General features: G+C 61.2%; 58 protein-coding genes and 1 other RNA gene (1 of these 59 cut by a window edge). 27 read left to right on the forward strand and 32 right to left on the reverse strand.

Going from position 1 to position 55396, the window contains the following annotated elements:
• Positions 1 to 70 precede the first annotated feature (70 nt).
• The 8 genes from gcvH to NPS29_RS12845 form a co-directional block, all read right to left on the reverse strand.
• Positions 71 to 457: a glycine cleavage system protein GcvH gene (gcvH, locus tag NPS29_RS12810; RefSeq protein ID WP_274132992.1), complete on the reverse strand. Its 387-nt coding sequence runs from the start codon at positions 455 to 457 to the stop codon at positions 71 to 73.
• Positions 458 to 526: 69 nt separating this feature from the next.
• Positions 527 to 1609, reverse strand: coding sequence for a glycine cleavage system aminomethyltransferase GcvT (gene gcvT / locus NPS29_RS12815; RefSeq protein WP_274132994.1), 1083 nt, complete (start codon positions 1607 to 1609; stop codon positions 527 to 529).
• Between the two features lie 156 nt (positions 1610 to 1765).
• A complete protein-coding gene (locus tag NPS29_RS12820) occupies positions 1766 to 3382 on the reverse strand; it encodes an ABC transporter permease (RefSeq protein WP_274132996.1) in 1617 nt (538 codons plus the stop codon).
• Positions 3383 to 3490: 108 nt separating this feature from the next.
• Entirely contained in the window at positions 3491 to 4492 is a 1002-nt protein-coding gene (locus tag NPS29_RS12825) for an extracellular solute-binding protein (protein ID WP_274132998.1), read from the reverse strand.
• Positions 4493 to 4583: 91 nt separating this feature from the next.
• Positions 4584 to 5804, reverse strand: a complete 1221-nt coding sequence (locus tag NPS29_RS12830; protein WP_274133000.1) for a 2-octaprenyl-3-methyl-6-methoxy-1,4-benzoquinol hydroxylase — start codon at positions 5802 to 5804, stop codon at positions 4584 to 4586.
• Between the two features lie 49 nt (positions 5805 to 5853).
• Positions 5854 to 7041: a 2-octaprenyl-6-methoxyphenyl hydroxylase gene (gene ubiH / locus NPS29_RS12835; RefSeq protein WP_274133002.1), complete on the reverse strand. Its 1188-nt coding sequence runs from the start codon at positions 7039 to 7041 to the stop codon at positions 5854 to 5856.
• Complete coding sequence (gene pepP / locus NPS29_RS12840) at positions 7038 to 8372, reverse strand: Xaa-Pro aminopeptidase (RefSeq protein WP_274133123.1); 1335 nt, start codon at positions 8370 to 8372, stop codon at positions 7038 to 7040. Before pepP ends, ubiH begins: the two co-directional genes overlap by 4 nt.
• Positions 8373 to 8452: 80 nt before the next feature.
• Positions 8453 to 9004 (reverse strand): YecA family protein, encoded by a 552-nt coding sequence (locus tag NPS29_RS12845; RefSeq protein ID WP_274133004.1) that lies wholly within the window; start codon positions 9002 to 9004, stop codon positions 8453 to 8455.
• Positions 9005 to 9152: 148 nt separating this feature from the next.
• Here NPS29_RS12845 and NPS29_RS12850 point away from each other — a divergent pair, with 148 nt between their 5' ends.
• The 4 genes from NPS29_RS12850 (at position 9153) to NPS29_RS12865 (ending at position 10602) form a co-directional block, all read left to right on the forward strand.
• Positions 9153 to 9362, forward strand: a complete 210-nt coding sequence (locus NPS29_RS12850; RefSeq protein ID WP_274133005.1) for a TIGR02449 family protein — start codon at positions 9153 to 9155, stop codon at positions 9360 to 9362.
• A complete protein-coding gene (locus NPS29_RS12855; protein WP_274133006.1) occupies positions 9359 to 9676 on the forward strand; it encodes a cell division protein ZapA in 318 nt (105 codons plus the stop codon). Before NPS29_RS12850 ends, NPS29_RS12855 begins: the two co-directional genes overlap by 4 nt.
• A gap of 31 nt (positions 9677 to 9707) precedes the next feature.
• Positions 9708 to 9886: non-coding RNA, 6S RNA (gene ssrS / locus NPS29_RS12860), on the forward strand.
• 89 nt (positions 9887 to 9975) lie between these two features.
• The gene (locus NPS29_RS12865; RefSeq protein WP_425312498.1) at positions 9976 to 10602 is read left to right on the forward strand and encodes a 5-formyltetrahydrofolate cyclo-ligase; all 627 of its coding nucleotides are present in this window, start codon (positions 9976 to 9978) and stop codon (positions 10600 to 10602) included.
• 112 nt (positions 10603 to 10714) lie between these two features.
• On the opposite strand, the gene NPS29_RS12870 is transcribed toward NPS29_RS12865, so the two are convergent.
• Complete coding sequence (locus NPS29_RS12870; protein WP_274133007.1) at positions 10715 to 10861, reverse strand: hypothetical protein; 147 nt, start codon at positions 10859 to 10861, stop codon at positions 10715 to 10717.
• Between the two features lie 195 nt (positions 10862 to 11056).
• On the opposite strand from NPS29_RS12870, the gene NPS29_RS12875 reads away from it, so the two are divergent.
• The gene (locus NPS29_RS12875; RefSeq protein WP_274133008.1) at positions 11057 to 11506 is read left to right on the forward strand and encodes an EVE domain-containing protein; all 450 of its coding nucleotides are present in this window, start codon (positions 11057 to 11059) and stop codon (positions 11504 to 11506) included.
• 111 nt (positions 11507 to 11617) lie between these two features.
• Here the strand turns inward: NPS29_RS12875 and NPS29_RS12880 are convergent, their stop codons facing one another.
• Entirely contained in the window at positions 11618 to 12013 is a 396-nt protein-coding gene (locus tag NPS29_RS12880) for a flagellar basal body-associated protein FliL (protein ID WP_274133125.1), read from the reverse strand.
• A 165-nt stretch (positions 12014 to 12178) separates the two neighbouring features.
• Between NPS29_RS12880 and NPS29_RS12885 the strand changes: the two genes are divergently transcribed.
• From NPS29_RS12885 to NPS29_RS12915, 7 genes are all read left to right on the forward strand, one after another.
• A complete protein-coding gene (locus NPS29_RS12885) occupies positions 12179 to 13156 on the forward strand; it encodes an NADPH:quinone oxidoreductase family protein (protein ID WP_274133009.1) in 978 nt (325 codons plus the stop codon).
• Positions 13157 to 13363: 207 nt separating this feature from the next.
• Positions 13364 to 14284, forward strand: a complete 921-nt coding sequence (locus NPS29_RS12890) for a hypothetical protein (protein ID WP_274133010.1) — start codon at positions 13364 to 13366, stop codon at positions 14282 to 14284.
• A gap of 89 nt (positions 14285 to 14373) precedes the next feature.
• Positions 14374 to 15201 (forward strand): S-type pyocin domain-containing protein, encoded by an 828-nt coding sequence (locus NPS29_RS12895; protein ID WP_274133011.1) that lies wholly within the window; start codon positions 14374 to 14376, stop codon positions 15199 to 15201.
• On the forward strand, positions 15198 to 15425 hold the full coding sequence (locus NPS29_RS12900) for a hypothetical protein (protein ID WP_274133012.1): 228 nt from the start codon (positions 15198 to 15200) through the stop codon (positions 15423 to 15425). The genes NPS29_RS12895 and NPS29_RS12900 overlap by 4 nt, the downstream gene beginning before the upstream one ends.
• A 43-nt stretch (positions 15426 to 15468) precedes the next feature.
• Complete coding sequence (locus NPS29_RS12905; protein WP_274133013.1) at positions 15469 to 15726, forward strand: bacteriocin immunity protein; 258 nt, start codon at positions 15469 to 15471, stop codon at positions 15724 to 15726.
• 23 nt (positions 15727 to 15749) lie between these two features.
• The gene (locus NPS29_RS12910) at positions 15750 to 16010 is read left to right on the forward strand and encodes a bacteriocin immunity protein (RefSeq protein WP_274133014.1); all 261 of its coding nucleotides are present in this window, start codon (positions 15750 to 15752) and stop codon (positions 16008 to 16010) included.
• Between the two features lie 42 nt (positions 16011 to 16052).
• Complete coding sequence (locus tag NPS29_RS12915) at positions 16053 to 16907, forward strand: hypothetical protein (RefSeq protein WP_274133016.1); 855 nt, start codon at positions 16053 to 16055, stop codon at positions 16905 to 16907.
• 81 nt (positions 16908 to 16988) lie between these two features.
• Here the strand turns inward: NPS29_RS12915 and NPS29_RS12920 are convergent, their stop codons facing one another.
• Positions 16989 to 17624 carry an energy transducer TonB gene (locus NPS29_RS12920; protein WP_274133018.1) on the reverse strand — a complete coding sequence of 212 codons (636 nt, stop codon included), beginning with the start codon at positions 17622 to 17624 and terminating at the stop codon, positions 16989 to 16991.
• Positions 17621 to 18031, reverse strand: coding sequence for an energy transducer TonB (locus NPS29_RS12925; protein WP_274133019.1), 411 nt, complete (start codon positions 18029 to 18031; stop codon positions 17621 to 17623). Before NPS29_RS12925 ends, NPS29_RS12920 begins: the two co-directional genes overlap by 4 nt.
• 260 nt (positions 18032 to 18291) lie before the next feature.
• On the opposite strand from NPS29_RS12925, the gene glpT reads away from it, so the two are divergent.
• Positions 18292 to 19641: a glycerol-3-phosphate transporter gene (glpT, locus tag NPS29_RS12930; protein WP_274133020.1), complete on the forward strand. Its 1350-nt coding sequence runs from the start codon at positions 18292 to 18294 to the stop codon at positions 19639 to 19641.
• A gap of 124 nt (positions 19642 to 19765) precedes the next feature.
• On the opposite strand, the gene NPS29_RS12935 is transcribed toward glpT, so the two are convergent.
• Positions 19766 to 20437, reverse strand: a complete 672-nt coding sequence (locus NPS29_RS12935) for a gamma-glutamylcyclotransferase (protein WP_400606038.1) — start codon at positions 20435 to 20437, stop codon at positions 19766 to 19768.
• 360 nt (positions 20438 to 20797) lie between these two features.
• Between NPS29_RS12935 and NPS29_RS12940 the strand changes: the two genes are divergently transcribed.
• Positions 20798 to 21253, forward strand: a complete 456-nt coding sequence (locus tag NPS29_RS12940; RefSeq protein WP_274133127.1) for a sn-glycerol-3-phosphate transporter — start codon at positions 20798 to 20800, stop codon at positions 21251 to 21253.
• 8 nt (positions 21254 to 21261) lie between these two features.
• On the opposite strand, the gene NPS29_RS12945 is transcribed toward NPS29_RS12940, so the two are convergent.
• The 6 genes from NPS29_RS12945 to NPS29_RS12970 all read right to left on the reverse strand — a co-directional run bounded on the left by NPS29_RS12945 (position 21262) and on the right by NPS29_RS12970 (position 28606).
• On the reverse strand, positions 21262 to 22230 hold the full coding sequence (locus tag NPS29_RS12945) for a CDP-6-deoxy-delta-3,4-glucoseen reductase (RefSeq protein WP_274133021.1): 969 nt from the start codon (positions 22228 to 22230) through the stop codon (positions 21262 to 21264).
• On the reverse strand, positions 22230 to 23696 hold the full coding sequence (ubiD, locus tag NPS29_RS12950) for a 4-hydroxy-3-polyprenylbenzoate decarboxylase (RefSeq protein ID WP_274133022.1): 1467 nt from the start codon (positions 23694 to 23696) through the stop codon (positions 22230 to 22232). The genes NPS29_RS12945 and ubiD overlap by 1 nt, the downstream gene beginning before the upstream one ends.
• A 73-nt stretch (positions 23697 to 23769) precedes the next feature.
• On the reverse strand, positions 23770 to 25734 hold the full coding sequence (locus tag NPS29_RS12955) for an acyltransferase family protein (RefSeq protein WP_274133023.1): 1965 nt from the start codon (positions 25732 to 25734) through the stop codon (positions 23770 to 23772).
• A gap of 87 nt (positions 25735 to 25821) precedes the next feature.
• Positions 25822 to 27081, reverse strand: a complete 1260-nt coding sequence (rho, locus tag NPS29_RS12960) for a transcription termination factor Rho (protein ID WP_027979976.1) — start codon at positions 27079 to 27081, stop codon at positions 25822 to 25824.
• Positions 27082 to 27309: 228 nt separating this feature from the next.
• Positions 27310 to 27639 (reverse strand): thioredoxin TrxA, encoded by a 330-nt coding sequence (gene trxA, locus NPS29_RS12965; protein WP_274133024.1) that lies wholly within the window; start codon positions 27637 to 27639, stop codon positions 27310 to 27312.
• A gap of 262 nt (positions 27640 to 27901) precedes the next feature.
• Entirely contained in the window at positions 27902 to 28606 is a 705-nt protein-coding gene (locus tag NPS29_RS12970) for a FadR/GntR family transcriptional regulator (protein ID WP_274133025.1), read from the reverse strand.
• Positions 28607 to 28873: 267 nt separating this feature from the next.
• On the opposite strand from NPS29_RS12970, the gene NPS29_RS12975 reads away from it, so the two are divergent.
• From NPS29_RS12975 to ppx, 5 genes are all read left to right on the forward strand, one after another.
• A complete protein-coding gene (locus NPS29_RS12975) occupies positions 28874 to 29659 on the forward strand; it encodes a transporter substrate-binding domain-containing protein (RefSeq protein ID WP_274133026.1) in 786 nt (261 codons plus the stop codon).
• Positions 29660 to 29674: 15 nt separating this feature from the next.
• Positions 29675 to 30340 (forward strand): amino acid ABC transporter permease, encoded by a 666-nt coding sequence (locus NPS29_RS12980; RefSeq protein WP_274133027.1) that lies wholly within the window; start codon positions 29675 to 29677, stop codon positions 30338 to 30340.
• Positions 30337 to 30987: an amino acid ABC transporter permease gene (locus tag NPS29_RS12985; RefSeq protein ID WP_274133128.1), complete on the forward strand. Its 651-nt coding sequence runs from the start codon at positions 30337 to 30339 to the stop codon at positions 30985 to 30987. Before NPS29_RS12980 ends, NPS29_RS12985 begins: the two co-directional genes overlap by 4 nt.
• A complete protein-coding gene (locus NPS29_RS12990; protein ID WP_274133028.1) occupies positions 30974 to 31708 on the forward strand; it encodes an amino acid ABC transporter ATP-binding protein in 735 nt (244 codons plus the stop codon). Before NPS29_RS12985 ends, NPS29_RS12990 begins: the two co-directional genes overlap by 14 nt.
• 189 nt (positions 31709 to 31897) lie before the next feature.
• A complete protein-coding gene (gene ppx, locus NPS29_RS12995; RefSeq protein ID WP_274133029.1) occupies positions 31898 to 33400 on the forward strand; it encodes an exopolyphosphatase in 1503 nt (500 codons plus the stop codon).
• Here ppx and ppk1 read toward each other — a convergent pair.
• A complete protein-coding gene (gene ppk1 / locus NPS29_RS13000) occupies positions 33387 to 35609 on the reverse strand; it encodes a polyphosphate kinase 1 (protein WP_274133031.1) in 2223 nt (740 codons plus the stop codon). The two genes, ppx and ppk1, sit on opposite strands and share 14 nt — an antisense overlap.
• Before the next feature lie 340 nt (positions 35610 to 35949).
• Between ppk1 and NPS29_RS13005 the strand changes: the two genes are divergently transcribed.
• Entirely contained in the window at positions 35950 to 36567 is a 618-nt protein-coding gene (locus tag NPS29_RS13005) for a DedA family protein (protein ID WP_274133032.1), read from the forward strand.
• Here NPS29_RS13005 and NPS29_RS13010 read toward each other — a convergent pair.
• On the reverse strand, positions 36545 to 37783 hold the full coding sequence (locus NPS29_RS13010; protein WP_274133033.1) for a sterol desaturase family protein: 1239 nt from the start codon (positions 37781 to 37783) through the stop codon (positions 36545 to 36547). The genes NPS29_RS13005 and NPS29_RS13010 overlap by 23 nt on opposite strands.
• A 150-nt stretch (positions 37784 to 37933) precedes the next feature.
• Between NPS29_RS13010 and elbB the strand changes: the two genes are divergently transcribed.
• On the forward strand, positions 37934 to 38602 hold the full coding sequence (gene elbB, locus NPS29_RS13015; RefSeq protein ID WP_274133034.1) for an isoprenoid biosynthesis glyoxalase ElbB: 669 nt from the start codon (positions 37934 to 37936) through the stop codon (positions 38600 to 38602).
• A 109-nt stretch (positions 38603 to 38711) separates the two neighbouring features.
• Here elbB and NPS29_RS13020 read toward each other — a convergent pair whose 3' ends face one another.
• Positions 38712 to 39164 carry a YaiI/YqxD family protein gene (locus NPS29_RS13020; protein ID WP_274133035.1) on the reverse strand — a complete coding sequence of 151 codons (453 nt, stop codon included), beginning with the start codon at positions 39162 to 39164 and terminating at the stop codon, positions 38712 to 38714.
• Positions 39165 to 39274: 110 nt separating this feature from the next.
• Positions 39275 to 41170: an FTR1 family protein gene (locus tag NPS29_RS13025; RefSeq protein ID WP_274133036.1), complete on the reverse strand. Its 1896-nt coding sequence runs from the start codon at positions 41168 to 41170 to the stop codon at positions 39275 to 39277.
• Between the two features lie 356 nt (positions 41171 to 41526).
• Here NPS29_RS13025 and NPS29_RS13030 point away from each other — a divergent pair, with 356 nt between their 5' ends.
• The 4 genes from NPS29_RS13030 to NPS29_RS13045 are packed head-to-tail and all read left to right on the forward strand — an operon-like array spanning position 41527 to position 44689.
• A complete protein-coding gene (locus NPS29_RS13030; RefSeq protein ID WP_274133037.1) occupies positions 41527 to 42930 on the forward strand; it encodes a COG3014 family protein in 1404 nt (467 codons plus the stop codon).
• A gap of 13 nt (positions 42931 to 42943) precedes the next feature.
• The gene (locus tag NPS29_RS13035; RefSeq protein WP_274133038.1) at positions 42944 to 43315 is read left to right on the forward strand and encodes a YcfL family protein; all 372 of its coding nucleotides are present in this window, start codon (positions 42944 to 42946) and stop codon (positions 43313 to 43315) included.
• 36 nt (positions 43316 to 43351) lie between these two features.
• Positions 43352 to 43942, forward strand: coding sequence for a penicillin-binding protein activator LpoB (lpoB, locus tag NPS29_RS13040; protein WP_274133039.1), 591 nt, complete (start codon positions 43352 to 43354; stop codon positions 43940 to 43942).
• 3 nt (positions 43943 to 43945) lie between these two features.
• Positions 43946 to 44689 (forward strand): penicillin-binding protein activator LpoB, encoded by a 744-nt coding sequence (locus NPS29_RS13045; protein ID WP_274133040.1) that lies wholly within the window; start codon positions 43946 to 43948, stop codon positions 44687 to 44689.
• Positions 44690 to 45478: 789 nt separating this feature from the next.
• Here NPS29_RS13045 and NPS29_RS13050 read toward each other — a convergent pair.
• The 3 genes from NPS29_RS13050 to NPS29_RS13060 form a co-directional block, all read right to left on the reverse strand.
• Positions 45479 to 46105, reverse strand: coding sequence for a LysE family transporter (locus NPS29_RS13050; RefSeq protein WP_274133042.1), 627 nt, complete (start codon positions 46103 to 46105; stop codon positions 45479 to 45481).
• 110 nt (positions 46106 to 46215) lie between these two features.
• Positions 46216 to 46818 (reverse strand): mechanosensitive ion channel family protein, encoded by a 603-nt coding sequence (locus NPS29_RS13055; protein ID WP_274133043.1) that lies wholly within the window; start codon positions 46816 to 46818, stop codon positions 46216 to 46218.
• On the reverse strand, positions 46818 to 48728 hold the full coding sequence (locus tag NPS29_RS13060) for an ATP-binding cassette domain-containing protein (RefSeq protein WP_274133044.1): 1911 nt from the start codon (positions 48726 to 48728) through the stop codon (positions 46818 to 46820). Before NPS29_RS13060 ends, NPS29_RS13055 begins: the two co-directional genes overlap by 1 nt.
• A gap of 46 nt (positions 48729 to 48774) precedes the next feature.
• Between NPS29_RS13060 and NPS29_RS13065 the strand changes: the two genes are divergently transcribed.
• Positions 48775 to 49242, forward strand: a complete 468-nt coding sequence (locus NPS29_RS13065; protein WP_274133129.1) for a TIGR02444 family protein — start codon at positions 48775 to 48777, stop codon at positions 49240 to 49242.
• Here NPS29_RS13065 and NPS29_RS13070 read toward each other — a convergent pair.
• Entirely contained in the window at positions 49239 to 50321 is a 1083-nt protein-coding gene (locus NPS29_RS13070; RefSeq protein WP_274133045.1) for an AlgP family protein, read from the reverse strand. The genes NPS29_RS13065 and NPS29_RS13070 overlap by 4 nt on opposite strands.
• Before the next feature lie 180 nt (positions 50322 to 50501).
• Here NPS29_RS13070 and NPS29_RS13075 point away from each other — a divergent pair, with 180 nt between their 5' ends.
• Positions 50502 to 51179, forward strand: a complete 678-nt coding sequence (locus tag NPS29_RS13075; RefSeq protein ID WP_274133046.1) for an FKBP-type peptidyl-prolyl cis-trans isomerase — start codon at positions 50502 to 50504, stop codon at positions 51177 to 51179.
• 60 nt (positions 51180 to 51239) lie between these two features.
• Here the strand turns inward: NPS29_RS13075 and rsd are convergent, their stop codons facing one another.
• The 5 genes from rsd to NPS29_RS13100 form a co-directional block, all read right to left on the reverse strand.
• The gene (rsd, locus tag NPS29_RS13080) at positions 51240 to 51698 is read right to left on the reverse strand and encodes a sigma D regulator (RefSeq protein WP_274133047.1); all 459 of its coding nucleotides are present in this window, start codon (positions 51696 to 51698) and stop codon (positions 51240 to 51242) included.
• 183 nt (positions 51699 to 51881) lie between these two features.
• On the reverse strand, positions 51882 to 52409 hold the full coding sequence (locus tag NPS29_RS13085; RefSeq protein ID WP_274133048.1) for a disulfide bond formation protein B: 528 nt from the start codon (positions 52407 to 52409) through the stop codon (positions 51882 to 51884).
• A 249-nt stretch (positions 52410 to 52658) separates the two neighbouring features.
• Complete coding sequence (locus NPS29_RS13090) at positions 52659 to 53906, reverse strand: heme biosynthesis protein HemY (protein ID WP_274133049.1); 1248 nt, start codon at positions 53904 to 53906, stop codon at positions 52659 to 52661.
• The gene (locus NPS29_RS13095) at positions 53903 to 55045 is read right to left on the reverse strand and encodes a uroporphyrinogen-III C-methyltransferase (RefSeq protein WP_274133050.1); all 1143 of its coding nucleotides are present in this window, start codon (positions 55043 to 55045) and stop codon (positions 53903 to 53905) included. The genes NPS29_RS13090 and NPS29_RS13095 overlap by 4 nt, the downstream gene beginning before the upstream one ends.
• A 51-nt stretch (positions 55046 to 55096) precedes the next feature.
• Positions 55097 to 55396 carry the 3' end of a uroporphyrinogen-III synthase gene (locus tag NPS29_RS13100; protein ID WP_274133051.1) on the reverse strand. The gene runs 474 nt beyond the window's last position, so the window shows 300 of its 774 coding nt (coding positions 475–774); the start codon falls outside the window, past its right edge; the stop codon is at positions 55097 to 55099.

Genomic DNA, 55396 nt, shown 5'->3' on the forward strand with positions numbered 1-55396 from the left:
CGGCTTGCCGGCGGGGCGATCTTGAGTGCGCCCCCGCCGGCAAGCCGTGCTGCTACGGGATTGTGATGGCTTACTCGCCGATGGCGGCCTTGTACCCGGCAGCGTCCAGCAGTTTGTCCAGGTCGGCCTGAGCATTGGCTGGCTTGAGCTTGAAGATCCAGGCGCCGTACGGGTCGCTGTTGAGCGACTCAGGGGAGCCGTCCAGCTCGTCGTTGACCGCGATGACTTCACCGGCAATCGGCGAATAGATGTCGGAAGCGGCTTTCACCGACTCAACGACGCCCGCCTGATCGCCTGCGGCGAAGGTCTTGCCGACTTCGGCCAGTTCAACGAACACCACGTCACCCAGCGCTTCCTGCGCGTGGTCACTGATACCCACGGTCACGGTGCCATCAGCTTCCAGACGCGCCCACTCGTGGCTTTCGGCAAAACGCAGGTCGGCGGGAATATTGCTCATATTTTTTATCCTCTATACATCATCAGGTCAGCGGAGAAACCCGCCAGGGATGGCTTGCAAAAACAAAGGTCAGATCAAGGCCTTGCCGTGGCGCACGAACGTCGGCTGAACCACTCGGACCGGGTACCACTTGCCGCGAATCTCCACCTCGGCACGGTCGCCAGTCGCCATCGGTACGCGCGCCAGCGCAATCGACTTGCTTAGCGTAGGAGAGAAACTACCACTGGTGATCTCTCCTTCGCCAACTTCCGCTATTCGGACGACCTGATGGGCGCGAAGAACACCACGTTCTTCCAGCACCAGCCCCACCAGCCTCGATTCCACGCCTTTGGCCTTTTCCGCCTCAAGCGCCTTGCGGCCGATGAAGTCGCGGTCCTCGGGCGTCCACGCCACGGTCCAGGCCATGTTGGAGATCAGCGGTGAAACCTGTTCGTCGATTTCCTGACCATAAAGGTTCATACCGGCTTCAAGGCGCAACGTGTCGCGGGCGCCGAGGCCGATCGGCGAGATGCCGGCGCCGACCATGTCGTTGAAGAAGCTGCAGGCCTGATCGCTCGGCAGGATGATTTCCAGTCCGTCTTCGCCGGTGTAGCCGGTGCGCGCGATGAACCAGTCGCCTTGCTGGCGACCTTCAAATGGCTTGAGGGTGTGGATAAGTTCGGCGCGGGCCTGGGTCACCAGTTCGGCGATCTTGTGCCGTGCGTGGGGGCCTTGAATGGCCAGCATCGCAAGTTCCGAACGGTGGGTCAGTTGCACATCGAAGCCGGCCAGATGAGCGTTCATCCAGGCCATGTCCTTGGCACCGGTGGCGGCGTTGACCACCAGACGATAACCGTCTTCGGTCAGGTAGACGATCATGTCGTCGACAATACCGCCGCGGGTGTCGAGCATGGCGCTGTAGAGGGCGCGTCCCGTGCTTTGCAATCTGCCGACGTCGTTAGCCAGCAGATGTTGCAGCCAGGGCTTGGCGCCACTGCCCGACACATCGATGACATGCATGTGCGACACATCGAAAATCCCGCAATCGCGGCGCACCTGATGGTGTTCCTCGACCTGCGAGCCGTAGTGCAACGGCATATCCCAACCACCAAAATCGACCAGCTTCGCGCCGAGCGCGAGGTGCAAGTCGAATAGGGGCGTACGCTGTCCCATGGGGTTCCTCCTTCCGGGCTTGGCGAAGACGCGATCGGTCAGAACGCAGGCAAGTCCCCCGTGACTTGGGGTATGAAACCTTTGCGAACTTGCAGAATTGTCTGACAGACCACGTCGATTGCGGCGCATTGTAGCCGCAAGGCTGTGACCCCGCACCTAGCCGATGGGTCTGGCCGAACGTCTGATTAGGCCAATTACCGGTAGTAAACCGACCAGGACCAACGTAAGCGCCGGCAAAGCGGCACGCGCCCACTCGCCTTCGCTGGTCATTTCGAAAATCCGCACCGCCAGTGTGTCCCAGCCAAACGGGCGCATCAGCAGGGTGGCGGGCATTTCCTTGAGCACATCGACGAACACCAGCAGCGCTGCGCTCAGGGTCCCCGGCACCAGCAGCGGCAGATAAATTTTGAAAAACAAACGTGGCCCACTGACACCAAGGCTGCGGGCAGCTTCCGGCAATGACGGGCGAATGCGCGCCAGGCTGCTTTCCAGCGGCCCGTAGGCCACGGCAATGAAGCGCACCAGATACGCCAGCACCAGGGCGGCAAGGCTGCCCAGCAGCAGCGGTTTGCCCGCCCCGCCCAGCCAGGTGGAAAGCGGCACCACCAGTTCACGATCCAGATAACTGAACGCGAGCATGATCGACACCGCCAGCACCGAGCCCGGCAACGCGTACCCGATATTGGCCAGGCTCACGCCCGAGCGGATGGCGCGGGTCGGTGCCAGGCGACGGGCGAACGCCAGGATCATCGCCACGCTCACGGTCACCAGCGCCGCGATCCCTCCAAGATACAGGGTGTGAACAATCAACCCGGTGTAGCGTTCATCCAGATCGAACCGCCCGCGCTGCCAGACCCAGACGATCAACTGCAGCAGCGGCACCACGAACGCACAGGCGAACACCAGGCCACACCAGCCAGTGGCCGCCAGCGCCTTGATGCCCTTCAGGTGATACAACGCCTTGACCCGTGGCCGCTCGTTGCTCGGCCGGCTGGCGCCCCGCGCCCGTTGCTCGCCGTACAGCACCAGCATCACCGCGAGCAGCAGCAGGCTCGCCAGTTGCGCCGCGCTCGACAGGCTGAAGAAGCCGTACCAGGTCTTGTAGATCGCCGTGGTGAAGGTGTCGAAGTTGAACACCGACACGGCGCCGAAGTCCGCCAGGGTTTCCATCAGCGCCAGTGCCACACCGGCACCAATCGCAGGCCGTGCCATGGGCAATGCCACCCGCCAGAACGCCTGCCAGGGCGTTTGCCCGAGAATTCGCGCCGCCTCCATCAAGCCCTTGCCCTGGGCGAGAAACGCAGTGCGCGCCAGCAGGTAGACGTAGGGATAGAACACCAGCACCAGAACGATGATCACGCCGCCGGTCGAACGCACCCGTGGCAGGCGCAAACCGCTGCCGAACCATTCGCGCATCAGGGTTTGCACCGGGCCTGCGAAGTCCAGCAGGCCAACAAAGACGAAGGCCAGCACGTAGGCAGGAATGGCAAAGGGCAGCATCAGCGCCCAGTCGAGCCAGCGCCTGCCGGGAAACTCGCACAGGGCCGTCAGCCAGGCGAGGCTGACGCCCAACAGCGTGACGCCTACGCCCACGCCGAGCACCAACGTCAGGGTGTTGCCCAGCAGGCGCGGCATCTGGGTTTCCCACAGGTGGGACCAGATTTCATGATCGATGGTCTGCCAGGAGAACAGCAACACGCTCAGCGGCAGAAGCACCAGTGCGGCGATGGTGAAGACCAGAGGGTACCAGCGACGCTGGGCGGGATGGGCCAAAAAGGGTTACTCGATGTGTGGCATTACCCGTAGCAGCACGGCTTGCCGGCGGGGGCGATCTTGAGGACGCTCCCGCCGGCAAGCCGTGCTGCTACGGGGTGTTTATTATCAATTCCAGCCAGCGCGATCCATCATGCGGATCGCTTCGGCCTGGCGGCGGCCGGCGACTTCCACGGGGATGGTGTCGGCCTTGAACGACCCCCAGCTCGCGACCTCTTCCGATGGCGCGACGTTCGGGTTGGCCGGGAATTCCTGGTTGGTGCCGGAGAAAATGGCTTGTGCCTCAGGCCCGGTCATCCACTCCACCAGCGCCTTGGCGGCCTCCGGATGCGGTGCGTACTTGGTCAGGCCGATGCCCGAGAGGTTCACGTGCACGCCACGGTCCGACTGGTTGGGCCAGAACAGACGCACGGCCAGGTCCGGATTCTGCTTGTGCAGGCGGCCATAGTAGTAGGTGTTGACCACGCCCACGTCGCACTGCCCGGCGTTGATCGCCTCAAGCACGGCGATGTCATCGGAGAACACGTCGGTGGACAGGTTGTTGACCCAGCCCTTGAGGATCTTTTCCGACGTATCGGCGCCGTGGGTTTCGATCAGCGTGGCAGTCAGCGACTGGTTGTAGACCTTTTTGGCAGTGCGCAGGCACAGGCGGCCTTCCCACTGTTTGTCAGCCAGGGCTTCGTAGGTGGTCAGCTCTTCGGGTTTGACCCGGTCCGTGGAGTAGGCAATGGTCCGCGCGCGCAGGCTCAGGCCGGTCCAACTGTGAGTGGAGGAGCGATATTGCGGCGGGATGTTGCTGTCGATCACCGGCGAGGTGAACGGCTGCAGGATACCCATCTGTTCGGCCTGCCAGAGGTTGCCGGCGTCAACGGTGAGCAGCAGGTCGGCGGTCGCGTTCTGCCCTTCGGCCTTGATGCGCTGCATCAGCGGCGCTTCCTTGTCGGTGATGAACTTCACCTTCACGCCGGTCTTGGCGGTGTAGGCGTCGAATACGGGTTTGATCAGTTCATCGATACGGGAGGAATACACCACCACTTCGTCGGCAGCCTGTGCGGTATTGCCGAGCACGGCCAATGCCAGGGCAGCCAGAAGTCGCTTGCTCGCCTGCATGCTGAGGTCTCGTCTTTGCGGAATGAGGCGAAATGGTAGTGAATCTCATCAACGAAATCCGTGCGGAGCCGTTACGAGATGTTGCAAACCCTCAGATTTTCGCCAGCTCCGGCAAATCCCCGGTCAAGCCCAACGCCTGACGAACGAACATCGCCTTGGCCTCGGCCGACTGGTCCACCATCTTCAACCCGGTGTTACGCAGCCAGCGAACCGGCAACGGATCGGCCTGGAACAGCCGCTCGAAGCCCTCCATCGCGGCCATCAGTGCGAGGTTGTGCGGCATACGGCGGCGCTCGTAGCGACTCAACACTTTCTGATCGGCCAGGCGCTCGCCCCGCTCCACTGCGTGGTGCAGCACTTCGGCCAGCACGGCAGCATCGAGAAAACCCAGGTTCACGCCCTGGCCCGCCAGCGGGTGGATGGTGTGCGCAGCATCTCCGATCAGTGCCAGCCCTTCGGCGACGTAGCGTTTGGCATGACGCTGACGCAGCGGCACACACACTCTCGGGTCGGCTGAAACGACTTGTCCCAATGTTCCCTCGAACGCCCGCTCCAGTTCGCCGCAGAACGTTACGTCATCCAGCACCATCAAGCGTTCGGACTCAGCCGGGGTCACCGACCAGACAATCGAACACCAATGCTCGCCGTCACGGTCGAGCGGCAAGAATGCCAGCGGCCCTTCATCGGTGAAGCGCTGCCAGGCGGTGCTGCGATGGGATTGAGCCGTGCGAACGCTGGTCACGATGGCGTGGTGCATATAGTCCCATTCGCGGGTGGCGGTGCCGGTCATGCGTCGCACGGTCGAATTGGCGCCGTCGGCCGCCACCACCAGCGGCGCGCGCAAGGTGCGGCCATCGGCCAGGGTCAGCAGCCAGTCATCGCCGGAGCGGCGCATCTGCTCCAGCCTTGCGTTGGCCAACAGGCCGATATCGCAATCGTGCAGACGCTCGATCAACGCATCCTGGACCACGCGGTTTTCCACGATATGCCCCAGCACCTGGGCGTGCACGCTGGACGCCGAGAAGTGCACCTTGCCTGTGCCGCTGCCGTCCCACACATGCATCTCGCCGTACGGGCTGGCGCGTCGCGAGACGATGCCGTCCCAGACATTCAGCCGTTCAAGGATGCGCTGGCTGGCCGCCGACAAGGCACTGACCCGCGGCTCGAAAGGTGCGTCCTGGTCGAAGGGTCTGACGCTCAACGGGCTGCCGTCGACCACCAGAATGTTCAACCCGCTGTTCTGAAGGGCCAGCGCAAGCGCGCTCCCGACCATTCCAGCCCCGACAATCAGCAGATCTGCGCGCGTTTCCATGCTTTAAATCGTTCTCGCGTGTGGCAAATGCCAGCAATGAAAAATAGACTCAGACATCCGCCCGCGTCCCCAGCCCCATGGCCTGGCGGGCGAACCAGCTCTTGGCCGACGGCAGCAGATCCAGGCCAAGCAGGCCGATATTGCGGCCAGCGGTAATCACCGGTTGGCGGCTGCCGAACAGGCGGGTGACCTGATCGGAGAAACCGACGGTGAGTTTCTGGTCCATGAACTGACGGTCGCGATAAGCCTGCAGGGTCGCCAGATCGCCGGGCGGCGCGTCGCTGGCGAGCAGCGCTTCGGCCAGCGACGCCGCATCGCGCAGTGACAGGTTGAAACCCTGCCCGGCAATCGGGTGCAGGCTATGAGCCGCGTTGCCGAGCACGACCAGATTGGAGCGCACCTGTTCCTGCGCCTGAATCAGCGACAGCGGGTAGGTATGACGCACACCCACCTGTTTCAGCGCACCCAGGCGATAGCCGAAGATGCCCTGTAATTCGTTGAGAAAACTGCGGTCGTCCAGTGACATCAGCCGTTGCACATCATTGCCGGTGCGGGTCCAGACCAGCGCACAGCGGTTCTCCGGCAAGGGCAGCAATGCCATCGGGCCTTCATCGGTGAAGCGCTCGAACGCCTGTCCGCAATGGGCCTCGCCGGGGGTGATGTTGGCGATCAACGCACTCTGGTCATAGGGCGTGCTGTCGACCGCGATGCCCAGTTGCTCGCGCAGGCTGGAACGGCCACCGTCGGCCAGCACCGCCAGGTCGCATTCGATCTGGGTTTCGTCGTTCAAGGTCAGGCGATAGCCATCGGGCAGCGCCTGCATCTGTTTCACTTCCGCCGGCACGCGCCAACTGACCACATCCTTGTCCAGGCCCTGCCACAGGCATTGGCCCAGCCAGGCGTTTTCGACCACATAGCCCAGTGCTGGCACACCTTCTTCCATCGAAGACAACCGCGCCGCGCCGAAGCGGCCTTTGTCGGACACCTGAATCTGCAGGATCGGCTCGGCGCGGCGGCTGATCTGCTGCCACAGGCCGAGGCGGTCGTAGATCTGCCGCGCGCCAAAAGACAGCGCAGAGGAACGCGCGTCGTAGCTCGGCTGATAACTGTCGCCGGGAGCGAAGGGTTCGATCATCACGATCTTCCAGCCCCGCGCCTTGGCACCTGCCTGCAACGCCAACGCCAGGCTGGCGCCGACCAGGCCGCCGCCGACGATGGCAAGATTGAAGCGACTCATGCGACTTCCGCCCGCGCAGCAGCCATCAGTTCCTCGATCTCGGCCACCGTCTTGGGCACGCCGCCGGTCAGGATTTCACAGCCTTTTTTGGTCACCACGACATCGTCCTCGATTCGTACACCAATCCCGCGCCATTTCTTTGCGACGTTCTGGTTGTCCGGCGCCACGTAAATGCCAGGCTCGACCGTCAACGCCATGCCGACTTCCAGCACACGCCACTCGCCGCCGACCTTGTACTCGCCGACATCATGCACGTCCATACCCAGCCAGTGCCCGGCGCGATGCATATAGAAAGCTTTGTACGCTTCGCTGGCGATCAGTTCATCGACCTCGCCCTGCAGCAACCCAAGTTCCACAAGGCCCTGGGTGATGACCTGAACCGTCGCCTCGTGAGCCTGGTTCCAGTGGTTGCCCGGCTTGATCGCTGCGAACGCCGCTTCCTGGGACCTCAGCACCAGCTCGTAGATCGCCTTCTGCTCGGGAGAAAACCTGCCATTGACCGGAAAGGTCCGGGTGATATCGCTGGCGTAACAGTCGATCTCGCAGCCAGCGTCGATCAACACCAGGTCGCCATCCTTGAGCGGTGCGTCATTCTCCTGATAGTGCAGGATGCAGGCGTTGCGGCCCGAAGCGACGATGGAGCCATAGGCCGGCATCTTCGCCCCGCCCTTGCGGAATTCGTAGTCGAGCTCGGCCTCCAGGCTGAACTCGTGAAGGCCCGCACGGCTGGCCTGCATCGCACGCACGTGGGCACGGGCAGAAATCTGCGCGGCCTCACGCATCACCTTCACTTCCGCGGCGGATTTATACAGACGCATGTCGTGAAGCAGGTGATCCAGCGCAACGAATTCCTTCGGCGGCTGCGCACCCAGGTTCGCCTTGGAGCGAATGACGTTGATCCACTCCATCACATGACGATCGAACTCGGGGTTGCTGCCCATGGACGAATACACCCGGTCGCGGCCTTCGATCAGGCCCGGCAGGATGTCGTCGATGTCTGTAATGGGGAATGCATCGTCGGCGCCGAAATCGCGGATGGCGCCGTCCTGTCCTGCGCGCAAACCGTCCCACAGCTCGCGCTCGGGGTTGCGTTCGCGACAGAAGAGCACGTACTCGCCGTATTCGCGCCCGGGAATCAGCACGATCACAGCCTCGGGCTCGGGAAAGCCGCTCAGGTACTGAAAGTCGCTGTCCTGACGGTACACATGTTCGACATCACGATTGCGAATGGCCACGGCAGCCGCCGGCAGAATGGCGATGCTGTTGGGCTCCATCTGCTCCATCAAGGCTTTGCGGCGACGGGCATATTCGGCTTTCGGGATATGGATCATGGGCAAGTACGGTCCTCCGGATGAGCGCTCCGGCCACTGACGCGCTCAGGCGCCAGCGACCGGTTCGCGGCAGTGGGCAATCAATGCAGGGAAGGTTTGGCTTCAGGTTCCGCTTTCTTGTTGAACTCGGTGAACAGCAGCAGCGGCGCGACGCGCAGGTATTCCATGACTTCCATGAAATCGCTCTCGCCGTCTTCGGACTCTTCCAGGGTGTCCTGGATTTGCGCGATGGCGGCCAGGTCTTGCAGAACGTCGCGAGCGTCTTCGCTCAGCGACTGACCGCCGACACGGGCGAAGCCGTTGAGGAAGCCCTGGCACCACTGGCCCATGGCGGCCGTACGGTCGGCCAGGGGTTCGTCGTCGCCGGGAAGCAGCAGCACGACAGCCATGTCATCGCCGGTCAGCTCGCCCTTGACCATCTCCTGCAGGCCGATCAGGGCCTGGCGGACGTTGGCTTCAGGTTCGGTTTCCAGCAGCAGAATCGCATCGGCGATCCACTCCTCGGCATCGAAGCCTGCGCCGGCGCAACTGCGGCCCAGCAACAGGCCGTGCAACTCGGCGGGGGAAACGGGGTGGCCTGCGCTGCTGAGCAGGGTCGCAAAACCGGTATACGGGGAATTCTGTTTAGGCATGGCAACTAGGCGCCAAGCGGCGCAATGTCTAGAATGGAGGCCTTGTATCGTAGCACCGGCAGACGCACCCAAGCTATCCAGGCGAATTTCGAGGCGATCCAGACGCCAGCACCTGCACCACTCATCTGAAAATAATCAGTGGAAAACAATGGAAGACAACGACCTGCATGCGCTGATGGCCCGACTGGAGTTATTGATCAATCGTGTCGAGCAACTAAAAAGTCAAAACGGACTCTTATTAGCTCAGGAAAAATCCTGGCGCGAGGAACGCGCTCACCTCATTGAAAAGAACGAAATCGCCCGGCAAAAGGTCGAGTCCATGATTTCGCGCCTCAAGGCCCTGGAGCAAGACTCATGAGTAATGGCAACAGCATCACCGTTCAAATTCTCGACAAAGAGTATTCGATCATCTGCCCTCAGGAGGAGCGCACCAACCTGGTCAGCGCCGCCCGCTACCTGGATGGCAAGATGCGCGAGATCCGCAGCAGCGGCAAAGTGATCGGTGCCGACCGTATTGCAGTGATGGCCGCCCTGAACATTACCCATGACCTGTTGCACAAACAGGAACTGCCGCAAACCCAGGCCAACGGCTCGACCCGTGAGCAGGTTCGCGACCTTCTCGAGCGTGTGGACCTGGTCCTTGCCACGGATTCGGATAAAGCACAAGGCTGATTGTTCGGACATGATTGGGTATACTTGCGACCGCTCCCTGGAGTGCTTGCCAGTCGGTCATGTCCCTGAGCCGATACGCACAACCACGGGGGTTGCACGTTGGGGTTGGTGTGCATGTCCGCTCGACGGAAAGCCTTAAAACCTCCTGCAATCTCCACCTTGAACTTTCGGGTTCAAGGGCTACACCGACAGCGGTTCGTCGGGGAGTCTCGAATTCTCTATCCATTGCCAGGCGCCCTGTCTGGCAATGGAGATCGTGATCGCACGGTCACTCCTTCAAATCGCACGGACCCGCCTGCATGACCTCTTCTGGCGCAGCCTCCCTGAACGATTCGTCCACCCTCTCCCGCCCTCAGTTACGCCGCGTTCTACGCAAGGCCCGCCGCGCGCTCAACCGCGCAGAACAGCGACGAGCGGCACAGGGCTTGTACCGGCAACTGGCGCAAAACCCGCTTTTTCGACGTTCCCGGCATGTTTCGCTGTACCTTCCGATGGACGGTGAAATCGACCCGCGCCTGCTGCTGCGTGAAGCACAACGGCGAGGCAAGGCGACCTATCTTCCGGTGCTCAGCGCCTGGCCACGGACCAAGATGGTGTTTCAGCGTGTGAGGCCCGGGGATAAATTTCGTCCCAATCGATTTCGCATTCCCGAGCCGCACATCAACCCGCGCCAGCAGCGCAAGATCTGGGCGCTGGACCTGATCTTGATGCCATTGGTGGGTTTTGATGCCCAGGGCGGCCGGCTGGGCATGGGCGGTGGATTCTACGACCGCAGCCTGGCGTATCAGGCACGCCGCAAGGCCTGGCAGAAGCCAGTGCTGCTGGGCATGGCCCATGAGTGTCAGAAAGTCGGAAAGCTGGCGGTTGCCAGTTGGGATGTACCGCTACAAGGAACGGTATCGGACAAGCGCTGGTATATGGCGTGACAGCTTGTCGGAGCGCGCTTGCCCGCGATTGCGATGTGTCAGGTATGGATTTGTCACCGACACACCGCCGTCGCGGGCAAGCGCGCTCCTACAAGCGGTGTATCCGGGGGAACTAGCGGCGATACGGCTGCTGTTGCTGGGTGATTTCAACCGGTGCGTCGGTCTTGGCCGACCAGAGACTTTGCGCGTAACCGGTGGTGACAATGCCCAAGCCGAACAAAATGACCAAAATCCATAGTAAATCCGGCTTGCGTTGCATTGATTGCCCCCCTTTGGCAAATCAAAACCCGGCATCCACTGCCTCTGAAAATAGGGCCGCGTAGCGGTGTAGCGCTTGAAGTGGCGGCATTCTCCAACAACGTGACCCAACACGCAAATACTGGCGTCAACCGACTGTCGGTTTGTCACGAAAGCGTCGGACAACCTGTCCAGACCCCATTCAGGAGCTTCAAAAATGGCCTATTGGCTGATGAAATCCGAGCCTGACGAGCTGTCCATCGCAGGCCTGAAAAAACTGGGCGAGGCCCGCTGGGATGGGGTTCGGAACTACCAGGCACGCAACTTCCTGCGCGCCATGGCGGTGGGCGACGAATTCTTCTTCTATCATTCGAGCTGCCCTGAACCGGGCATCGCGGGTATCGGCAAAATCGTCGAAGCCGCGTATCCCGACCCCACGGCGCTGGACAACACCAGCCACTACTTCGACGCCAAGGCCAGCCAGGACAAGAACCCCTGGAGCGCAATCAACGTCGCCTTCGTCGAGATTTTCCCCAAGGTGCTGGGCCTGGGCTACCTCAAACAACAGGCCGCCCTTGAGCAAATGCCCCTGGTGCAAAAAGGCAGCCGCCTTTCGGTCATGCCCGTCACGCCGGAAGAATGGGCTGCGGTGCTGGCCTTGAAGTGATCGACACCCTGTAGGAGTGAGCTTGCTCGCGATGGCGGTGCGTCAGATATGAATGGGTATATGACGCACCGCCATCGCGAGCAAGCTCACTCCTACAAGATCAACAACACATCACTGCGCGATGAAGTTGTTGAACAACAGATCATCCACCACAGGCTTGCCAGTCTCCTGGCTCAACACCTGCTGGGTCTGCTTCAGGGCTTCCTGACGCAGCTTTTCCTTGGCATCGACGTTGCTCATGGACTCGATCGTCTGCTGGGTGAACAGCGCCACCAACTGATTGCGAATCAGCGGCTCATTGGCCTTCACCAGCTTCTGCGCCTCGGCGCCGGTCACGCGCAAGGCCACGTCAGCCTTGTACACGTGCAGCTTCGGCCCGCCATCGAGCGCATAGTTGCCCACGAACGGCGGGGTCAGGGCCACATAGGAAACCTTGTTCGGGTCATCTTTCTCGCCACCCTCTTCGTTGGCCATTGCCACAACAGGCATCGACAACGTCAACAGCATCAGAATCCACGCTTTCGCTTTCAAAATCCCACTCCTCTAATCCGGTGCGCCATAGCTTACAGGGCTCTGCGGCTTATGTAGGTCTATCAGGCCGGGGCATGCTCATTGACCCCAAAACCCCTCTACCTACACTTATCGGCCATCACTGGAAAAGGAATAGCCCCGATGAAAGCCGTGCTCTGCAAAGCCTTCGGTCCCGCCGCAAATCTGGTGCTGGAAGAAGTCGCCACCCCGGAACCGAAAAAGAACGAAATCCTGCTCGACGTGCACGCCGCCGGGGTCAACTTCCCCGACACCCTCATCATCGAAGGCAAATACCAGTTCAAGCCGCCCTTCCCCTTCTCCCCCGGTGGCGAAGCCTCGGGCGTGGTGAGCGCGGTGGGTGAAAAAGTCAGCCACCTCAAGGTCGGCGACCGGGTCATGGCCCTCACCGGCTGGGGCAGCTTCGCCGAACAGATCGCCGTGGCCGGGTACAACGTCCTGCCCATCCCCGAAGCAATGGACTACACCACCGCCGCCGCATTCAGCATGACTTACGGCACCTCCATGCACGCCCTCAAACAGCGCGCCCAGTTGCAACCCGGCGAAACACTCCTGGTGCTCGGCGCCTCGGGCGGCGTGGGCCTGGCCGCGGTGGAAATCGGCAAAGCCATGGGCGCCCGCGTCATCGCCGCCGCCAGCAGCGCCGACAAACTGGAAGTCGCCAGAAACGCCGGCGCCGACGAACTCATCAACTACAGCGAAAGCAGCCTCAAGGACGAACTCAAACGCCTCACCAACGGCAACGGCGTCGATGTGATCTACGACCCCGTCGGCGGCGACCTCTTCGACCAGGCCGTGCGCGCCATCGCCTGGAACGGTCGCCTGCTCGTCGTCGGCTTCGCCAGCGGCCGCATCCCGGAACTGCCCGTCAACCTCGCGCTGTTGAAAGGCGCCTCGGTCGTCGGCGTCTTCTGGGGCTCCTTCGCCCAGCGCCAACCACAGGACAACGCGGCGAACTTCCAGCAACTGTTCAAATGGTACGGCGAAGGGAAATTGAAACCGTTGGTGTCGAAGGTCTATCCGCTGGAGCGGGCGGGGGAAGCGATTGATTCGTTGGGGCAGAGGAAAGCGGTTGGGAAGGTGGTGGTTGGGGTGAGGTGACATTTAAAAATTAAAGGCCTCGTCAATTTGACGAGGCCTTTAATTATCTAAACGCTCTCCCTCTTGCGAGCCTCTTCATTATCCAATTCAATAAATATCTCAAACAAAAAGTTACAACTCGCTTATAAAAAAATCTCAAATGTCGGGTTGTTAAAGTTAAAAAACATCGATTAGTTGATCGCCATACAGCCAAAAAAGGAGAACTGTATGAGCGGTAACGATGAAAAAAACATTCATGTCAGGGAAGGTCAGAAAGAACGAGATCCCTATGGATCGCCTGGACGAGTTCCAGGTTCGCGAGATGGCTGGACAGTTGGATTTGGCGGATCTGGAGGTGGACGCGGAGAAGGCGGCCGGCCCGGTACGCTTTCAGGGTCCAAACGCCGCCGCCTTCGCGAGGAAGACAAACGCCGTCGGCAACAAGAGGCCCGACAAAAAGCTGAGGCCGACCGTCAGGCCCAAATCGATGCAGCAGCCCAAGCCGAACAGGCTGCGCAAGCACAGCGTGATGCTGCGGCTCGAGCTGCGGCTGAAGCACAGGCCAGCACGCACGCTGAAGCGCAGTCGAAAGCTGCAGCTCAAGCGCAGGCTGCACAAGAGCTTGCGCACCGCCAGGCTGTTGATTCGTTGGCACAAGCCCTGCCTACCGTTAAGGCTGGCCTGGACCAACAGCACGCGTCAGCCAAGGCATCGTTAGCCTCGCGCCTGCAAAACGAAACTCAGACCGCAACACCTACGACCTCGAATAGCGGACAGCTTTTTTTGGATGAAATCCTGGACCAGAAAACTCGGGTCCATCATTTGATTAGCCAGACCGCTGACGAACGAGACGAAAAAAACCGACGCGCATATGCGCTCACAGGTACGAATCCTAAAACTATCGACGATGCACAATATCGTGCGTTCCTATTGGCTCGCAGCAGCACCGCTGAACAGGCTCACCGAGCTAATGAAACATGGATGCGTGCGTACACCGACGCCTATGAATCAGAGGTGCTTGCCGAGTTTGAGCGCTTCTTAACGAACGATCCCAGCTTCTATCCAAGCGCTATGCCGAACAATCGTGGGAACTGCAAAACCACTCAGGTGATGTACAGACACTGTCGGCAAAACAGCTTACTGACCTAAGCCGTTTTTGGCAGGTGGTAGCCGGGCCAAGTACTTCGCCCCAACCTTCTACTACTGCAGCAGATATCGCCCGAGCGGTCGCTGAAAAAATGTTCACCCGCCAAGCGGCTAAAGCATTGGGCCGGGCGCTACCACGCCTTGCCCTGCTTTATCCGACAGAGTTGGGGGATGGTGAATTGGGTGCCTCTGTCTTTGCGACCAGCGCATCTGAAATTGGCGTGAGCCGCGACATGGACTTGGCGTTCATCGCGAGTCGAAAAGGAACAGTCGACGTTACGCATCGCATGAGCCTAGAGGAAACGGATGGAGAGTTAACACCTGCTTGGGTCAAAGCAGATGGCGTTACGATCGGAACAAAAGTTCCTGTTCGATCGTTCGTATACAACCCCAACACCCAAGCGTATGAGTTTGCGCGAGATGGTGACACTAAGCCGAGCTTGATCTGGACTCCCGCAGTGATGCCGGCCAATAGCTCTACGTTCTTGCCCGCTGAAACGCCAGACGCCTCCCCATACTCCGGGGCCACGTTATCGCCTGTCTCCAACACCTTCGGGGACTATCCGACTTACGATGCCGAGTTTATCGAAGATCTGATTCTAGTGTTCCCGGAAGAATCAGGGCTGAAACCGATCTATCTTGTTTTTAGCCAACGAGCTGGAGATCACCAATATCACATCAGGCCCACTTCCCTTTTAGCATTTCCTGAGGCCAAGCAGGTGCATGGAAAAACGCGTATTCAGGGAGGAGGAAAAACGCGCCCACGCTGGAAGGATCATGCAGGTAACATCTATGAATGGGATTTTCGTCACGGAACTGTAGAAAAATACAACAAACGTGGTGTGCATCTAGGTGAGTACAATGCTGACACTGGAGTGCAAACCAAGCCAGCCGACCCAACAAGGAAAATCGAACCATGAAACACTACATGACCGGCTATAAACCTAACAATGATGAGCAAGTATTCAAAGTCAGTTTGCCATTAGAGCTCGCGACATTGAGAGATATCATGCAATGGACGGACGATGGGGAGTGCGTTTTTGATCACGACCTAACTGGACTACAAATTGAAAAGATAGAACGAGCAAGCAAAATGAAATTTCCTACTGATCTAGAACTTGTTCTGATCACCGAATCAGATTGAACCTTGGGCAGGGACGCTAACGAAACACTGCACTATCGAAGACGTGACCGAAGCTGAGTTTCTACATCTGGCTCAGCAGATATGCCGCGCTGACTACCCGACTCAACATCAGCTTGGAAAAGCAATTTTGGAATTCGAGAGATTGAGCGAACACCCTGCCGGTTCAGATCTTCTCTACTACCCAAAACCATCAGCGGATGACTCACCTGAGGGCATTGTCGAAACGATCAAAGGATGGCGTGCCGTTAACGGCAAACCTGGGTTCAAGCCACGCCAATCAATAACCCTAGCAAATACATAAAAGGAATAAGGTCAAAAGCAACCATGAAAGGCAAAAAAATGGAAGACATCACCGAAACGGAATTCCTCGAATTTGTCAGAAATATATGCATTGCAAACTACAAATCCGAGGCCCAACATGGAAGAGCTGTTTTTCAATTCAACCAAATGAGCGAACACCCATCGGGCTCGGACTTAATTTACTATCCAAAGGCCGCTGCTGATAATACTCCGGAAGGTATTGTTCGCGAGATAAAAGAATGGCGTGCCACAAATGGAAAACCTGGTTTTAAATCCGAAAACTGAGACATTCAGGTCAAAATTTCTTACCTATATAGGGATATTTAAATGACTAGCTACGTAACACTTTTCAATCAACTTCCACAAAGGCTTAAACTGGAAATTCCTGCTCATCTCGGGTCAACTGATGGCATGTCAGAGGTTCAGATTGTTACCCGATATAAAGACGTCGCCTTGGGGCTGAAATCCACGAAACTCGCAGCGCTGCCGCCGGGATATGCTCCTCATAGCGGTCATCTGACGGCTCAAGAGTTTAACGGACTGGGCTCTCCAGTCGGTGTTGCGCCAGAAATTGCGGAAATCACGAATCAGTTCATAGCCTACGAGAGCGCTTGGCACTTGGAAAATTTCGTCAATCAACTTCAGGCGGTGATCAATCAACTGGACGAAGCTGCTCGTGTTGAAGCCCAACGTCAGGCGCAAGAGGCAGCTCGACAAGAAGCCCAACGCCAAGCCGAAGAAGCAGCCCGCCAGCTCGCTCAACGTCAGGCTGAGGAAGCAGCACGTCTGCATGCTCAGCGCTTGGCCGAGGAAGCCGCTCGCCAACTAGCAGCCCGTCAGCTCGCAGAGCAACAAGCTTATGCCGCAGAGCAGGCCTTGGCTGAACAGAAAGCACAAGAAGCGGCACTTCAGGAAGCCCGCCTCGCGCTGGAGTTGGCTGCTGTCGTGACGACGCAACCAACTGAAACTGCAGTCAGTACTGAACCGACATCGAATGAAATCATTCCGGCAACTAACCCTGCACGTGAAATCGTCTTCATCCCTGGCCCAGCCGCCATGGCGGAAATCGACCGCGCAACGCTGGCTCTCAAGCACAGCATTGACGCAGCCGTGGCTCAGTACGCTTCAGACATCGGTCCGTATCTGAATACATCACCTGCGCTGGCAGCCACTGCACGCTAACCCAAAGCAGACGCGGTAACCGCAAGCAAAGGAGCGCAGATTCAACATCTGTGCTCCTTTGCCCCGGTCACTCGCCAAAACCTACAACCGCGCCCTGATCCGCTCTGGCAACAAATCCAGATACTTGAGCTCCGGCCGCTCCCGACACGCACTCAGTATCCCCGACATCGCGCTTACAAACTGCTCATCGATTTCCCTGTCAGCTGCAAACGACAACTTCTCGTTATGAGCCTTGCGCGCCAGCAACTGGCGGGTATGGCGAAACGTGGGGATTTCCACCGCGTACTCATCGGGGATCTTCTGCTTGAGGTAGTCGGCCTCCTTGTTGATCCTGGCGCAGCTCAACGACCGCACACGGCTGCGCATGCGCGCCATCAGTTCACGGCTGTCGCCCTTGGCCGCGAAATACACATCCGTCTGCACTCGGATCGTTGCCGGGCTGCTGGCATCGACCAGCCACGGCTTGAGCCGCCAGCGGGAAACGGCGCGTATCGCCGACTCGGCAAATTCGCGGTAGGAGCTCTGCAGCACTTCAATGTCGGTGATCGACCCATCGTTGTTTGCGGTGAACTCCACACGCACCACCCCGGAAACACCTGCGCGGTAGAGGCTTGCCGGGTAAACCGCGTGAGGCTGTTTTTCATATTCGAGTTTGAATTCGCCGGCATGCGCCATGGCGCTCAGGCTGAGTGCAACGCAAAAGATCAATCCCTTCATGATTCCTGCCTTCTTTCCCACGAAATCACCATTCGCAAGCGCTTCTCCCGCCGCTCCTGATCGAACAGGTACTGGACGGACTCACCGATCACCGCCGGCATCTCTTGCGATACCTCCCAACGCTTGAAGCGCCAGCGTCTGACGGCCGAGACCACGGCATCTGCCGTTTTCTGGTCGGTTTGCTCCACGACCTTGATGCCACTCAGCGTGCCGTCGTGGTGGATGTCGTAGTGAACCCGAACACTCGAGAACAGCTTGCCGCCGCGTAGAGCGGAGGGATAAGCCGGGGATATGTACCGATCGAACTGGGGATGGGTTTCGCCCTTGGCATACGCGCCGCCAAGCAGCAGCGCGCTGAGCCCGACAATCCCGGAGAGCTTGCATAACCACTTCACTTTCACCTTCACCTCGACTCCAGACGCTCTGCGGCAGATGGCGGCGATGGTATGGCGGTGTGACAGCGCGCATAAGGGGAACGATTCCTGTTCCCAAGTAGGACGAATCTGAAACGTGAAATCCAGAAATACACATCTGCGTCATGTTCGTAATACAACACGGCAAATCGCCTGAATCCGGAACTTTCAGCGATGAGAAACCTTCCTATTTTCTGTAATGAAAATGTAATATTCGGATTCGCATAACAAAACAAAAGCCACTGGAGTGTTCGATGTTTGCCTTTTTCCGCCCTGCCGCGCATCAGGCCCCGCTGCCTGCCGAGCGCGTCGATAGCACGTACCGTCGTCTGCGCTGGCAGATTTTCGCAGGCATCTTCTTTGGCTATGCGGGGTACTACCTGCTACGCAAGAACTTCTCGCTGGCCATGCCCTACCTGATCGATCAGGGCTACACCCGGGGTGAGCTGGGGGTGGCGATTTCGGCGATCGCGATTGCCTATGGCCTGTCGAAATTCCTGATGGGGCTGGTGTCGGACCGCTCCAATCCCCGTTACTTCCTGCCGTTTGGCCTGCTGGTTTCTGCGGCGGTGATGTTCGTGTTCGGTTTCGCGCCTTGGGCGACGTCGAGCGTGACGATCATGTTCATCCTGCTGTTCATCAACGGCTGGGCGCAGGGCATGGGCTGGCCGCCGAGCGGGCGGACGATGGTGCACTGGTGGTCGCAGAAGGAGCGCGGCGGCGTGGTTTCGGTGTGGAACGTGGCGCATAACGTCGGTGGCGGCCTGATCGGTCCGCTGTTCCTGCTGGGCCTGGGCTGGACCAACGACTGGCACGCCGCATTCTATGTACCGGCTGCGGTGGCGCTGTTCGTGGCGTTGTTCGCTTTCGCTACCATGCGCGACACCCCGCAATCAGTGGGCTTGCCGCCAGTGGAGGAGTACAAGAACGACTTCCCGGAAGGCTACGATGCGAGCCACGAGGAGGAGTTCAGCGCCAAGGAAATCTTCGTCAAGTATGTGCTGCGCAACAAGATGCTCTGGTACATCGCGCTGGCCAACGTGTTCGTCTACCTGCTGCGCTATGGCGTGCTGGACTGGGCGCCGACCTACCTCAAGGAAGCCAAGCATTTTGATGTCGACAAGACGTCCTGGGCCTACTTCTTCTACGAATGGGCCGGCATTCCGGGCACGCTGCTGTGCGGCTGGATGTCGGACAAGATCTTCCGTGGCAACCGTGGCCTGACCGGAATCGTGTTCATGTTGCTGGTGACAGTGGCGACCCTGGTGTACTGGCTCAACCCGCCGGGTAACCCGACCATCGACATGATCGCGCTGGTTTCCATCGGCTTCCTGATCTATGGCCCGGTGATGCTGATCGGTCTGCAGGCCCTTGAACTGGCACCGAAGAAAGCGGCGGGCACGGCGGCAGGGTTCACCGGCCTGTTCGGATATCTGGGCGGCTCGGTCGCGGCCAGTGCGCTGATGGGCTACACCGTGGACCACTTCGGCTGGGATGGCGGATTCGTGATTTTGATCGCAGCGTGCGTATTGTCGATCGTCTTCATGGCGCCAACCCTGCGCCACACGCGGGTGGCGAGCCAGTCGCGGGAAGCCGTGGCCTAAGGCCGATGGGGTTGATCTAGCAGCACGGCCGGGCGGCGATCCGATGCCTGCGGTGGCGATTCAACGGACGCCACCGCCGGCAAGCCGTGCTGCTACGGCCTTCGGCCAGAGGCTTATCCGATGCCTACACAGCCAACAAAACCGGCCTGCACCGCTTGAAGCGCTCTTCCAGGCTCACGTCCGGCATGGCGTGGGTGCGCAGGGCGTGGATGGTTTGTTCGACGTATTCCCAGGTGGTGCCGTAGCGGCCGGCGGCGTTGGCCAGGACCTGGGTCAGGATGCTGTCGGGCAGGTTGCCGGCGTAGCTGGGCAGGTGGCGTTCGAGCACGAAGCCCAGGGCCTGGACCTTGGTGCCGTCTTCGAGGCGGCAACTCAGCCAGTGCGGGCGATACGAGGGATACGGCATCTCCCGCTCCCACAGCGCCAGCAGGGACTGCTCGATGTTTTCTTCGGGCAGCCGATAGGCGAAACCACTGCACGAGCCGCCGCGATCCAGACCGAAGACCAGGCCGGGTTGCTCGGGTGTGCCGCGATGTTCGTGGGACCAGAGATACAGGCCGCGATGGTAGCCATGCACCCGACCGCGCTGACGCTCCACGGCGGAGCACTCGGGGCGCCAGATCAGTGATCCGTAGGCGAACAGCCAGATGGGACCGCCTTCGTGACGGGACAGAGTGGCGTGCATGGAGGCCAGGAGTTGCTCGTGGGTCAGTTTGGGGCCAAGGTCGATAACAGGTGGATAACTCAGCCCCAGACCCTCATGGACGGCTGCCACCAAGCTATTGATTTGATTCACCCTCTGGCTCCTCGCTGGCCAACTCAAGGCCAGTGTAATGCTAAACGCCTGCACACGCGCTGAACGCAGCGTTCGCAACTGCATGACTATCAGACTCAACCCTGACGCAATCCGTCACGCCAGAAAAGCCGAATCAACCCGATCAGAGATGCAATTCGCACTCCAGCCGCCGCGCCGCCCGGCAGGATGCGGCCTGCAGCGTGACGACCATTTGTCGGTCGGCAGATTAGGACGTTTCCTACGCAACCATCGGAAACTTCAACTTACGCGCCAAATGGGGCTTACGTATAAATCCGCGCGTTCGCGCCCAGTGCGCGCTGGCGATTAACGGAACGACACGTGAATACATTCAGTAGAGTCCTGCCACTGCTGCTGGGCAGCGCCATATGGCTCAGCCCGGCGCATGCCGATCACGACGACAGGGGCTTCTGGCAACTGCAGACCAGCGTCTATACCCGACACTTCTCGCCCTCCCCTGAGCACACCAACCGGCAAAACCTGATCGGCGTGGAGCGCAATGAAGAGTCGGGATGGCTGTATGGCGCCGCAACCTTTCGTAACTCGTTCGGCCAGCGGTCGGTCTATGCCTATGGCGGCAAACGCTTCGACAGCACTGACCATCCGTTCTATGCCAAGCTCAGCGGGGGGCTGTTGCATGGCTACAAGGGCAAATACCGCGACAAGATCCCGCTGAACCGGTTTGGAGTCGCCCCGGCGCTTATTCCGGCCGTCGGCATCAGCATCAAGCCGGTCACCGCAGAACTGGTGCTGCTGGGCAGTTCCGCTGCGATGGCCAACGTCGGGTTACGGTTCTAGAAAGCGCCTCAGGACCGAGGCGCGTAGGCGAACACATCGGCGCGCATCTGCTGCGCGTCCATGCCGGCAACCACGAGGGCGTCGAGCGTCGAGTAGACCATGGCCGGCGATCCGCTGGCATAGACCTGGATGGATTTGAGATCCGGGAAGTCCTCGCAGACCGCCTCGTGCAGCATGCCGCAGCGCCCTTCCCAACCGCAGAGGTCGCTGACCACCTGATGCAGGTAGAGGTTGTCGAGGGTTTTCCACTCGTCCCAGTGCTTGAGCTCGTAGAAATCCTCGGGGCGACGCACGCCCCAGTACACGTGAACCGGATACGGGAAGCCCTTGGAACGGCAGTGCTCGATCAGGCTGTGCATCTGGCCCATGCCGGTGCCCGCCGCGATCAACACCAGCGGACCGTCAGGCAATTCGCCCAGGTGGGTGTCGCCAAACGGCAACTCCACCCGCGCCATGCCGTCACGCTGCAACTGTTTGATCAGGTTTTGCGCGCTGGCTTCGCGGGCCAGTACATGCAACTCCAGGTAGCGCCCGCTTTCCGGGGCGGAAGCCATGGAGAACGCGGACTTCTCGCCGTCGTCGCGGGCAATCATCAGGTATTGCCCGGCGTGATAGCGCGGCGGCTTGCCGGCCGGGGCGCGCAACATCACCCGCCACACATCGCCGCCGACTTCGACGCATTCGGTAACCTGGCAGGCGAACTTGCGCACCGGCAGCTCGCCCAATGGCAGGACGCTGTCCCACACCACGACGCAATCTTCCTGCGGCACTGCCAGACAGGTGTAGATCTCGCCGTGGCCATGCAGCTCGCCCGTCTGTACGACACTGCCTTCAACCAGCAACGCCGAGCAGATGTGGCAATTGCCGTTGCGGCAGCTCTGTGGACATTCATAACCCAGGCGCTGGGCTGCATCGAGGATCCGCTCGCCGGGCAATGTCTCAAGTACTGCGCCCGACGGCTGCAAGGTTACACGCATCAATCTATTCCCAGCTGATTCCAGAGTTCGTCGATACGACGCGTGACGGCTTCATCCTTGACGATGGCTCGGCCCCATTCGCGGGTGGTTTCACCCGGCCATTTATGGGTCGCATCCAGGCCCATCTTCGAGCCAAGGCCCGAGATCGGGGAGGCGAAGTCCAGGTAGTCGATGGGCGTATTGTCGATCATCACCGTGTCGCGCTTGGGGTCCATGCGTGTGGTGATTGCCCAGATGACGTCGTTCCAGTCCCGCGCGTTGATATCGTCGTCGGTGACAATAACGAACTTGGTGTACATGAACTGTCGCAAAAACGACCAGACACCCAGCATCACGCGCTTGGCGTGGCCCGGGTACTGCTTTTTCATGGTCACGACGGCCATGCGGTACGAGCAGCCTTCGGGCGGCAAGTAGAAGTCGGTGATCTCCGGGAACTGCTTCTGCAGGATCGGTACGAACACTTCGTTCAGCGCCACGCCCAGAATCGCTGGCTCATCCGGCGGACGGCCGGTGTAGGTGCTGTGGTAAATCGGCTTGATGCGGTGGGTGATGCGCTCGACGGTGAACACCGGGAAGCGGTCGACCTCGTTGTAATAGCCGGTGTGGTCGCCGTACGGCCCCTCATCGGCCATTTCGCCGGGGTGAATCACGCCTTCGAGCACGATCTCGGCGCTGGACGGCACTTGCAGGTCATTGCCTCGGCACTTGATGAGCTCGGTGCGATTGCCACGCAACAGGCCGGCGAAGGCGTACTCCGAAAGGCTGTCGGGAACTGGCGTCACGGCGCCGAGAATCGTCGCCGGGTCTGCGCCCAGCGCCACGGACACCGGGAATGGCTGGCCAGGGTGCTTGTCGCACCATTCCTTGAAATCCAGCGCGCCGCCGCGATGGCTGAGCCAGCGCATGATGACCTTGTTGCGGCCGATCACCTGCTGACGATAGATGCCCAGGTTCTGGCGCTCCTTGTTCGGGCCCTTGGTGACGGTCAGGCCCCAGGTGATCAGCGGGCCGACGTCGCCGGGCCAGCAGGTCTGTACCGGGAGCATGCCAAGGTCGACGTCATCGCCTTCGATGACCACTTCCTGGCACGGGGCATCCTTGACGACCTTGGGCGCCATGGAGATGACCTTCTTGAAGATCGGCAGCTTCGACCAGGCGTCTTTCAGGCCCTTGGGCGGCTCGGGCTCCTTGAGGAAGGCCAGCAGCTTGCCGATTTCCCGCAGCTCGTCGGTGGACTCGGCGCCCATGCCCATGGCCACGCGCTCGGGCGTGCCGAACAGGTTGCCGAGCACCGGGATATCAAAACCGGTCGGGTTCTCGAAGAGCAAGGCCGGGCCCTTGTTGCGCAGGGTCCGGTCGCAGACTTCGGTCATCTCAAGCACCGGAGAAATGGGTACCTGGATGCGTTTCAACTCTCCGCGCTGCTCAAGCTGCTGCACGAAATCCCGTAGATCCTTGAATTTCATTAACCCGGCCACTTAACAAATAGATGCACATCCTACCTGCTCTGGCGGCCGACAGCAGCCACCTGGCGTGCATTCATCCGCCTTTGGACAGGTTTTCACCGAGGAAAATGGGCGCCAGCAGGGAGGTCATGCGCTCCCCGCCCTGATCGGAGAGGTGATTTTCATCCATGTACTGGGAATAGCCGTCGAATTCGGCGCGGCAGATGCCACCCGGACACATCAAGGTCGCGGGGTCCAGCACGCGGACCTGGGCATCTTCCCTGCTCAACTGGCTGAACAGCGCATCGAGAAACTGCTGACGCGCCTCATGCTCGGCGATCGGACGCCCCAGGCGCTCGGCCGAACGCCCGACCATGGCGAGGCTGGCCAGCCGCGCCACGGTGCCCTGACGTTGCAGCGGCACTTCCTTGAAGATCCACACCCGCGCGCCGGTCTCGCGCACGCTGCGCACCATGGCGCTCAGATCCTTGGCCACCTGTTGCTCGGCAATGCGACGGCTGTCATTGCGGTACAGCACGTGCTGCATGTCGCCATCCTCCTCGCCATAGAGGTAGAGGCTCCAGCGCGCCGCCAGCACCACGTCGCGAATCTTGTTTTCGCGAATCGATTGCAGGGTCACCTGATTGAAATCCTGGCATTGCTGACGGGTTTCGTGCCCCTGTATCGGCAGGCAACCGGACAGGCTCGCCAGCCACACCGGCGTTTCATAGCGCCGGGCGTCAGCGGCGATGGCCGGCATCAGCGCGGCGGCGTGGCTGTCTCCCCACACCAGTTGCACGGGCGGCGCATTACCGTCATCGGCAAAGCGGCAGACCTTGGTCAGATCTTCACTTTTGCGCTGCAGCAGGCACTCTTTCTGCCCCAGTTGCCAGTTCCGGCTCTGGGCATACTGCTGCGCCTGACCGGAGAGGCGTTGCGGCATGCCGTCGGCGTCGCGTACTACCTGCCCCGCCGCGCCGATGACCAACAGCGCCGCAAGGCCCGCGCCCAGCACCTGCTTGCGCCCGGCCAGAATCCGCTTTTCGCGGAATGGCAATTCGACCAGCCGCCAGCTCAAAAACGCCAGCACCAGGCTGAGCACGACCCAGCCACCGGCCTCCAGCGCCTGCATGCCATCGACAGAAACGGCGTTGGCGTAGACGAAAACCGGCCAGTGCCACAGGTACCAGGAATAGGAAATCAGGCCGACGCCCACCATCACCGGCAGGCTCAACAGCCGCCCCACAAGCGTAGGCGCGTGGCCGTTGGCCCAGATCATCGCCGTGGCGCCGAGCACCGGAAGCAATGCCGCCCAGCCCGGGAACTGCGTGTACTTGTCGAAACTGAAAATCGCGTACAGCACCGCCGCGAGCCCGGCCAGGCTTACCCACTGACAGGTCTTGGCCGATGGCGCGTGTCGAGACGCGGGCAACACCGCGAGCATTGCACCGCACAGCAATTCCCAGGCGCGCATCGGCAGCAGGAAAAACGCCGCATCAGGCTGGCGTTTGATGACCCAGACGTTGAGCGCAAACGACACCAGCAGAAGACCGAACAGCATCCAGCGCCAATGCCGCAGGAAGCGGGTCAGCAAGACCATCAGCAACGGAAACAGGATGTAGTACTGCTCTTCGACCGAGAGCGACCAGGTATGCAGCAGCGGTTTGAAATCGGAGGCGGGGTTGAAGTAGCCGTCCTGGCGCATGAACAGGATGTTGGAGACGAACATCGCCTGATAGCGCACCGCGCGGCCCAGTTGCGAGTAGTCGTTGGCGGGCATCAGCAGCCAGCCGACCAGCAGTGCCGCGAGCATCATCACGCTCAGGGCGGGGATGATCCGGCGCGCCCGACGCGCCCAGAAATCGACAAAGCTGAAGCGTCCGGCGCTGATCTCCCGAAAGATGATCGAGGTAATCAGAAAACCGGAGATGACGAAAAACACATCGACGCCAACAAAGCCGCCGCTGAAGACGCCAAAACCGAAGTGGTAGAGCACTACCGGAATGACAGCCAGAGCCCGCAGCCCGTCGATATCCCGACGATTGCCAAAGGTATGCATGACGCTCCTTGTCCCGCTTTTTCAAATATTGAAACCAAAAAAATGGTGCCCCAAAGGGACACCACTTTTCTACAGCCGTTCAGCAGCTTACTTGCGCTTCATCGACAGGAAGAACTCATCGTTGGTCTTGGTCTGTTTCAGCTTGTCGACCAGGAATTCGATGGCAGCGACTTCATCCATCGGATGCAGCAGCTTGCGCAGGATCCACATGCGCTGCAGTTCGTCGTCGGCGGTCAGCAACTCTTCGCGGCGAGTGCCGGAACGGTTGATGTTGATGGCCGGGAAGACGCGCTTTTCAGCGATCTTGCGATCCAGAGGCAGTTCCATGTTGCCGGTGCCTTTGAATTCTTCGTAGATCACTTCGTCCATCTTCGAGCCGGTTTCAACCAGCGCGGTGGCGATGATGGTCAGCGAGCCGCCTTCTTCGATGTTACGAGCCGCACCGAAGAAACGCTTCGGTTTTTCCAGCGCGTGGGCATCGACACCACCGGTCAGTACCTTGCCGGAGCTCGGGATCACGGTGTTGTAGGCGCGGGCCAGACGGGTGATGGAGTCGAGCAGGATGACCACGTCCTTCTTGTGTTCGACCAGGCGCTTGGCCTTCTCGATCACCATCTCGGCAACCTGCACGTGGCGGGTTGGTGGCTCGTCGAAGGTGGAGGCAACCACTTCGCCGCGCACGGTGCGCTGCATTTCGGTCACTTCTTCCGGACGCTCATCGATCAGCAGGACGATCAGATGGACTTCGGGGTTGTTACGGGTGATGTTCGACGCGATGTTCTGCAACATGATGGTCTTGCCCGCCTTCGGCGGCGCAACGATCAGACCACGTTGACCTTTGCCGATCGGGGCACACAGGTCGATGACACGACCGGTGAGGTCTTCGGTGGAACCGTTACCGGCTTCCATCTTCATGCGCACTGTCGGGAACAGCGGCGTCAGGTTTTCGAACAGAATCTTGTTCTTCGCGTTTTCTGGACGGTCGAAGTTGATGGTGTCGACCTTGAGCAGTGCGAAGTAACGCTCGCCTTCCTTCGGTGGGCGAATCTTGCCAACGATGGTGTCGCCAGTGCGAAGGTTGAAGCGGCGGATCTGGCTCGGCGAGACGTAGATGTCGTCTGGGCCGGCGAGGTAGGAAGCGTCTGCAGAGCGGAGGAAGCCGAAGCCATCCTGGAGGATCTCCAGCACGCCATCACCCGAGATTTCCTCGCCGCTTTTAGCGTGCTTCTTCAGCAGGGAGAAGATCACATCCTGCTTGCGCGAACGGGCCATATTTTCTATGCCCATCTGTTCGGCCATTTCGAGCAGATCGGTAATAGGCTTTTGCTTGAGTTCAGTCAGGTTCATATAGGAATGACGTAATCATGTATGGAGGGGGAAATTAAGCTTTTGGCTTAATGAGGCCGCGCCGCAGAGAAGGCGACAGGATCGCGTACAAATCGAAAGGAGAGCGTCGGCGACGGCTAGCAGGGGGCAACGGAGAAGCCGTTGCGGGGCCGAATGTACCACTTGATTTTCCGAGCGTCTAGTGCAACGCCAGAAAAAAGCCCCGCAATTTGCGGGGCTTTAGCGCCATCAGATGTTGGCGTCGAGGAATGCTTGCAGCTGGGACTTGGACAGTGCGCCGACCTTGGTCGCCGCGACTTCGCCGTCCTTGAACAGCATCAGGGTCGGAATACCACGAACGCCGTGCTTGGCCGGAGTTTCCTGGTTTTCGTCGATGTTCAGCTTGGCGATGGTCAGCTTGCCTTCGTAGGTGCCGGCGATATCGTCCAGAACCGGGGCAATCATTTTGCACGGGCCACACCACTCAGCCCAGAAATCTACCAGCACAGGGCCTTGTGCCTTCAGGACATCGGCGTCGAAGCTCGCGTCGCTGACGTGTTTGATAAGGTCGCTACTCATGAGATTTCTCCGAGGTCATAGGCAAAAAAACGTGGCCCATCATAACTGCGTCAAGCCGTGACAGGAAGGCGCTGGCGATTGTCTCTTGCTATGGAGCGTAATGACTAGCTTTATTGAAGTGACCCCGCACACATCCAATCCGTAGCAGCACGGCTTGCCGGCGGGGGCGGTGTGTCTGTGAATGATGAGTCGTCTGACACGCCGCTCCCGCCGGCAAGCCGTGCTGCTACGGGGGTCGTGAACGGCCAGTTGGTTCGTTCAATCAGGCCGAAGGGGCGACGAAGACGATCCCTGTGCGCAGGGCAGCGCCTCTTATATGTTCCTGCATGGCCTTTTGTGCCGGCCCCGAGGCATTGCGGGCCAGGGCGCGGAGGATCTTGCGGTGTTCCTGCCAGGTTTCCATCGCTCGCCCGGGCCGGATGAAAGGCAGTTTCTGGCTTTCAAGGAAGATGTCGGCGCTGGCGGTGATGATGTCGAGGATCGCCTGGTTACCGCTGGCGACCAGAATTCGGCGGTGAAAGTCGAAATCCAGCTTTGACGCACACTCAAAATCCCCCGCCTTCAGCTCAAGGCGCATGGCTTCGACGTTGTCCTCCAGCGCGTCTCGCTCATCGGCGGTCAGCGTGACTGCTGCAAGCCCTGCGGCAAACCCCTCCAGCGCATAACGCAATTGAAAGGTTTCCGCCGGTGAAGCATGGGCGGCGTGTGGCCATGAAAAACCATGGGTGCTCTGTTGTGGTTCAACGATCGCCTGGACGAACACGCCTTTGCCGGGCTGCACGCTGACCACGCCCAAGGCGCTCAGCGAAGATAAAGCCTCGCGCAGGGACGCCCGGCTCACGCCCAGCCGGACAGCAAGATCGCGCTGCGAAGGCAGGCTGTCGCCGGGGCCGTAGCCCTGCTCGGTGATCAGTTTGCGGATCGCCTGGAAGGCGGCTTCGGGTACTGCAACGGGGCTGGAATGCATGGCAATCGGAACGCGGCAACCAAAGGTAAGACCCTCTTGTATCGCCATCGCAAGGATTCGGCAAGCGACGCCCAAGCCGGGTGCTTCGCCGCTCACAGCCGCTCCAAGACGGGGCGCGCGCTTTGCCAACTGTTCAGACCAGTTAGACCACATCACCCCTGCAGCCCGCATTCCTTGGTCGCGTTTGATCGACTGGCATGGGCTGTGCACTGGCGCATGACATCAAACCCCGATTCGCCTTCCCATCAGTTCGATCCGGAGATGTCCATGACCAAGCGTTACAGCGCACTGTTCGCCGCCCTGTTTGCCAGCCTCATGCTCGGCCAGGCCCCCGCCCACGCCAACGGCCTGGATGACGTGACATCACGCGGCGTCTTGAAAGTCGCCGTGCCCCAGGACTTCCCGCCCTTCGGCTCGGTAGGCCCGGACATGAAACCCCGCGGCCTGGACATCGACACCGCGCAACTGATCGCCAATCAATTGAAGGTCAAACTGGAACTGACGCCGGTCAACAGCACCAACCGCATTCCGTTCCTGACCACTGGCAAGGTCGATCTGGTGATTTCCAGCCTGGGCAAGAACCCGGATCGCGAGAAGGTCATCGACTTCTCCCGCGCCTATGCGCCCTTCTACCTCGCGGTGTTCGGCCCGCCTGACGCATCGATTGCCGGTGTCGACGACCTCAAGGGCAAGACCATCAGCGTCACCCGTGGCGCCATCGAAGACATCGAGCTGACCGCCGTCGCGCCGAAGGAAGCCACCATCAAGCGCTTCGAGGACAACAACTCGACCATCGCCGCCTACCTCGCCAACCAGACTGACCTGATCGCCAGCGGCAACGTGGTGATGGTGGCAATCAGCGAGAAGAACCCCAAGCGCATCCCGGCTCTGAAAGTGAAGCTCAAGGATTCGCCGGTCTACGTGGGCGTGAACAAAGGGCAGCCTGAGCTGCTGGCCAAGGTCAACGAGATTCTGGAAACCGCGAAGAAAGACGGCGCGCTGGAGAAGAACTCGCAAACCTGGCTCAAGCAATCGCTGCCAGCCGATCTCTGATTCGAGGCCCTCTAGATGGCGTATCAGTTCGACTTCATACCGGTTGTGCAAAACGCTGACCTGTTGCTGCGCGGCGCCTTGTTCACCCTGGAGCTGACCGCCATCGGTACATTGCTTGGGGTCAGCGTCGGCATCGTCGGGGCGATTGTCAGGGCCTGGAAGATCCAGCCTTTCTCGGCCCTGTTCGGGGTCTATGTCGAGCTGATCCGCAACACGCCGTTTCTGGTGCAACTGTTCTTTATCTTCTTCGGCCTGCCGTCACTGGGGCTGAAGATTTCCGAATGGCAGGCGGCGGTGCTGGCGATGGTGATCAACCTTGGCGCGTACTCCACGGAGATTATCCGCGCCGGCGTGCAGGCCATTCCTCGCGGACAGCTGGAAGCCTCGGCGGCGCTGGCGATGACGCGCTTCGAAACCTTCCGTCACGTGGTGCTGGTGCCCGCGCTGGGCAAGGTGTGGCCTGCGCTGAGCAGCCAGATCATCATCGTGATGCTGGGTTCGGCGGTCTGTTCGCAGATTGCCACTGAAGAGTTGAGCTTCGCCGCCAACTTCATTCAGTCGCGCAACTTCCGCGCCTTCGAGACGTACATCATTACTACCTTGATCTACCTCGCCATGGCACTGCTGATTCGTCAGTTGCTGGCCTGGATCGGGCGTCGCTACATCGCGAGGAATCACTGATGGAATTCACTCTCTGGGACATCGTGCGCAACCTGCTCACGGGGCTGCAATGGACGCTGGCGCTGTCGCTGGTGGCGTTCATTGGCGGTGGCGTGATCGGCTTGCTGGTGATGACGCTGCGCATCAGCGACACGCCTTTCCTGCGCGCCCTCGCCCGCGGCTACATCGAGCTGTTTCAGGGCACGCCGCTGTTGATGCAGCTATTTCTGGTGTTCTTCGGCGTGGCGTTGCTGGGTGTGGACATCTCGCCGTGGGTCGCGGCGGCACTGGCGCTGACGCTGTTCACCAGCGCGTACCTGGCCGAAATCTGGCGTGGTTGCGTGGAGTCGATCTCCAACGGTCAGTGGGAAGCCTCGGCGAGCCTCGCACTTACCCCCTTCGAACAGCTGCGTTACGTGATCCTGCCTCAGGCGCTGCGCATTGCCGTGGCGCCGACCGTGGGCTTTTCGGTGCAGGTGGTCAAAGGCACCGCCGTGACCTCGATCATCGGCTTCACCGAGCTGACCAAGACCGGCGGCATGCTCGCCAATGCCACCTTCGAGCCTTTCATGGTCTACGGCTTCGTCGCCCTGGGCTACTTCCTGCTTTGTTATCCGCTGTCGCTCAGCGCGCGCTACCTGGAAAGGAGACTTCATGCCTCTGCTTAGAATTTCCGCCCTGCACAAGTATTACGGCGATCACCACGTGCTCAAAGGCATCGACCTGAGCGTCGAGGAAGGCCAGGTCGTGGCGATCATCGGCCGCAGCGGCTCGGGCAAGAGCACCTTGCTGCGCACGCTCAATGGCCTGGAGTCGATCAACGATGGTGTGATCGAGGTGGACGGCGAGTATCTGGACGCGGCCCGTGCGGATCTGCGCAGCCTGCGGCAGAAAGTCGGGATGGTGTTTCAGCAGTTCAACCTGTTCCCTCATCTGACCGTCGGCGAGAACGTCATGCTCGCGCCGCAGGTGGTGAAAAAGGCCTCCAAGGCCGAGGCCGCGAAACTGGCCAAGGAAATGCTCGCTCGGGTGGGTCTGGGCGAGAAGTTCGATGCGTTTCCGGATCGGCTGTCCGGCGGCCAGCAACAGCGCGTGGCCATTGCCCGGGCGCTGGCGATGTCGCCGAAGGTTCTGCTGTGCGATGAAATCACTTCGGCGCTGGATCCGGAGCTGGTCAACGAAGTGCTGAGCGTGGTGCGCGAGTTGGCCAAAGACGGCATGACCCTGATCATGGTGACCCACGAAATGCGTTTTGCCCGGGAAGTGGGTGACAAGCTGGTGTTCATGCACCAGGGCAAGGTGCACGAGGTAGGCGACCCTCGGGAATTGATGGCCAACCCGAAAACGCCTGAGCTGGCGAATTTCATCGGATCGGTCGAGCACGCCTGAGCATCACCCCCACCTGTAGGAGTGAGCTTGCTCGCGATGGCATTGTGACATGGACCAATTCATTGCCTGACACACCGCTATCGCGAGCAAGCTCACTCCTACAGGTTTTGTGATGATTCGCGCCATGCCGTTTGGCGGCAGTGGCCGTTCGTGGCACGATGTCGGGGTTAACGACCGAGACTTTTGACCATGCCGCCATCCACCGAACCAAACCTCTCGCTGATCGCTGCGATCGACCTGGGCTCCAACAGCTTTCATATGGTTGTTGCCAAGGCTCACCAAGGCGAAATCCGCATCCTTGAGCGGCTTGGCGAGAAAGTGCAGTTGGCCGCCGGGATCGACGACGAGCGCCAGCTCAACGAAGAATCCATGCAGCGCGGGCTCGATTGCCTCAAGCGTTTTGCCCAGCTGATCAACGGCATGCCACCGGGCGCCGTGCGGATCGTCGGCACCAACGCCCTGCGCGAAGCGCGCAACCGCAATGACTTCATCCACCGCGCCGAAGAAATCCTCGGCCATCCGGTGGAGGTCATCTCTGGCCGTGAAGAAGCGCGTCTGATCTACCTGGGCGTGTCCCACACCCTGGCCGACACCCCGGGCAAGCGCCTGGTGGCTGACATCGGCGGTGGCAGTACCGAATTCATCATCGGTCAGCGCTTCGAACCATTACTGCGTGAAAGCCTGCAGATGGGCTGCGTGAGCTTCACCCAGCGCTACTTCAAGGACGGCAAGATCACCCCGGCCCGCTACGCCCAGGCCTACACCGCCGCGCGCCTCGAGATCATGAGCATCGAGCATGCCCTGCACCGCCTGACCTGGGATGAAGCCATCGGCTCGTCCGGCACCATCCGCGCCATCGGCCTGGCCCTCAAGGCTGGCGGCCATGGCACCGGTGAAGTGAATGCCGAAGGCCTGGCATGGCTCAAGCGCAAGCTGATGAAGCTGGGCGAAGTGGACAAGATCGACTTCGACGGCATCAAGCCTGATCGCCGCGCGATCTTCCCGGCGGGCCTGGCGATTCTGGAAGCCATCTTCGACGCCCTCGAACTAAAACGCATGGACCACTGCGATGGCGCGCTGCGTGAAGGCGTGCTCTATGACCTGCTGGGCCGTCATCACCACGAAGACGTGCGCGAACGCACCCTGACCTCGCTGATGGACCGTTATCACGTCGATCTGGAGCAGGCCGAACGCGTCGAGCGCAAAGCACTGTCCGCGCTGGACCAGGTGGCTGCGGCGTGGGGGCTGGAAGACGAGATGTACCGCGACCTGCTGAGCTGGGCCGCCAAGGTGCACGAGGTGGGCCTGGACATCGCCCACTACCACTACCACAAGCACGGCGCCTACCTGATCGAGCACTCGGATCTGGCAGGGTTCTCGCGCGAAGACCAACAGATGCTCGCGCTGCTGGTGCGCGGCCATCGTCGCAATATTCCCAAGGACAAGTTCGCCGAGTTTGGCGATGAAGGCGTGAAGCTGATTCGTCTGTGCGTGCTGCTGCGTTTCGCGATCCTGTTCCACCACATTCGCGGCACCCAAGAGATGCCGCAGCCTGTGTTGACCGCCCTCGATAACCAGCTCGACGTGCTGTTCCCCGATGGCTGGCTGGAAAACAACCAGCTGACTCAGGCCGACTTCGCGCTGGAAGCGGAGTGGCTGACCCGAGTCGGCATCGTCCTCAGCGTACGCTGAGGACCGGGTTGCTCAGTTTCTCCAGCAACGACGCCTGCACATTGCGGGCGTTCTGGTTGCCGGTCGGGGTGCTGCGCACGTAGCGCCCGTCCGGTTGCAGGATCCAGGCGTGGGTGTTGTCCGTCAGATACCCTTCGATTTCCTTCTTCACCCGCAGAATCAGCTTCTTGCCCTCGACCGGGAAGCAAGTCTCCACGCGCTTGTCCAGGTTGCGCTCCATCCAGTCGGCACTGGACAGGAACATCTGCTCGTCGCCGCCATTGAGGAAGTAGAACACCCGGGTGTGCTCCAGGAAGCGGCCGATGATCGAACGCACCTGAATGTTATGCGAGACGCCCGGCACGCCCGGACGCAGGCAGCACATGCCGCGCACGATCAGGTCGATCTTGACGCCCGTCTGGCTGGCCTTGTACAGCGCGCGGATGATCTTCGGATCGGTCAGCGAGTTGAACTTGGCGATGATGTGCGCAGGTTTACCCTCGGCCGCGAACTGGGTTTCGCGGGCGATCATGTCGAGCATGCCTTTCTTCAGGGTGAACGGCGCGTGCAGCAGTTTTTTCATGCGCAGCGTCTTGCCCATGCCGATCAACTGGCTGAACAGCTTGCCCACGTCTTCGCACAGCGCGTCGTCCGAGGTCAGCAGGCTGTAGTCGGTGTACAAGCGGGCGTTGCCGGCGTGGTAGTTACCGGTGCCCAGGTGCGCGTAGCGCTGGATCTCACCGCCCTCGCGGCGCAGGATCAGCATCATCTTGGCGTGGGTCTTGAAGCCGACCACGCCGTAGATCACCACCGCCCCGGCCGCTTGCAGGCGGCTGGCCAGTTGCAGGTTGGATTCTTCGTCGAAGCGCGCACGCAGCTCGATGACCGCCGTCACTTCCTTGCCGTTACGCGCGGCATCCACCAGCGCATCGACGATTTCCGAGTTGGCGCCACTGCGGTACAGGGTCTGGCGCACGGCCAGAACGTGCGGGTCTTTCGCGGCCTGGCGCAGCAAATCCACCACCGGTGTGAACGACTCGAACGGGTGCAGCAGCAGAATGTCCTGCTTGCTGATCACGTTGAAGATGTTTTCGCTGTTCTGCAAAAGCTTCGGGATCGCTGGGGTGAACGGCGTGTATTGCAGCTCCGGGTGGCTGTCCAGGCCGGTGATGCTGAACAGGCGCGTCAGGTTCACCGGACCGTTGACCTGATACAGCTCGGTCTCACTCAGGTTGAACTGCTTGAGCAGGTAGTCGGACAGGTGTTTAGGGCAGGTGTCGGCCACTTCCAGACGCACTGCATCGCCGTAGCGACGGGAGAACAGCTCGCCACGCAGGGCGCGGGCAAGGTCTTCGACGTCTTCGGAGTCGAGCGCGAGGTCGGCGTTCCGGGTCAGGCGGAACTGATAGCAGCCCTTGACCTTCATGCCCTGGAACAGGTCGTCGGCGTGAGCGTGGATCATCGACGACAGGAACACGTAGTTGTCGCCAGGGCCGCCGACTTCTTCCGGCACCTTGATGATGCGCGGCAGCAGGCGCGGCGCAGGAATAATCGCCAGGCCCGAGTCGCGACCGAAGGCGTCGATGCCTTCGAGCTCGACGATGAAGTTCAGCGACTTGTTCACCAGCAACGGGAACGGGTGCGTCGGGTCCAGGCCGATCGGGGTGATGATCGGCGCGATCTCGTCGCGGAAATAGCGGCGAACCCAGGTCTTGAGCTTGGCGGTCCAGTAGCGGCGACGGATGAAGCTGACCTGATGCTTTTCCAGCTCAGGCAGCAGGATGTCGTTGAGGATCGCGTACTGGCGGTCCACATGGCCATGGACCAGTTCGCTGATGCGCGCGAGCGCCTGGTGCGGCTGCAGGCCGTCGGCACCGGCCTGTTCACGGGCGAAGGTGATCTGCTTCTTGAGGCCGGCGACGCGGATTTCGAAGAATTCGTCCAGGTTGCTGGAGAAGATCAGCAGGAACTTAAGGCGTTCGAGCAGCGGGTAGGACTCATCCAGCGCCTGCTCCAGCACGCGAATGTTGAACTGCAACTGCGACAGCTCGCGATGGATGTAGAGGCTGCTGTCGTCCAGGTTGGGAATCACGATCGCCGGAGTGACCGGAGGGTGCGGCTCGGGCGCGGGCACTACCTCGATGGTCGGTTCGACCATGGCAGTGATTTCCTGCGTCACGGCCTGAGGTTCAAGTTCAACTGCGGCTTCGGTAGATCCTTCGGTGCTCATGACTAATCCTGTAAGGCAAATGCCCTGTGTCAGTTGGGCTGCGTAAACGGCTGGCGTAGGAATGTGCCGTTCGCGCTATAAACCCCGCGATGAAATCAGTGACGAACAGTATCGCAGACCGGTCACTGAGGCTACGAGCGGGCAAACGTGACAGTTATAAGCCAGCATTATGACTCTTACATGACAGATACATTTCCTCTGAGCATGCAGGACGCTAAACCCGCTTTCTAGACGACGATTCTCTTTAGCTTGTAGGAAACTTTAACGCCGAGACACATTTCCACACTTTCCTAGATGTCTTCGGCGAGTTAGGCTGCGCGTTCATTTCGCCAGCACCCATATGATGCTCCAGCATTTTTTACAAGAATTTGGCTACTTCGCCCTTTTCCTCGGAACCTTCTTCGAAGGCGAGACGATTCTGGTCCTCGCCGGATTTCTTGCGTTCCGTGGGTACATGGACATCAACCTGGTCGTGGTGGTTGCCTTCTTCGGCAGCTACGCAGGCGACCAGCTCTGGTATTTCATGGGGCGCAAACATGGCCGCAAGTTGCTGGCACGCAAACCGCGCTGGCAGATGCTCGGTGACCGGGCCCTGGAGCATATTCGCAAGCATCCGGACATCTGGGTCTTGAGCTTCCGCTTCGTCTACGGCCTGCGCACGGTCATGCCCGTCGCCATTGGCCTGTCCGGCTATCCGCCGGGACGCTACCTGCTGCTCAACGGCATTGGCGCGGCGATCTGGGCTGCAGCGCTGGGCGCGGCTGCCTACAAGTTCGGCGCAGTGCTGGAAGGCTTGCTGGGCAACGTCAAGAAGTACGAGCTGTGGGTGCTCGGCGCGCTGCTGGTGATCGGCGGCCTGCTGTGGATCCGCCGCCGCATCAAGAACGCACGCATCGCCCGTGAGGCCAAGCTGGCCGTGCCGGCGGCGGTCGACGTCAAGGACCGGCCAGACGAGTGAAGTGCCCCCGAGCGCAATACACTGCGATTGCGCTCGCCAGGGTGTAACTGAGCAGCACCACCCACCCCAGCGCAGTGCCCGGCCACAGGCCCACCACAGGCGCCAGCGCCATCAGCGGCAGATTCGCTGCCAGGCGAACACCTTCCAGTTTCAACGCCGCCGGCCGATTCTCCAGCGCAGCGCCAAACACGAACAGCCCCAACGCGACCCACGCCCAGCCGACGATCAGCGCAGGCCACGGCAACACTTCGCCATTGGACAGCAGGTAGCTGCCCAGCAGCGTGTACAGCGAAAACTGCACCCCTATGTATACCTGCGCAGCCAGGCTCAACGGCACCTCGAATTTGCGAAACTGGGCAAGATCGGCCTTGTGCAGCGGATGACTGGCGGCAACATCCTCGGGCCGCCAACCGGTGGGCATGAACCAGATCCGCAGCTTGTCGCGCCAGGAGCGAGTGCGCCGCGCATCCTGCAGCAGTTGCGCGTAGAACTGCACGTTGGCCCACAGCGGGTTCCAGCTTCGAAGGGGCGTGGTCACCCCGAAGACCGGCGGCTCGCTGTCCAGTTCCTCCTGGAAGGTGCCGAACAGCCGGTCCCAGACGATGAACACCCCGCCGTAGTTGCGATCCATGTAGACAAGATTCTGCGCATGGTGGGCGCGATGATTGGACGGCGTGACGAAGAACCACTCGAACCAGCCAAGCTTGGGGATGTGCCGGGTATGGACCCAAAACTGGTACAGCAGGTTGAGCGACGCCACCGCCACGAACACCACCAGCGGCACACCGATCACAGCCAGCGGCAGGTAGAAGATCCAGCTCAGCAGAAAGCCGGTGCTGGTCTGGCGCAGGGCCGTGGAGAGGTTGTAGTCCTCGCTCTGGTGATGAACCGAATGCGCGGCCCACAGAATGTTGCGCTCGTGACCCATGCGGTGCAGCCAGTAGTAGCAGAGGTCATAGAGCACAAACGCCATGACCCAGACCCACAGGCTGTCGGCAGACAGTTGCCACAGGCCCAGATGCTTGAGCGCAAAGCCATAGGTCACCAGCCCCACGCCCTTGGTCAACAGACCCGTGGTGGTCGAGAGCACGCCGGTGCTCAGGCTGTTGATGGCGTCGGCGACCCGGTAGTTGCTCACCTTGCGCCAGCGGTCGGCCAGCAGTTCCACGGCAATCAGCACGAAGAAAAACGGCACTGCGTACAAAATGAAATCCATGAACGCCCCCTGCGATAAAACGTCAGAGATTAGGCCTGCCCTTGGCAAAACCCTATGGCAACAGATGACAAATTAGTAGACATTTGACGACATCACTGGCGCGGCGAGCGACTCGCCCACGCCGGGAAAACCCACGAGAGGGAGCACAGCATGAGCAAGAAAGTGGCCGTCATTCTTTCCGGTTGCGGCGTCCAGGACGGCGCGGAAATTCATGAAAGTGTGCTGACCCTGCTGCGCCTGGACCAGCGCGGCGCCGAGGTGAAATGCTTCGCGCCCAACATCGCCCAGCATCATGTGATCAACCACCTGACGGGCGAAGAAACCGGCGAAACCCGCAACGTGCTGGTCGAATCGGCCCGAATCGCCCGTGGTGCCATCGAAGATATCCGCGAGGCTGACATCACCGAGTTCGATGCGCTGATCATTCCCGGCGGCTTCGGCGCGGCGAAAAACCTGTCGAACTTTGCTGCCGAAGGCGCTAATTGCAAGGTTCAGGCAGAAGTGCTGGCCATGGCCGAAGCTTTCGCCGAGGCCGGCAAACCCATCGGACTGATCTGCGTGTCACCGGCGCTGGCCGCGAAGATCTACGGACCGGGCGTGACCTGCACCGTGGGCAACTGCCCGGACACCGCCGCGCAGATCACCCGGATGGGCGGCAAGCATCAGGAATGCGACGTGGCCGACATCGTCGAGGACAAAGACCGCAAACTGGTCAGCACCCCGGCCTACATGGTGGCCACGTCCATCAGCGAAGCGGCGTCAGGGATCAACAAGCTGGTGGATCGGGTGTTGGAGTTGACGCAAGAGCAGGATGCCTGAAGCACGACCGTAGCAGCACGGCTTGCCGGCGGGAGCGGTGTGTCAGTCACCACATGTATCACTGAAACACCGCCCCCGCCGGCAAGCCGTGCTGCTACGACGATGGGTGTCAGCCTCGGGCCAGGCGCGTGAGGATCCGGTCCAGCGAGTTGGAAAAGGCCTGCTTCTCGCGATCACCATAGGCACCCTGCCCACCCCCGACCTGCCCCTGCTCGCGCAGGTCGGTAAACAGGTTGCGCACGGCCAGACGCTCGCCCATGTTCTGCGCGTCGAACTCCTTCCCGCGCGGGTCCAGTGCAGCGACGCCCTTCTTCACCAGCCGGTCGGCCAGCGGCACGTCGCTGCAGATCACCAGTTCCCCAGGCACGGCATGCTCGACCAGGTAATCATCCGCCGCATCCGGCCCACTGGGCACCACGATCAGCTTTACCAGCGCGAACGACGGCCTTGGCACGGCCTGCCCGGCCACGAGGACCACTTCGAACTGGCGCTTGAGGGCAAATTTGACCACTTGATCCCGCGCTGCCTTGGGGCAGGCGTCGGCATCGATCCATACGCGCATAGATTCACTCCCGATCGTAGGAGCGCGCTTGCCCGCGATGGCGGTGTGTCTGGTGACCAATACGGGTCTGACACACCGCCGTCGCGGGCAAGCGCGCTCCTACAGGTTATTCAAGCAGTCTCGGCGCGGCGTTTTTCCGCCAGCCAGCTGCGCCCGTACAACAGGGCAATCGCGATCAACGCAACCGCCTGCGCCGCCAGCGAATACGCATCGGCGTGAATCCCCAGCCAGTCGAACTCGAAGAACGGCACCGGACGCGTGCCGAAGATGCCCGCCTCCTGCAACGCCTTGACCCCGTGCCCGGCGAACACCACCGACAGCGCGCACAACAGCGCGGCATTGATGCTGAAGAACATCGCTAGCGGCAGTTTCGCCGAACCACGCAGGATCACCCACGCCAGGCCCACCAGCAGGACCAGTGCAGTCGCACCGCCCGCCAGCACAGCGTTGTGTCCCGCAGGCCCTGCCTGGAGCCACAGGGTTTCGTAGAACAGAATCACCTCGAACAGCTCGCGATACACCGAGAAGAATGCCAGCACCGCAAAACCGAAGCGCCCGCCGCCGCCCACCAGACTGCTCTTGATGTAGTCCTGCCAGGCCGCCGCATGACGCCGGTCGTGCATCCACACACCCAGCCACAGCACCATGACCGCCGCAAACAGCGCCGTCGCACCCTCGAGCAGCTCACGCTGGGAGCCGCTGACGTCGATCACGTAAGCCGCCAGCGCCCAGGTGCCCAGGCCTGCCAGCAAGGCCAGCCCCCAGCCGACGTTGACGCTGCGCACCGCCGACTGCTGGCCGGTGTTGCGCAGGAACGCGAGGATCGCCGCCAGCACCAGAATCGCCTCCAGGCCTTCGCGCAGCAGGATCAGCAAGCCAGAGATGAAGCTCAGCGACGTGCTCAGGCCATCGCTGCCCAGTAAACCGGCCGATTCCTTGAGCTTGACCTTGGCCGTCTCCAGCCGCTGCGCCGCCTGTTCGGTCGGCAAGCCGTCCTGCAGCGACTGCCGATAGGCCATCAGGGCCTTCTCGGTATCCTTGCGCACGTTGGCGTCGACGTTGTCCAGCGAGCTTTCCACCAGCTCGAAGCCTTCCAGGTAAGCTGCAACCGACAGGTCATAGGCCTGCTCGCGGTCACCGGAACGGTAGGCGGCCAGGCTCTTGTCCAGCGTCGCGCTGGTGTAGTCGAGCAACTGCGCAGGGCCACGCTGAACCTGCGGCGGCTGGGCACGCTGGGCGCGGAAGGCGGCAGCGGACTGCGGGCCTTCGGCGGCGAGCACTTCGGCCGGGGTCTGGCGGGCCAGGTCCGCGAGGTTGAAGGTCTTGACCGCTTCGGCCTTGGCGTCGGCGGTAAAGCTGGCGATGTAGGTCGCGACGTCCCAGCGCTGGCGGTCATCGAGCTGATCGGCGAAGGACGGCATGTCGGTGCCTTCGATCCCCAGTCCCAGCGTGCTGTAGACGTCATACAGGCTCAGGCGATCGAACCGCGCTGCGTCACGCATGTTCGCCGGCGCCGGGCTCATGCCCACCGCAGCCGGGCCATCGCCCGCCCCTGCATCACCGTGGCACACCGAGCAATACTGCGCGTACAGCGGCGCGCCACGGGCCGCGTCCGGCGTGATGATCGGCGCCTGGCTCACCTCGTAGGCCACGGCCAGCTTCGCGCCCAACTGGCGTGCCTGGCGGGCGACCTGGGCACCGTCCTGCTTCTGCTCCACCGCTTCGAGCAGCGCCTTGGTGCCTTGGGCAAGCTCCGCCTGCTCAGCACGGGCGGGCAATGCTGCGATCAGATCCTGCACGGCGCCGAGGAACTCGACCTGTTCATGGTATTCGGCTTCATCGATGACCTTGCCGTCCGCCACCGTCGCCGGGTAATCGGCGCTGACGTAGTTGAACAGGTGCAGGGCCTGGGCGGCGCCATCGACGGAGTCGGCCCGGGTGGCCACGCTGAACAGCGTCAGCAGCGCCATGCCCAGGCAGGCCATGAAGCGTGAATGGGAAAGCATGAGTGAATCTCAAATAGGAATGCGAAGGGTTGTTATTGTTCATGTCTGCCGCCGCGCACTCAAGCGATATGGCGCGATGTGGAGGCTTTTTGCGGGAAATAGGCTCGCGATCTGGGGCCTGCGGATGACTTTGAGCCCATTGGCAGAATTGTGAACCACTTGTCAGATGGATCCGAAAGCGTTGTAAGCCATCAAAAAGCCATTGTTTTAGCCTGAGTCCTCCTTATAATCCCGGCGCACTATGGCAGGCGGCCATCATCCGCCCTGCCCCTCAACCGGGCTTCCCAGCCTCTCGAACGGACCCGCCTTCACTGGCTCAATCAAGCCAGGCCGGCTTTTTTCAAGGATTGATCTTGATGTCTTCCCGCGCTCTGACTGCACTCGCGCTGATCACGGCTGTGCAACTGACCGGCTGTGCCGCGTTTCGCAACTACGACAGCGAGCTGCAACAAACCAACCAGCAGCTCACCAGCGGCAATGTCGATGGCGCGCTGACCCTGCTGGAAAAGAACAACACCGGCGAAGACAAAGACCTGCTCTATTACTTCGAGAAAGGCGAACTGCTGCGCTCCAAGGGCGACCTGACGGGCAGTCAGGCGGCGTGGGGCCGTGCCGACCAGACGGTGATCGCCTGGGAAGACTCGGTCAAACTCGACAGCGGCAAGTACCTGGCCCAGTTCGGCAGCTACCTGGTGAACGACAAGGTTCGTCGCTACGAAGGCTACGACTACGAAAAGGTCATGCTGACCACCCAGATGGCCCTGAACCTGCTGGCCAAGAACGACTTCGAAGGCGCGCGCACCGAGATCAAGAAGACTCACGAGCGCGAGGCCGTCATCGCCGAGCTGCGTGACAAGCAGTACCTCAAAAGCGAGGACGAGGCCAAGACTCAGGGCGTCGCCACCCAGTACAAGGACCTCAAGGGTTATCCGGTCGAATCCCTCGATGCGCCGGAAGTCGTCGGCCTGAAAAACAGCTACCAGAGTGCGTTCAGCCATTATCTGGCAGGCTTTGTCTATGAAGCGCTGGGCGAGAAGGACCTGGCCGCGCCGGGGTACCGCCAGGCGGCCGAGCTGCGGCCGAACACCCCGTTGCTGGATCAGGCGCTGCTGAACCTCGACGCCGCCGGCAGCAAGAACACCGCCACCGACGGCAGCGAAGTGCTGATCGTGGTGCAGTCCGGTTTCGCCCCGGCCCGTGACTCGGTGCGCATCCCGCTGCCGCTGCCGATCAGCAACAACATCGTGATCACCCCGCTGTCGTTCCCGGTCATCAAGCCGGACAACTCCACGCCGTTCTTCAACCAGATCGGCCTGGACGGCCAGCAGGTCAACCTGACGTCGCTCAACAGCATCTCGGCGATGTCCCGCCGCGCCCTGCGTGACGACATGCCGGGCATCATCGTGCGCACCACCGTGCGCGCCATCACCCGTGGCGTGACCCAGAAGAAGCTCAACGAGACCAGCCCCCTGGCGGGCCTGGCAGTGGGCATCGCCTCGGCGGTGGTCGAAGGCGCGGACACCCGCACCTGGCGCACCCTGCCGGACAACACCCTGGTGGCCCGCATGCGCCTCAAACAGGGCGAGCATCAGGTCGTGCTGCCCTCCTCGCTGGGCGGCACCCATGTACAGGTCAAGATCGACCGTCCTTATCAAGTCGTCACCCTGCGCGCCGTCGGCAACCAGGTCTACACCGACGGCCTGGCCGCCCACGTGATCCCGTCGAGCCTGCCGCAGGCCGTGGCCGCCAACAAACCCTGACCGGAGATAGTTCATGCGTTGCAAGATTCTGGGCGTGATGGCCCTCGCCCTACTCGCCGGTTGCGCCACCCCGCCGCCGCCAGCCCCTGGCAGTGCCGCCAGCAAGGTGGTTGCCATGGGTGATCTGAAGAACATCGAGATCGGCCCGATGCGCGTTGCGCGGGAAAACGGCTTCATGACCGTCAACGTCTCGCTGCACAACACCAGCAGCTACAACAAGACGATGTACTACCGCTTCGCGTGGCTGGGCAACGACGGCTTCCCCGTTGCCGAACCCGAGGCCTGGAAGAGCCTGACGCTGTACGGCACCCAGAGCAGCTTCCTGCCGGCCATCGCCCCGGTGCCGAAGGCCACTGACTTCCGCCTTGAAGTCAAAACCCCTTAATCGCTCAACATTCGCCTGGCCCAAGAGATCCTGAACATGTTTTCCATTCGCCTCTCGCTCATCGCCGCCGTCGCCCTGCTGGCCACCGGTTGCGCCAACAACTCGCCCACCCTGGGCAGCAAGAACATCAGCTACGGCGACACCAAGGCTGTCGAAACCGTGACCAACGAATTCGGCTCGACCGACCTGCAAATGATCGCCGAGAGCATGACCCGCTCACTGGCCCAGTCCGGCACCCTGCAAGGCCGCCCGGTGGTTCAGGTCTATGACGTGAAGAACAAGACCAGCGAGTACATCGATACCCGCGAGATCACCACCACGATCAAGACCCAGCTGATGAAGTCCGGGACCGCCCGTTTCGCCAGCGACAACACCGACATGCAGAGCCAGGTCGATCAACTGAAGCTGCAGAACCAGAGCGGCCTGTACAAAAAATCCACGGTCAGCAAGACCGGCAACATGGTCGCGGCCAAATACCGCCTGGAAGGCTCGATCAGCTCCATCGTCAAGCGCAGCAGCGACTACAAGGACGTCTTCTACAAATTCAGTCTGCAACTGATCGATGTCGAAAGCGGCATCGCTGAGTGGATGGACGAAAAAGAAATCCGCAAGACCACGGAGCGCTAAGCAATGCGTGCATGGATCGGCATTCTTGGCCTGCTGTGCGCCGTCGGCGCCCAGGCCGCCCCGAAAGTGGCGGTCACGGACATGGCCTTCGAGCAGCAGGTGGAGGAATACATCCACACCGTCTCGGCGCAGACCAACTTCCAGGCCAACCGTTACAGTGCCAGCGGCTCGGCCAGCTACAGCGAGTACGAGGCGCGCAACACCTACATCGAGCAAGGCGAGCTGCGTAAATTCAGCGGCGACATCAAGGGCGAGATTCTCAAGTCCGGGATGTTCCAGTTGGTGCAGGGCACGCCGTACACCGCAGGGTCCAAGGAGGACGTTTACGACGTCATCAAGCGGATCAAGAACGGCAATTTCAAGGGCGCCGACTACGTGCTGTTTGGCACCGTCTCGGACATCGACTTCCATCAGGACGTCAACGAGATCGCCAACATCAACGCTCACTCGGCGGTGCTGGGCCTGACGCTGGTAGGTGATTTCAGCCTGATCAACACCCGCACCTTCGAAATCACCTCGGCCTTCACGGCCATGGGCGAAGGCCAGGACACCAAGCTGGTGAACGGCAACGACTTGCGCGTCACGCCCAACCGCGGCCGCGTAGTGAAGGAAGTGTCGAAGTCGATCGGCATGGATGTCGCGCGTCAATTGCGAGAGCAGCTGCGCGGTGAAGTGGAGTACTCCCAGGAGCTGCCCCCTTCGCGCAACAACCTGCCCCGCGACGAAGCCCCGAAAATCCTGCGCTGAAGCAGAACGTCGGGTGATGATCCCCGGTTGCAGTACGGCCGGGCGGCGCTCCGCTTGCCGGCGATGGCGCCCTTGAAACCGCTATCGCCGGCAAGCCGGACTGCTACGGTGGTGCGGTTTTTCCCGAGGCACGGCGCGCCGCACGCCCGTAGGAGCGCGCTTGCCCGCGATGGCGTCCGGTCAGCCAGCGCATCCGGCACTGACACACCGCAGTCGCGGGCTTTTCCCGACCCGCCAAAATCCTGCGGCGACCACGTTTCCTGTAGGAGTGAGCTTGCTCGCGATAGCGTTATGTCTGTGATGAGTACGGTGCCTGACACACCGCTATCGCGAGCAAGCTCACTCCTACAGGTTCTTTGCCAAACGGCTGTCAGGTGTGATGCATCAACCGCCCCATGGCCAAACACCGAAAATTCTGCAGCGCGAGAGGCACGGTACGCCGCGCTCCTACAGGGTCATGCGCAGGGCAAATTTGCCCGACCCGCCAAAATCTTGCGGCGACCACGTTTCCTGTAGGAGTGAGCTTGCTCGCGATAGCGTTATGTCTGTGATGAGTACGGTGCCTGACACACCGCTATCGCGAGCAAGCTCACTCCTACAGGTTCTTTGCCAAACTGCTGTCAGGTGTGATGCATCAACCGCCCCATGGCCAAACACCGAGAATCCTGCAGCGCGAGAGGCACGGTACGCCGCGCGCCTGTAGGAGCGCGCTTGCCCGCGATGGCGTCCTCAAGACCGCTCCCGCCGGCAAGCCGTGCTGCTACGGGTATGTCGTTGGGCCAATCTGGGTCATGCGCGGTGCAAGGTCGCCAGGAACGCCGCGGCGCTGACGAACAACCCGGCAAAGGTGCGGTTCATCCGGCGTTGCTGCTTGGGGGTCTTGAGGGCGCGCAGCACCTTCGAGGCCAGCCCTGTGTAACCGGCCATGACGGTCAGGTCCACCGCCACCATGGTCACGGTGATGGTCAGGTACTGAGGCAGCAGCGGCAGGTGGGTGTCGATGAACTGCGGCAGGATCGCCAGCATGAACACCAGCGCCTTGGGGTTGCTGATGTTCACCAGAAAGCCCCGGGCAACCAGCGCCAGCGGCTTGCCAATCGGACGGATGCTCGCGTTATCGGACAGGTCGGTGGGCAGCGCGCGCCATTGCTTGATGCCCAGGTACACCAGATACGCCACACCGAACCATTTGATCAGCGTGAACGCCAGCGACGAAGCCGCGAGTACCGCACCGAGCCCCGCAGCGATGATTGCGATCTGAACGATGAGCGCCAGTTGCAGCCCCAGCGCGTTCCAGTATCCCCGCCAGAAACCGTATTGCAGGCCGCTGGACATCGACGCAATGGCACCGGCTCCCGGCGAAAGACTGATGACCCAGCAGGCGGCGAAGAAGGCCAGCCATGTTTCGAGCGACATTGCGCACCTCAGGCAAGAATGTAACGTTGCCTTAACCTAAGGTTTCTGCGGCCCGAAGACCAATTATTTCTAACTGTTGCGGCGACTTGGCAGATAGCTGTGCAGGTGTGTCAGGCCTGGCCCTGTTCGCCCGCGCGCTTTTCGCCCGAGATGATCGGCGTGCCGTCGTTGCCCCGCCAGCGGCGGATCGACTTCTGGAAGAACTGGCTGTTGGGCACCTGCACCAGCGTGCCGCCCAGTTCGGCTGGCTCCACCAGCGTGGTGAACATCAGGTTGATGGCCGTGACCCGGCCCTTGATGCCAGGCTTGTCGGTGGTGTCCACCAGCTCCACCACATCGCCGATGCGAAACGGCCCCATGGTGAAGATGAACACCGCACACAGCAGGTTCGACAGCACGCTCCACATGGCGAAGAACGCCACAGCCGCCACCGCGACGAACCCTGACAACGCCGCCCACAGCACCGACGCCGAAACCCCGAGGCGACCCAGCACCGCCACCAGCGCCGTGCCCATGATGAGCCAGCGCAGGCCGCCGCGCACCATCACCAGCAGCTCAGGCGGCAGCAAGGGATAGCGCTCGGCAATGCGCGTCAGGAATCGTGCGACAAAGCGCTGCAAGGTGTAGCCGATCAACAGGATCAGCAGAATCTGCAGCGCCACCAGAATCGGTTCGATCCAGTACGCCGGAACCGGCAGGGCCAACGACTCCATCAGGACAAGGCTTCCAGTTCCGCCTGCATCGACTCCAGAAGCTCCAGCGCCTCCATCCAGGCCTCCTCCACTTCCGACTCCCGAGCTTTCAGCTTGGCCTGCTCGGCCAGCAGATCGCGCAATTTATCCTTGTTGGCGGCCTCATAGATCGCGCTGTCGCCGAGGGACGCTTCGACCTTCGCCAGCTTCTCGTGAAGGGTATTGAGCTCTTTTTCCAGCTTCTCGGCTTCACGCTTGTGCGGAGCCAGTTGCTGACGCAACGCAGCCGCCTGCTGACGCTGGGCCTTCTTGTCAGTCTTGTCGGCATTGACCGGGGTGTTGCTCACCGGTGCATTGCGCTGACGGTAATCAGCCAGCCAGCGGGTGTAGTCGTCCAGGTCGCCGTCGAACTCTTCGACCACGCCATCGGCTACCAGCAGGAAGTTGTCCGTGGTGCTCTTGAGCAGGTGGCGGTCGTGGGAAACCACCAGCACCGCACCGCCGAACTCCTGCAAAGCCATGGTCAGCGCCAGGCGCATTTCCAGGTCCAGGTGGTTGGTCGGTTCGTCGAGCAGCAACAGGTTCGGCTTGTCCCAGGCGATCAAGGCCAGGGCCAGGCGGGCCTTCTCACCACCGGAGAAATTCAGCACCGGCTCTTCAAGGCGCGCGCCCCGGAAGTCGAAACCGCCGAGGAAATCGCGCAGGGTCTGCTCGCGCTCGGTCGGGGCGATGCGCTGCAAATGCAGCAATGGGCTTGCCTTGGCGTCCAGCGAATCGAGCTGGTGCTGGGCGAAGTAGCCGACCGTGGTGTTCTCGCCCCGATACAGGCGCCCGCTCAGGGGCTCAAGCTCGCCAGCGAGGTTCTTGATCAGCGTGGATTTACCGGCACCGTTAGGGCCCAACAGACCGATTCGCGCGCCAGGCGTCAGTTGCAGCTTGACCTTCTGCAGGATGGCCTTGTCGCCATAACCCAGGCGGGCGTCCGACAGGTCCAGCAGCGGGCTCGAGATCTTGTCCGACTCGCGGAACGAGAAGTTGAACGGCGAATCCACATGGGCCGCCGACAGCTCTTCCATCCGTTCCAGCGCCTTGATCCGGCTTTGGGCCTGACGGGCCTTGGTGGCCTGGGCCTTGAAGCGGGCGATGTACTTTTCCATGTGCGCGCGCTGCGCCTGCTGCTTCTCGAAGGCTTGCTGCTGCTGAGCCAGACGCTCGGCGCGAGCCCGTTCGAAAGCGCTGTAGCCACCGCGGTACAGGGTGATTTTCTTCTGTTCGACGTGGGCGATGTGATCGACCACCGAGTCGAGGAAGTCCCGGTCGTGGGAAATCAGCAGCAGTGTGCCCGGATAGCCCTTGAGCCAGTCTTCAAGCCAGAGAATGGCGTCCAGATCCAGGTGGTTGGTCGGTTCGTCGAGCAGCAACAGATCCGACGGACACATCAAGGCCTGCGCCAGGTTCAGACGCATCCGCCAGCCGCCGGAGAAACTTCCGACCTGTCGTTCCATCTGATCGTTAGTGAAGCCCAGGCCTGCGAGCAATTTGCGCGCGCGGGCGTCGGCGGTATAACCGTCGGCGCTGTCGAGTTCAGAGTGCAGGCGAGCCTGGGCTGCGCCGTCGTGGGCAGCCTCGGCGGCAGCCAGATCATTTTGTACCTGGCGCAGACGGATATCTCCGTCCAGGACGTAGTCCACCGCTAGGCGCTCAAGGGTATCGACCTCTTGGCGCATGTGGGCGATACGCCAGTCGGCGGGCAACGAGCAATCACCGTTATCGGGTGACAGCTCCCCGCGCAACAGGGCGAACAGGCTGGATTTGCCGGCGCCATTGGCGCCGATCAGGCCGGCTTTCTGGCCGGCGTGCAGGGTCAGCTCGGCGTCTTCTAGCAGACGTTGCGGACCACGCTGTAAGGTGAGGCTTTGAAGTCGGATCATAATGGCGGCGGAGTCTACCAGCTTCGTCCAGAACGGGTAGATGACTATGCATGCAGACCTATGGAGTTTCACCCTGGATTTTTACGCACGCCCCGGTGTTGAACAGGCGTGTCTGACGCTGCAAGCCCACGGCGGCAATGTCTGCGCGCTGTTGTGTGGCGTCTGGCTGGACCAGAACCGCACCCCTTTCGATAGCGCGCGTGCAGGACAAATCAGACAATTGGCGTCGCCCTGGCACGATCAGGTGGTAGGCCCGTTGCGCGCGCTGCGCACGCAGTGGAAAAGCGCAGCCGCCACCGATGAAGAACTGGGCGCGTTACGTGAACGTTTGAAGGTGCTGGAACTGGATGCCGAGCGAGAGTTGCTGGTCAGGCTGCAACGGTTGATTCAGGACTGGCCTGAGCGAGGCGCGCAAAGGACTGGCGCCTGGCTGGAAGCGCTCGCGGGGGACGCCGCGCACCATGCCCCGGACGCGCTGCAGATTCTGCAGCACGCCGGGGAGGACATCACTTAGGAAGCGCTGCCTGGCGTCGAACCCGATGCAGGGGTCGCTGCGGGGGTCGCAGGCGCTACCGAAGCGGCTGGCGCGGTGGCCTGAGTCGATGCTGCCGGAGCAGCTGTCGCAGGCTTGGCGGCTGCCGGTGTCGCAGGTTTTGCGGCTGGTTTTGCTGCTGGGCGGGCCGCAGGTTTCGCTGCTGCTGGCTTGGCGGCGGCTGGCTTGGCCGCAGGTTTTGCAGCAGCCGGCTTGGCAGCTACCGGTTTGGCTGCAGGTTTGGCAGCGGCTGGCTTGGCTGCGGTCTTGGCGGCAGCCGGTTTCGCGGCAGGCTTGGCAGCAGCGGTGGCAGGCTTGGCTGCAGGTTTTGCAGCAGCAGTCCTGGCCGGAGCCTTGGCGGCAACCGGTGCTTTTGCAGCCGGTTTGGCGGCAGGTTTGCTCGCAGCTTTGGCAGCGACAGGCGCCTTGGCAGCAGCAGGTTTGGCGGCGGCGGTTTTAGCAGCAGGTTTGGCTGCAGCTTTCACCGGGGCCTTGACCACAGGTTTTGCAGCGGCTTTGACCGGCGCTTTCGCAGCGGCGGCTTTGGCAGGTGCCTTGGCAGCAGCGGCTTTGGCAGCAGGTTTTGCAACTGGCTTGGCGGCTGGTTTCGCGGCAGCCTTGGCAGCAGGTTTAGCCGCAACCTTGGTCGGTGCCTTCGCTGCACGGTCGCTCAACGCCTTGCCCACGGCTTCCTTCACACGGCCAACGCCCTGCGCCAGCTTCAGGCTTTCCTGAGCGTCGCGCTTGAGGTTCTGGATGTAGGTGCGGGTTTCGGTCTGGCGATCTTTCAGCGCATCGAGCAACGCTTCAAGTTCATCGACGCCGGCCTTGGCCTTGGCCTGCGCCTTGGCTTTGCCGGCAGTGGCGGCGTCCTGCAGTTTGGTGCGCGACTTGTGCAGTTTTTCCTGCGCCTTGCCGCGTTGTTTTTCGAGCTTGGCGAGCAACTTCTCGGCGTCAGCCAAAGCTGTGGAACAGGCATTTTCGAGATGTTCGAGCAAGCTGCTCGAGAGTTGTTGGAGCAAATGCAACGGAGTGTTTACTGGCTTCTTGTTGGCCGACATGACTTTCCTCCTGACTGATTTGAATGCGGCTCATACTAGACCTCTGCCCGCTACGCCGCTAGGGCATCTTGACACTACAATTTCCGGTCTGTTGCACTCGCACGAAAAACAGCACATCTACCCATCACACTCGGCCCCCGGCGCTGGCATAATCGCCACTCCCCAGGCCGGAGAGCATTCATGTCGCGCTACCTGTTTATGTCGTTGTTCCTCTTGGTACCCCTTGCTCACGCGACCGATGCCCCACCCTCCGACAATGCCCATGACCTGGCGTACAGCCTGGGCGCGAGCCTGGGTGAACGCCTGCGCCAGGAGGCGCCAGACCTGCAGTTGCCGGCACTGATCGAAGGCCTGCAACAGGCGTATCAGAACAAGCCGCTGGCGATAAAACAGGAACGCATGGAGCAGATCCTCAGCGACCACGACGCAGCGCTCACGCAAGCTGAAAATTCCGGCCAGTCCGAGCCGCAGACCGAAGCTGCACTCAAGGAAGAGCGCCGGTTCATGGACAGCGAGAGAGCCAAGCCGGGTGTGCGCCAGCTCGCCGACGGCATTCTGATGACCGAGCTGACACCCGGTTCAGGCCCCAAGCCCGACATCAACGGTCGCGTGCAGGTGAAGTACGTCGGACGCCTGCCTGACGGCACGATCTTCGACCAGAACCCGCAGCCTCAGTGGTTCCGTCTGGACAGCGTGATTGCCGGCTGGACCACGGCGCTGGCCGACATGCCAGTCGGTGCCAAATGGCGTCTGGTGATTCCATCCGCGCAAGCCTACGGGGCCGAAGGCGCAGGCGACCTGATCGATCCGTTCACCCCGCTGGTGTTCGAAATCGAGCTGCTCGGGGTCTCCCAGTAACAGTAAAACCAGGCAACAAAAAAGGGTGCTCGAAGGCACCCTTTTTTACATCAGACCGACTCAGGCCTGGGCTGTAGCCGACTCGCTGTGAGCCGTGTGCAGCACTTCGATCAGGCAATCCTCAAGTTCGAACCGCTCATGGAGCAGGCCACCCAGCTCCTTGAATTTTTCCGCGACGCATTTGCCTTCGTCACACAGATCGTTGAAGGCCAGAAGCTTTTCGGTGATGACGTCGATGCGGGGATAGATCGTGTCGGCGAGTTCAAGACCGCGCTGATCATTGAACGCCTTGGCCTCGCCCGTCAGTTGCTCGTAGATTTCGAAATGACCGGCCGAGACATAATCGACCAGGGTGCCGCAGAATTCCTGCAGCTGCTTGGTGGTTTCCGACAAGGCATGGGGCTCTGCACCCAGAACATCGTAAGCCTTGATAAGCTCGGCGCGCTCCAGCAACCAGCGATCGATCAGCTTGTGAACTCCGCCCCAGCGTTCCTGAGCATTCTGACAACTTTCCAGCATGATGTTCTCTCTTCCCTTCAGGGGCACGCTGCCTGAAATCGCTTGGCGATCCGGCCTGATGCTTATGAAAACCGGCTCTGAAAAACGTCGACAGCAGCCTAAATCCGATGACGCGTGCGGCCCAGATTATGCCCGCTCGACCAGGCCTTCAAGGTACGTCGCCGATAAAGTTCATACAAGCGTTTAATCCGCCGACCCCACATCCATTGATCTGAACGGGCGAAATTCGATTACCAGGTAGTACAGCGCAAACAGACCAAGCCCCGAAAAAACCAGCAGGCTCCACTCCGGCGCACTGATCCCCAGAAGCGACCAGGTGATTTCCGAGCACCCCGCGCCACCGACGAGAATCAGGTAGACGACCTTCCAGAAAGGCTGGGAGTCGAGCAGGTATTGCAGGTTTTCGGCACAGGAAGCGGGGACGTCCACCGGCAGGTCTTGCAACCACACTTGCCGCGCCGCGACCGCGGCGCCTGCCAGCGCAAAGACGAACAGAGCCCCGGAGTAGACGCGCCAACCATTCATGCCGGGCTTGTGCAATACCGCAATCAGGCACAGACCCGAGCAGATCAGCAACAGACCACGCTGCAGGAAACACAGCGGGCAAGGTGCGCCTAACGCGACGCGCTCAAGATAGAAAGCAGCTCCCACGACCGATGCGCAGGCGAGGAACGCCAGGAAAAACAGAGAGCGCGTGCGGGCCAGATGCATGGAAAATCCGTAACAAAAGACGAAGGCGGCTACGGTAGAGGAAAGGCGGACCCGCTTTCAAGGCGGCCAGAGGAGGATATTTCCTTCATTGCGTAGGGATTTCCGGATTCCAACGATAGGAATTTGAACTGCCACTCTGCTCATTCATGGCAAGGCTTATAGCAATTAGGGAAACGTCCTACACCAAGCGCCGCGAAGACAGCAAAAAGGCCCGAACACGGGCCTTTTGCGGTGACAGCGAAGCAAAGGTCAGGCGCGGGCGAGAGCAGGCAGCGGACGCGCCAATAAACGCTCATCCAGCAGGCCAAGCCCTTCTTGAAACAGCTGGTTGCTGCGGTCGGTTTCACCCAGTTGCCCAAGAAGCCGGGCAAGCTCGGCACAGGCTTCAGGGTTGCGCTGCAGCCTGAGGCTCGCCTCCAGATAGTCCCGCGCCTTGCCCCACAGGCTGCCTTGCAGGCACAAACGGCCCAGGGTCAGCAGCAGACCCGGATCGTCGGAATGGCCCTTGAGCCAGCCCTCGGCGGTTTGCAGTTGCCGGGCCGGATCGTTGCCTCGAACCAGGCCGTACAACCGCGCCAGATGGCTGTTGTAGTCGCGTTTCATGGCGGTGCGCAGCACCTCTTCGGCCTGGGCATCGGCGCCGTGGCGACGCAACTGTTCGGCGTACGCCAGAATGAGCGCAGGCTCCTGACGCTGGGCCGAGGTCAGTTGCTGCCAGGCCTGCTCCAGCGCTGGCAGGCCAGCGGCCTCGGATTCGTTTCCAGTCGGGCGGTACGCAGCCAGCGAGAGGTTTTCGCCCCAGGCACGCTTTTCCAGTTCCGCCAGTTCCTGGACAGGCAGGACCTTGTCCTTGCGCAGTTCAGGCATCAGGCGAATCAGCTCGGACCACTCGCCGCGCTGGCGATACAGACGCTGCAATTGGCGCAGCACCTGCGGGTTGTGCGGATGACGCTCCTGCATCGCTTGCAGGGTCGAGAGCGCGCCATCGCTGTCGCCACGGTCGAGTTGCAACTGGGCGTGGTTCAGGGCAATGGCCAGCTCGGCGTGCGGCTGACGCTCCAGGGCGCGCTCCAGCAGGTTGTCGCTGTCCTCGTAACGACCCTGCTCATTGGCTGCACGCGCTGCGCCCAGGTAGAACTGCAAAGGCTGCGGCTCGGCTTCGGCGGCGCGGCTCAGGTGCTTCTGCGCGCTGGCCCAGCGACCTTCGGCCAGGTCCATCTGCCCCTGCTCGATAGCGTTCTGCACGCGACGGCTGCGGTTACGTCGGGACCACGGATTGACCACCCCGCCCGAGGTGGTCAGCAACGTCACCAGGCCGCGCACGATCCAGATCAGTAAACCGATTGCCACCAGCAAGCCCAGCGCCGCCCACAGGCTGGATTCGTAGCGGAAGCTGTCGTAGGCGATCAGCACGTAACCCGCATGCCGGGAAATGGCCAGCCCCACCAGCGCCGCCACCACGATCAGTACGAAGACGATCACATAGGCGCGCTTCATGGCTTGCTCCCGGACTGCGCTCCGTCAGCCGGCTGCTCCAGCGCGCCGCCCACTGGTTTGTGGCGCTGCTCAAGGTACGCCTGCACGGCGCCCAGGCTCTGGGTCAGGTCCGGGGTCATGACGGAGACCGGCTGTCTGGCCAGTTCGTCCAGGCGCTCGCCCAGCACTTTGCTCTGCGGGTTGTCCTGATTGAAGTTCGCGTCCAGCACGCTGCGCGCTTCGGCCACGGCCTTGCTGTAGACCGGCGCCTCACCGTTGAGGGCGGCCCACTGAGCCTGCTCCAGCGCCAGGCTCAGGGCCAGGCGAACCTGGGTCAGGCTTTCGCCTGCCAGCAACGGACGGATGTTTTTATCGGCGTTGAAATCGATGCGGATGTACTGGGAAATCTTGTCCCACCACTTGGCCCAATAGCTGTCTTCGCTGCCATCGGTAAGGCCGAGCAGCGACTGGCCCTTGTCCTTGTACTCAGGCGCCAGCGCATTGAGTTGCACCGCCTGCTCACGCAGCGCGGCCAGTTGCAGGAACAGCCCGGTGCGGTCCGGTTGATCGACACTGCGCAGCGCCGCCAGGCTCTTGGCCAGTTGCTCGCGGGCAGCGTAGGCACCCGGATCGTCCTGCTCGCGCAGGATTTCATCGGCGCCCTGCACCAGCGCCTGAGCGCTGTTGATGTCCTGCAACGCAGACAACCGCAGGCTGGCCAGACGCAGCAAGTGCTCGGCTTCGGCCAGGCGCCAGTCCTTGCGGCTGGCGCCGAGCACGGTTTCCAGACGCTGACTCAGGCGCTGCTGGTCGCCCTGAAGCTGGGTGACCAGACGGCGGCGGTCTTCCAGCTCCGCGGCAGGCGGCAGTTGCGCCAGGCGCGCGGCCAGTTGCTCTTCGCTCTGCTTGAGGCTTTGGGTCTGGGCAGTAATGTCCTGCAACTGCCCGGACTGCTGCTGATGGCCGGCCTGGATCGCTCGAAGCTGCCAGACGCTCCAGCCACCGACGGCAACGCCTGCCGCGCCCAGCAGTAACGCCAGTACAGCCAGCCCCGTAGCGGAGCGACGATGGGAAGGTTCTTTTTGCGCTGGACCTTGCAACGGCTCAGGTTTGGCCATTACCGGTTCAACGTCATCTTTGGGCAAGACTGTTTCGCTCACGTATCCATCCTGTGCATTTGGGCGCAATCGCGTCGTACGACTCGTCGATCATTACGCCTGAGAGGCAGGTTCGGGTTGTTCCCGCAACGCTGCCAGCAAGGCCGCGGCACTCGCGCCACGACAGTCCACTACGCTCTGAGCCCCGGCTTCACGGGCAAGTTCTGCGACCCTGGGGCTCGGTACGAATAAAGGCAACCGCGCCAGTTGCGGCCAGGCATCGCCCGCAAGCTGACGCAGATGTTCAAAACCCTGTCCACTGCTGACCACCAGCCCGTTCAGGCGTTCCGCCTCGACTCGTTGTGGCAGGACGAACGCCGGGTACTGCGGCAACGAGCGACGGTACAGCGGCAG

The organism is Pseudomonas putida, assembly GCF_028682175.1.
In the GTDB taxonomy this organism is placed as follows: domain Bacteria; phylum Pseudomonadota; class Gammaproteobacteria; order Pseudomonadales; family Pseudomonadaceae; genus Aquipseudomonas; species Aquipseudomonas putida_AD.

Excerpts from the sequence above, each read along its gene's own strand:
- NPS29_RS12955 (WP_274133023.1), bottom strand. The coding sequence starts at position 25,734 with ATGCATACCTTTGGCAATCGTCGGGATATCGACGGGCTGCGGGCTCTG.
- NPS29_RS13020 (WP_274133035.1), bottom strand. The coding sequence starts at position 39,164 with ATGCGCGTATGGATCGATGCCGACGCCTGCCCCAAGGCAGCGCGGGAT.
- NPS29_RS13070 (WP_274133045.1), bottom strand. The coding sequence starts at position 50,321 with ATGTCGGCCAACAAGAAGCCAGTAAACACTCCGTTGCATTTGCTCCAA.
- pepP (WP_274133123.1), bottom strand. The coding sequence starts at position 8,372 with ATGATCCATATCCCGAAAGCCGAATATGCCCGTCGCCGCAAAGCCTTG.
- NPS29_RS12970 (WP_274133025.1), bottom strand. The coding sequence starts at position 28,606 with ATGCATTCCAGCCCCGTTGCAGTACCCGAAGCCGCCTTCCAGGCGATC.
- NPS29_RS13045 (WP_274133040.1), top strand. The coding sequence starts at position 43,946 with ATGCGTGCATGGATCGGCATTCTTGGCCTGCTGTGCGCCGTCGGCGCC.
- NPS29_RS12875 (WP_274133008.1), top strand. The coding sequence starts at position 11,057 with ATGGCCTATTGGCTGATGAAATCCGAGCCTGACGAGCTGTCCATCGCA.
- NPS29_RS12830 (WP_274133000.1), bottom strand. The coding sequence starts at position 5,804 with ATGGAAACGCGCGCAGATCTGCTGATTGTCGGGGCTGGAATGGTCGGG.
- NPS29_RS13065 (WP_274133129.1), top strand. The coding sequence starts at position 48,775 with ATGCATGCAGACCTATGGAGTTTCACCCTGGATTTTTACGCACGCCCC.
- NPS29_RS12890 (WP_274133010.1), top strand. The coding sequence starts at position 13,364 with ATGAGCGGTAACGATGAAAAAAACATTCATGTCAGGGAAGGTCAGAAA.
- NPS29_RS12865 (WP_425312498.1), top strand. The coding sequence starts at position 9,976 with ATGACCTCTTCTGGCGCAGCCTCCCTGAACGATTCGTCCACCCTCTCC.
- ubiD (WP_274133022.1), bottom strand. The coding sequence starts at position 23,696 with ATGAAATTCAAGGATCTACGGGATTTCGTGCAGCAGCTTGAGCAGCGC.
- trxA (WP_274133024.1), bottom strand. The coding sequence starts at position 27,639 with ATGAGTAGCGACCTTATCAAACACGTCAGCGACGCGAGCTTCGACGCC.
- NPS29_RS13075 (WP_274133046.1), top strand. The coding sequence starts at position 50,502 with ATGTCGCGCTACCTGTTTATGTCGTTGTTCCTCTTGGTACCCCTTGCT.
- NPS29_RS12825 (WP_274132998.1), bottom strand. The coding sequence starts at position 4,492 with ATGCAGGCGAGCAAGCGACTTCTGGCTGCCCTGGCATTGGCCGTGCTC.
- NPS29_RS12910 (WP_274133014.1), top strand. The coding sequence starts at position 15,750 with ATGAAAGGCAAAAAAATGGAAGACATCACCGAAACGGAATTCCTCGAA.
- NPS29_RS13010 (WP_274133033.1), bottom strand. The coding sequence starts at position 37,783 with ATGGATTTCATTTTGTACGCAGTGCCGTTTTTCTTCGTGCTGATTGCC.
- NPS29_RS13030 (WP_274133037.1), top strand. The coding sequence starts at position 41,527 with ATGTCTTCCCGCGCTCTGACTGCACTCGCGCTGATCACGGCTGTGCAA.
- ppx (WP_274133029.1), top strand. The coding sequence starts at position 31,898 with ATGCCGCCATCCACCGAACCAAACCTCTCGCTGATCGCTGCGATCGAC.
- rho (WP_027979976.1), bottom strand. The coding sequence starts at position 27,081 with ATGAACCTGACTGAACTCAAGCAAAAGCCTATTACCGATCTGCTCGAA.
- NPS29_RS13025 (WP_274133036.1), bottom strand. The coding sequence starts at position 41,170 with ATGCTTTCCCATTCACGCTTCATGGCCTGCCTGGGCATGGCGCTGCTG.
- NPS29_RS13060 (WP_274133044.1), bottom strand. The coding sequence starts at position 48,728 with ATGATCCGACTTCAAAGCCTCACCTTACAGCGTGGTCCGCAACGTCTG.
- NPS29_RS12885 (WP_274133009.1), top strand. The coding sequence starts at position 12,179 with ATGAAAGCCGTGCTCTGCAAAGCCTTCGGTCCCGCCGCAAATCTGGTG.
- NPS29_RS12895 (WP_274133011.1), top strand. The coding sequence starts at position 14,374 with ATGTTCACCCGCCAAGCGGCTAAAGCATTGGGCCGGGCGCTACCACGC.
- NPS29_RS12980 (WP_274133027.1), top strand. The coding sequence starts at position 29,675 with ATGGCGTATCAGTTCGACTTCATACCGGTTGTGCAAAACGCTGACCTG.
- NPS29_RS12880 (WP_274133125.1), bottom strand. The coding sequence starts at position 12,013 with ATGCTGTTGACGTTGTCGATGCCTGTTGTGGCAATGGCCAACGAAGAG.
- NPS29_RS12845 (WP_274133004.1), bottom strand. The coding sequence starts at position 9,004 with ATGCCTAAACAGAATTCCCCGTATACCGGTTTTGCGACCCTGCTCAGC.
- NPS29_RS12945 (WP_274133021.1), bottom strand. The coding sequence starts at position 22,230 with ATGCGTGTAACCTTGCAGCCGTCGGGCGCAGTACTTGAGACATTGCCC.
- gcvH (WP_274132992.1), bottom strand. The coding sequence starts at position 457 with ATGAGCAATATTCCCGCCGACCTGCGTTTTGCCGAAAGCCACGAGTGG.
- NPS29_RS13005 (WP_274133032.1), top strand. The coding sequence starts at position 35,950 with ATGATGCTCCAGCATTTTTTACAAGAATTTGGCTACTTCGCCCTTTTC.
- lpoB (WP_274133039.1), top strand. The coding sequence starts at position 43,352 with ATGTTTTCCATTCGCCTCTCGCTCATCGCCGCCGTCGCCCTGCTGGCC.
- gcvT (WP_274132994.1), bottom strand. The coding sequence starts at position 1,609 with ATGGGACAGCGTACGCCCCTATTCGACTTGCACCTCGCGCTCGGCGCG.
- NPS29_RS12855 (WP_274133006.1), top strand. The coding sequence starts at position 9,359 with ATGAGTAATGGCAACAGCATCACCGTTCAAATTCTCGACAAAGAGTAT.
- elbB (WP_274133034.1), top strand. The coding sequence starts at position 37,934 with ATGAGCAAGAAAGTGGCCGTCATTCTTTCCGGTTGCGGCGTCCAGGAC.
- NPS29_RS12915 (WP_274133016.1), top strand. The coding sequence starts at position 16,053 with ATGACTAGCTACGTAACACTTTTCAATCAACTTCCACAAAGGCTTAAA.
- NPS29_RS12870 (WP_274133007.1), bottom strand. The coding sequence starts at position 10,861 with ATGCAACGCAAGCCGGATTTACTATGGATTTTGGTCATTTTGTTCGGC.
- NPS29_RS12975 (WP_274133026.1), top strand. The coding sequence starts at position 28,874 with ATGACCAAGCGTTACAGCGCACTGTTCGCCGCCCTGTTTGCCAGCCTC.
- NPS29_RS13055 (WP_274133043.1), bottom strand. The coding sequence starts at position 46,818 with ATGGAGTCGTTGGCCCTGCCGGTTCCGGCGTACTGGATCGAACCGATT.
- NPS29_RS12920 (WP_274133018.1), bottom strand. The coding sequence starts at position 17,624 with ATGAAGGGATTGATCTTTTGCGTTGCACTCAGCCTGAGCGCCATGGCG.
- ubiH (WP_274133002.1), bottom strand. The coding sequence starts at position 7,041 with ATGAGTCGCTTCAATCTTGCCATCGTCGGCGGCGGCCTGGTCGGCGCC.
- NPS29_RS13090 (WP_274133049.1), bottom strand. The coding sequence starts at position 53,906 with ATGAAGCGCGCCTATGTGATCGTCTTCGTACTGATCGTGGTGGCGGCG.
- NPS29_RS12900 (WP_274133012.1), top strand. The coding sequence starts at position 15,198 with ATGAAACACTACATGACCGGCTATAAACCTAACAATGATGAGCAAGTA.
- glpT (WP_274133020.1), top strand. The coding sequence starts at position 18,292 with ATGTTTGCCTTTTTCCGCCCTGCCGCGCATCAGGCCCCGCTGCCTGCC.
- ppk1 (WP_274133031.1), bottom strand. The coding sequence starts at position 35,609 with ATGAGCACCGAAGGATCTACCGAAGCCGCAGTTGAACTTGAACCTCAG.
- NPS29_RS13050 (WP_274133042.1), bottom strand. The coding sequence starts at position 46,105 with ATGTCGCTCGAAACATGGCTGGCCTTCTTCGCCGCCTGCTGGGTCATC.
- NPS29_RS12850 (WP_274133005.1), top strand. The coding sequence starts at position 9,153 with ATGGAAGACAACGACCTGCATGCGCTGATGGCCCGACTGGAGTTATTG.
- NPS29_RS13035 (WP_274133038.1), top strand. The coding sequence starts at position 42,944 with ATGCGTTGCAAGATTCTGGGCGTGATGGCCCTCGCCCTACTCGCCGGT.
- rsd (WP_274133047.1), bottom strand. The coding sequence starts at position 51,698 with ATGCTGGAAAGTTGTCAGAATGCTCAGGAACGCTGGGGCGGAGTTCAC.
- NPS29_RS12990 (WP_274133028.1), top strand. The coding sequence starts at position 30,974 with ATGCCTCTGCTTAGAATTTCCGCCCTGCACAAGTATTACGGCGATCAC.
- NPS29_RS13085 (WP_274133048.1), bottom strand. The coding sequence starts at position 52,409 with ATGCATCTGGCCCGCACGCGCTCTCTGTTTTTCCTGGCGTTCCTCGCC.